Genomic DNA, 57,345 nt, shown 5'->3' with positions numbered 1-57,345 from the left:
AGCGCCACTTCCCAACGACCATCCTGCGGCCCGAACCCAATGCGCAGGTCGACCTTGGTATAGCCGCGCTGCTCCAGCAGCGGGTCGGCGGTAGCCGCCATGAAATAGCGTGACGTGAAATAGACCAAGGGATCGACCGTCAGATTGTAATTGCCGACCGGGATAGACGCCCGCGCGCCGACATTGCCGCTCCATTCCGGCGCGTTGGTGCGCCGTTTGCCCGACAGATCCTGCGTGCAGCCCCCGCCGACTTGCGCCAGTGCCTGGATAGTGCAGGCACCGTTGGGATAATCGGTATATTTGGCGTCGAGATAGGCAACACTGGTATTGAGCGTGAGCCAGGAGGTTGTGCGCAGACTGGCATTGAACTCGACACCTTGAGAGCGCGATGCGCCGACATTCTGCACCAGCGATGTGATGGTCCCGTTGGGCTGAAGTTGAAGACTAGTTTCCTGCAGGTCCTTATAGTCGCTGCGATAGAATGTCAGGTCCATGTTCAGCCGCCGGTCAAGGAAGCTGCCCTTTATACCCAGTTCATAGGCGTTGACCGTTTCCGGCCCGAAATCCTCGTTCTGCGCCCCAAAGCTATAGCCGCCAGCCTTAAAGCCGTTGGCATAGCTTGCGTATATCATGACGTCGCGCGACAGATCATATTGAATGCTTGCGGACGGCATGAATTTATTGTCGGTCCGCTCCGGGCGCGCAAAGTCCGCGGTATTGGTGGCCAAGAGCCGCGCCACAATTGCTGTCTGGGCGGGGGAAAGGCTCTGAAATCCCTCGAACGAGGCGAGATTGTCGCCCAGTCCTGGCGCGGCCGTACGATGGGCACGCTTCTGGATGCTGGAGTAACGAGCGCCCAGATTGATCCGGAAATGCTCGATCGGACGGATGGTCGCGGACGCGAAACCCGACCAGGTCGTATCATTTTGCGTAATGATATTGTTACCGGCGAATAATGTGGAGGCATTGAAAGTGCCCGTGGTGTCGCGCGCGCCAAAGGGCTGGAACGAAAAACCAACAACTGTTCGCGTGCTCAACCGACCATGCGAGGCATAGCCGCCAATCATATATTCCAATGTGCCGCCGGTGGCAGACTGATAGCGAATTTCCTGGCTCACTTGGCGATAACGTTCGTCCTGACGCGTGGGATAGCCATTGGTCCCGCCAATCGCATCGGTCAGCGGGAATGGAATGCCCTGCCCCAAGTTCGTGGTGTGATGCCAGAAATAGCCGGAGATCATGTTGATCGATCCGCTGCCGACGTCGACACTGTTCGTCCATGCACCTTCAATGAAGTCATAGTTGGTTTGAGTAGGGCCGGTCGCAGAATGATAATCGAGCGTGTCGTCAATGTTGCCGCCATTCTGATTGAGATAGCGATTGCAGACATTGATCGGGGCGAGCGCGAAGCCCGGCGGAGGGGGACAGTTGATGACTTGGTACATCCCCGAACCACGGGTGCGCGAGCGCGCGCCGTCTATCCGCAAGTCCGACCGGAAGTCGCTGTCCGGCTCCCATTTGAGAGCGATACGTCCCTGGGCCGTGCGGTCATGCGGCCCATCTTCGCCGGTATTGCTGCTTTTGATATATCCGTCGCTACCCGACACGCGACCAGCAATGCGGGCGCTGAGCGATGGGCTGAGCGGCGCGTCCACCCCCATCTGCACATCATATTCCTGGGTCGAGGGAACATAGGTCGCAACCGCATTGTAATTCAATTCTTCGCCTGGCTTTCGCGTGACGATGTTCAGCGCACCGGCAATCGCGTTCGCCCCGAAGAAGGTTGTCTGCGGTCCCTTGAGCACCTCGACCCGTTCAAGGTCAAACAAGGCTGCGCGAGTGGAGCGCGAACGGCTGCGATAGACGCCGTCGACAAAGGTTGCGACCGACTGTTCGAAGCCGGGATTGGGCCCTGACCCGACGCCCCGGATCGTGATCGCATTGGCGATGGTGCCGGTCGAAATCCGTACGTTGGGCAGGCGTACCGCCATGTCATTCAGGCTGGTGATGTTCTGGCGTTGCAGCGTCTCGCCGCCGACGACCGAAACGGCGACTGGCACGTCCTGCAGTCGCTGTTCGCGGCGCTGAGCCGTTACGACGATTTCGCCGTCGGTATTTTGCCCCGCCGCATCTGCCTGCGCAAACGCTGGCGTCGTTAGCAAAGCACAGATGGCAGTTCCCAAAAGCAGATGGCCTTGTGAGATAATTTTCATCACTCCCTCCCAATATTTATTTGGATATAATGTCTATTATTAAAATTATATAATATTACTCATAAGATTATTATTATATGTATCGCGATTTATAATTCTATTTGGCTAGATCTATCGATTGAAGATCTTTGCCAATTAAGAGAGGGCCACTGTAATGCGCCCTTATTTCTTGTTCGACGACCTGCGTGGATTGAGGGGTCAGGAAGCCCGCGATATGCATCAGAACCAGCTTCTTGACGCCAGCCTTGGCGGCGAGCTTGCCAACTTCCTGCGGCGTCAGATGTTCGAGCGTCATGTGCGCGGCAAGTTCGGTGCGAACTGATCCGCTGTTGTCCACAGGCGCCGCGTCGACGCGCGGCGGCAGGACTTCGCTGACCAGAATGTCGGCGCCTTTCGCCAAGGCAGCGACGGCGTCACTTGGTCCTGTATCGCCAGTGAACACCACGGATCCGCTGGGCGTATCGAACCGATAGGAATAGCTTTTGTCGACCTTGCCGTCAGGCCCGACGGACTTGTGCCCGAAATGCGAGTTCTCGACCGCCGTAACCCTGACCTTGTCGTCAGAATAGATCAGGCCCGGCTGTTTGTCGTGACCGACAAAGCGCGTCTTGGCCTGTGGCAGGCTAGGGATGCCAGCGCGAAAAATCCGCTCCGAGACGCTTAGATAGCGCAGCGCTGCGTCGACCAGGAATTCGGTCGCGGGCGGACCATAGATTTCGACCGGCGGCCCTTTGGCGCCGCGAAGCCCCGTACCGATCCAGTTGAGCGACATCAGCGGTTCCAGTCCCGCCGTATGATCGAGGTGATGATGCGTGATGAAGATTGTTCGCAGCGCGCCAATTGGAAATCCGGCCGCTACAAACTGATGCGCGGTACCCGCGCCCGCGTCGATCAGGTAGGGCGTGCCGTCGATGACGAGCAGGGAAGCAGGCTCCGACCGCTCAAGGTCAACGACCGGACCACCCTTAGTTCCCAACAGGATGATCCTGTCCTGCTCGGTCGGCGTTGCAGCGGAGGGCTGAGCCGTCGCGGCCCCTGACATTGCGGCAAAGGCAGTGGCCGCGAGCAACAAAAAGCGTGTCATTCCTTGATCTCCGGACGAAATCCTTGGTTGGGGCGCGGGCCCCCTGATGGTCGGAACCGGGCCGGGCCATCACATGCGGGCCCGGCCTTGTTCCAGTGGAGCATCACGATGGTTTGGCCGTGCCGACCGTCACTTTCTCTATCTCACACCCGCAGGTCCGCGGCCCGGTGCGATCGTCCAGCGCTGGCCGCCCGATAATCGCTTCGCCGGCAAGGATACGAATGATGCGATCGACAGGTGCAGTCTGGGTCACCTTACCGTCGACCTTCATGGTCAGCGTGAAGCCCTTGTCCGCAGGAACGAATGCGACCGAAATCTCATGAGTGCCGGGAGCGAGCGCGCCGCCGCCCTTCACTGTCCGGCGCTCCTGTGCCCGGCCCGACGGATTATACGTAAAGACCGGCACCCCGTTTTCCAGCGATAGCGCATAGCCCGACGGCACGCCCCCCTGGTTGAGGATCGGCCCGTTCTCCATGCCCTGAACGGTTACCTTCGCAACGGCTTCCCAGCCCGGCGTCAGTTCGGGGAAGGCAGCCGCCGGATAGCGTATGTCGCTAGGATAGTAGACATGGGCGACATTGGCTTCGATCGCTGGCGGCCGGAATTTCGAGTTGATCCGTTCAAAGAAATCGGCGGACAAGGGATAGATGTTGAACTTTGCAGCAGCCTTGTCGAAATCCGCCCTCAGTTCGGCGAGTTTTTCGGGATATTTGGCAGACACATCAACGGTCTGGGAATAATCATTATTCAGATTGTAAAGCTGCCAGGTCGCTTTGTAGGGATTGGTCTTATTAGGGCCCCAAGGCTTCCAGTTCACGTCTGTTCCTGCCAGCCAGCCGTCCTTGTAATAGGCGCGGCTGCCAAGCATTTCGAAATATTGCTCGCGATGGCGGGTCGGGGCTTTAGCGTCCTTAAAGGTATAGTTTAGCGCCACGCCATCAATCGGTTGCTGCACAACGCCATCCACCTTTTCCGGAGGTGCGATGCCGATGGCCTCATAGATGGTGGGGGCGATATCGATCACATGACTGAACTGGGTGCGAACGCCGCCCTTGTCGGCGATGCCCTTGGGCCATGAAATGACCATGCCATCGCGCAGTCCGCCCAATTTGGACGCGACCGTCTTGCCCCAGGGGAAGGGCGTGTTGGTGGCATAACCCCAGCCGACCGGATAGTTGCTCAGCACATGCTCGCTGCCAAGTCGGTCGATGTCTTTCAACATGTCTTCGTCCGAAGGCTCGATCCCTGCGAACAGCGAATAGACATTGTTGGTGCCGCGTAGATTGTGCAGCGCCGCGCCATTGTCACCCTGGATGAAGATGATCAGCGTGTTGTCGAGTTGTCCGGTATCCTTCAGCCGCGCGATGATCCGGCCGAACTGATCGTCGGTATAGGCAAGCTGGGCGGCAGCGACCTCCATCATGCGCGCATAAAGACGCTTCTGGTCGGAAGACAGGCTGCTCCACGCGGGCACACCCGGCAACGGCGGCGCCAGCTTCGTATCGGGCGCGACCACACCCATTTTCTTTTGGCGAGCAAGTATCTGTTCGCGGACGACATCCCATCCCATGTCGAACTTGCCTTTGAACTTGTCGATCCACTCCTTGGGCGCCTGCTGCGGCCCGTGCATGGCGCCCGGCGCATAATAGGCAAAGAAGGGTTTGTCGGGGTTGGAGCCATTTTGCGCGCTCATCCAAGCGAGCAAATGGTCGGCCATGTCCTTTTCGAAGATATAGTCGGGATCGTTGGGATCACGGCGGACGCCGATATGATTTTCAAGCAACGGCGGATTGGCCTGATCGGTCCCGGCGGCGTTGAAGCCATAGAAATAATCGAAGCCCATGCCGCTCGGCCAGTGCGTGAACGGTCCCATCGGCCCCAGTTCCCAGTCTGGCGTATTGTGGTTCTTGCCGAACCAGGCGGTGTCGTAACCGTTATTTTTCAGCACCTGGCCCAGAGTTGCCGCGCTGTCGGGGATGACAGATGTATAGCCCGGCTCATCCACGGACACGTTGCTGATCGATCCGGATCCGACCGCATGATGGTTGCGTCCGGTCAGCAGCGACGCCCGCGTGGGCGAACACATGGCCGTCGTGTGAAACTGCGTGTATTTTAGTCCATTGCGCGCGAGCATGTCGAAATTGGGCGTGGGGATCGGCCCGCCGAACGTACTCGACGCGCCAAAACCGACATCGTCGGTCAACACCAGCAGGACATTGGGGGCGCCTTTGGGCGCCTTGGGAATATTGGGATAATAGCGCCAGCTCCCGTCAGCCTGCGTCCGCAGCGGTTGCTGCTGCTGCTGCGCAGATGCCGCGTCGCCACCAGCCTGTGCCAAAGCCTGCCCACTGAGGGAGGCGACGAGGCCGGCGGCAATCACACGCGTCATATCCTTCGCCAATCGCGCACGCACCCGCTTCAGATACCCTTGCCGCATCATCAGTCCTTTCCCAATCTTCTTGTCGACCCTGCTTGCGAAGGCCTTTGCTTTCCGCCGTTAGTCGGTAATCAAGCGCGCCGTCGTGCCAGAGGGGGTATCCGGCCAACTTGAGCGCAGTGCATATTGGCTCATACGCTTGGCGACTTGTTCCTGTGTGCACCCACAGGGGGCAACCGGGCCGGATATTTCTATCGCGCGCCGGTTTCCTTCTCCTGGCTGATGGTTACGGACAGCAGCCGCCCTTGATAGGCAAAGGGCAGTTGCATATCGTCGGCGACAGATTCATCACCCAGTTGCCCAACGGAGCCGGCAAGGCCGAGGAAAGAGGACGACATGGGTGTAGTCTGGCGAGCCACTTCCTTGCCATCGACCGACAGTTCCAATGTCCCTCCCCGGCCCGGCATGGCGTCCGGGACGAAACGCCCCATAATGCTATGCTTGCCTGGGGAGAGTGGCTCAGACCCGCTCAGCCGGATGGCGGTATCGTGATCGGAGGGATCGTAGAGAAAAACCGGCTTGCCATTGATGACGAAAAGCCCCCAGCCCATCGCCCAGCCGCCTTGCGCGACCAGGGTTCCGTCCCCTCCTGCCGATGGAACATCTACTTGTGCGCTGGCTGACCATCCGGTCCGCATCAGGCTGGGGAAGGCGCCATAGTTGAACCGCGCCGTGCTGGGATAATATGTCACACTGTTGCGTCCCCCCAAGATCGACGGACGGAAACGAGCATCAAGACGGCTGAAGAAATCGGAGGTCAAAGGGAAGACGTTATTCGCCTTCGCAGCCGTTTCGAAATCGGCCTGCAAGGCGGCGAGCTTTTCGGGATGTCTGGCCGCCAGATTGACGGACTGCGAATAATCCCGATTGAGATCGTATAATTCCCACTTGAATGCGAGCGGATCGACATGGGTCGGACTATGATCCCATGTCGGGCGTGCCGGGACCGTATTGGCGAGCCAACCGTCCTTATAAAAACCGCGATTGCCCATTAGTTCGAAATATTGCTCAGTATGGCGGTTCGCGGCCTTTGCCTCACGAAAGGTGTAGGCAAAACTCACGCCGTCGATCGGCATCTGATCGACCCCGTTCATCTGCGTGGGCGGAGTAATGCCGATCGCTTCGTAGACGGTCGGCGCAATATCGATGACATGGGTGAACTGCCCACGGGTCTGTCGCTGGTCGGCGACATGGCCCGGCCAGGATACCACCATGCCGTTCATCGTGCCGCCAAGATGTGACGCAACCTGCTTGGAATATTGGAAGGGCGTGTTCATCGCATAAGCCCATCCCGCCTGATACACGCCCGCGCTGTGCGGCCCTCCCAGACTGTCTTCCTTGCCAATCATCTGATCCCATTCAGGATCATTGTTGTTCATCGAGGCATATTCATTGTTCGTACCCCGCGGTCCGGCCTCTTCCGACGAGCCATTGTCGCCCTGAACGTAGATGATCAGCGTATTGTCATATTCGCCAAGCCGCTTGAGTTCGCCGATTACCCGGCCGAATTGATCGTCGAAGAAGGCGAGCTGGGCGGCGTAAACTTCCATCATCCGCGCCGACACTTTCTGCTGCTCGGGCGTAAGGGAATCCCATGCCGGGAGAGCGGCTTCACGCGGATTGAGGCGCGCATTCTTGGGAATGACGCCCATTGCCTTTTGCCGCTTGAATATCTCGACGCGCAGCTTGTCCCAGCCCATATCAAACTTGCCGCGAAACTTGGCGATCCACTCCTTGGGTGCCTGCTGAGGGCCATGCGCTGTACCGGGCGACCAATACATCAGGAAAGGCGCATCTGGGCGCAACGACTTTTGCCCGCCCAGCCACTGGATCGCATGATCGGCCGTATCGCGATCCAGAATATAGTCGGGCTTGCCGATATAGGGGCGGATGGTGTTGAGATTTTCGGTCAGGATCGGCGCGAACTGGCTGGTTGCCGGTCCATTGAAACCGTAAAAATAGTCAAAGCCCAGCCCCAGTGGCCATCGGTCGAACGGCCCGTAGGGCGTCAAATCCCAAGGAGGCGTATTGTGATTCTTGCCAAACCAGGAGGTGTCATATCCATAGGCCTTTAGCACCTGACCGATCGTCGCGGCAGTTTTCGGGATGGACGCATTATAGCCGGGCGCGTCCATCGACACCTCGGATATGGCGCCAAACCCTACCCGATGATGGTTACGGCCGGTCAGCAGCGCGGCGCGCGTCGGGGAGCACATCGCGGTCGTGTGGAAATTATTGTATCGAACACCCTGCGCCGCCAGTGCATCATAATTTGGCATGGGAATGAGCCCGCCAAAGGTGCTGCTTGCCCCGAAACCGACGTCGTCGGTCAGGACGATGAGGATATTGGGTGCTTGGGCGGGAGCCTGCGGGCGGGCGGGATAGGTCTTGAATGCGGGCTGCGGCGCGGCGACGCTACCGTCGCTGGCAAGAACTGCAGTTGCCGGCATAACCATTGCTGTGGTTGCAGCTATCAGCTTGATCCAGTTACGCACGGTCGCAATTCTCCTTAGTAATTGTCGGCAGCGCCATGATGCCGGTTCGCTCTGCCCTGCCGATGATCAACACCCATGCGATGCACAGGGCGACAGGGATAAGAGCGGCGAGCATGAAGCCGCCGACACCTGCTACATGAGCGACCAGCCAGCCGCCGGCCAACGGCCCGCAGATTGCACCCGATCGCGTGACGGCGATTGACAGGCCGACAAAACTGGACAGCAGATGCTGCGGATAGAAAATCATGCCAAAAATGGTGATGGCGATATGGGCGCCGGAAATTCCTACGCCTATGGCCAGTAGCAGGAGTGCCCAGAGCGTCCCGCTATAGGCAGTGACGGCGATGCCGATCAGTCCGGCGGCTGCGCAAAGATATCCGCCAACGAACGTCCCGACCGCGCGACCCCGATCCAACTGATAGGCGAAAAAAAAGCCGCCCACGATGCCGCCAAACTGAAACAATCCGCTGAGCCGTGCGGCCGTGTCTACCGGCATGCCACCACGAGGCAGCAGGGTCGGCAGCCAATTTATCATCATATAGATGAGGAACGTATTGGTCGTCGCCAACCCCAGGAGCAGCAATGTCTTGATCCGGTGGGCAGGCAAGAATAGCTCAAAAAGCGGAGAGGCTGAAGGCTGCCGCTTGGTTGTGGTGGACGAAGACGGGATCGCCTGCTGATGCGACGGCATCAGGATCACCAGACCGGCTATTGCGATCAGCGTCAGCAGCCCCGCTATCACGAACAGCGCCTGCCAATTGCCTATTCTCACCACCGGCGCAACAATCAGTGCGGCCATCACCGACCCCACGGGGATCGCCGTATTGACGATCGCCAGAATTCTGGCGCGCATGTGCATGGGCGCGATGTGGGCCACGCTGGCCGTGACATTGGGCAGGCACGCGCCAAGGCCGATGCCGGTCAGCAAGCGCCAGACGACGAACGCCGAGACATTGTCTGCTGTGGCGGTGCCGAAAGTAGCCCCCGCCGCCAGCATGCCCGTCCAGACGATCATGCGCTTGCGGCCGAACCTTTCCCCCAGCGGGGCGAGCAACACCGATGCGAGACCGATACCTATCAGGACGGCGGAGAGGCTGAGGGCGAAGGCAGAGGGAGGCTGGCCCCATTGCGCGCTCACGCGTGGCACGGCGAGCGGCATTGCAGCGAGGTCCAGCCCTTCGATCAGCATGAAGAAAGCGCAGAAGAACAGGATTGCGACGGTTCGCGCTGTTAGCCGGTCATGAACCGTGCCAGAGGCGTTGATCGCCTGGTCAAGCATCATTCCCACCTCTCCTCGCCAGCCTTCTGGCTTTATCCGCCGCCGCCGCTGGCACCGCGTCTATGGTGCAACGCATAGGCCCACCTAAGACGGGAGAGAACGTGTTAAATCGATAGGGAGTGATAGCATTTTACCTATCGCGACCTTTCGCTTTTTGGGGTTCCCCTAGCCCCCTCTGAAGGGCCATTGAGGGCTATAAGCTGTCTCCAGAGAACAGGGGAAAGCGCGGACGAAAGAGGATGGCGAAGAACGGCAAGAGGGGTGATAACAGGCGCGGGTCAAAGGCCGCTGGCGTTGGCGGCTGGCGCAATCCGCTTCCGATTTCATCCTTACGCGCCTTGTCGCACCTGTTCGCCTGATGGGCTGAGAGGTCGTTACATGAAGGGCATCGCAAGACTGGCGTGGATGGCAGGCATGATCGCCTTGCTGAGCGCCTGTGGCGGGACGGATCGACATTCCGCCACCCGCGATGGTGCCGACTGGCCGACGACCGGCGGGACGCTTGACGCCCAGCGCTTCAGTCCGCTCAACAGCATCAACCGGGACACGGTGGGCCGACTGGGCCTTGCCTGGTCGGTTGATCTCGACACCAATGCCGGTCAAGAAGCCACGCCGATCATGCGGGACGGCACCCTTTACATCATCAGTGCTTATGACGTGGTGCGCGCGGTGGACGCGCGGACCGGCGAGGTGCGCTGGACCTATGACCCGCAGGTGCGTGCGGCGGCCGCCCGCTCATGTTGCGGTCCAGTGTCGCGCGGCGTAGCGGTGGAAAACGGGCTTGTCTATGTGGGGGCGCTGGACGGTCGCCTGATCGCGCTCAATGCGCAGGACGGCACAGTGCGCTGGCAAGTGCAGACGCTGGACGACGCCTGGCCGCCCGCTGTCAACTATTCGATCACGGGCGCGCCCCGCGTCATCAAGGGGCGCGTCATCATCGGCAACGGTGGCGCGGAATTCGGCGCGCGCGGTTTCATCACCGCCTATAACGCCCAAAGCGGGAAGAAAGAGTGGCGCTTCTACACAGTGCCCGGCAAACCGGGGACTAGGGACAATGCCGCATCCGACGCGATGCTTGGTAAGGTGCAATCGACATGGAACGGGCAATGGTGGCGCTGGGGCGGCGGTGGCACTGTGTGGGACGCGATCGAATATGATCGCGAACTTGACCTGCTCTATTTCGGCGTCGGCAATGGCAGCCCGACAAATCATGGGCTGCGCAGCGACGGCAAGGGCGATAACCTATTCCTGGCCTCAATCGTCGCTGTCCGTCCCGATACCGGCGAATATGTCTGGCATTATCAGGAAACACCGGCCGAAAGCTGGGACTATACTGCGACACAGCCGATCATCCTTGCGGACCTCGAAATAGGCGGGAAAATGCGCAAGGTGCTGATGCAGGCACCGAAAAACGGGTTCTTCTACATTTTGGACCGCGCGACCGGCGAATTGCTGTCCGCCGACCCCATCGCCAAGACGACATGGGCCAGCCACATCGATCTCAAGACCGGGCGCCCGGTGGAAAATCCGGATGCCCGCTACTATCGCACTGGCAAGACGACGATCCTGTATCCAAGTTCCGGCGGCGCGCACAATTGGCAGCCCATGTCCTACAACCCACAAACCGGGCTGGTCTATCTTCCGGTCATGGAAATGGGCATCCCGCTCAGCCAGGGTGGCAGTCAGACGCCGGTCCCCGGGGTCTATAACACCGGCACCGATATGCAGGGCGGAACCGCCTGGAGCGCGGAACAACTGAAAACCATCCGCCAGGATACAAAAGGGTTCCTGATGGCGTGGGACCCCGTACGGCGAAAGGTCGCATGGAAGCGCGAGCTGGCTGCCAATTTCAACGGCGGCGTGCTTTCGACGGGGGGCGGCCTGGTGTTCCAGGGTAACGCAGAACGGAAATTCGCCGCTTATGATGCCAAGAATGGGGAATTGCTCTGGCAGTTCGATGCGCAGACCGGCATTGCCGCCGCGCCGATCACCTACGCGATCGATGGCATTCAATATGTCGCGGTCATGGCCGGATGGGGTGGCGCATGGCCGATGCTGGGCGGGCAATTGGCGGAACAGCCGGTAAACGGGGTGGGGCCAAACCGGCTGCTGGTGTTCCGCCTCGACGGCAAGGGCATCCTGCCACCCCTCCCGAACGCAGCGCCTCGGCAGCTCGATCCGCCGACCGAAACGGCATCTGCGGACCTGATTGCGCGCGGTAACGGTCTCTACGGTGAAAACTGCCTGCGCTGTCATGGCATGGCGGCGGTTAGCGCCAGCATGGTGCCCGACCTGCGGCACAGCGGCGCGATCCACAGTGCCGACGCCTTCAACCAGATAGTGATAGGCGGCGCGCTCAAGGACCAGGGAATGCCCGGTTTCAGGACGCAGATCACCGCATCCGACCTTGAAGCGATCCGCGCCTATCTCATCCATCGCGCCAATCAGGATGCGAAAAACAACGGGTCTGGCACCCGGTAACGCGACGTACGTCAAAGTTAATCAGCAAAATAGAGGATTTTCCATGACCATCGAGGCCAAGTTACATGCTCTCACCGAAGCTCTGGCGCGCGTTGAAAAGCGCGCGCAGGCGGCAGAAGACTATATCGCCATTTCCAATCTCCAGCGGACCTATGGCTATTATGTCGACAAGTTCCAGTGGGAACAGGTCGCCGACCTGTTCGCCCGCGACGCGATCATCGAAATCAACGCGCGCGGCAAGTTCAAGGGGCATGAGCGTATTCGCGAATATATGCGCCATTTCGGGCCGGCCCAGCGCGGCGTGCTGATGAACCATATCCAGTTGCAGCCAGTCATCCACATCGACGAGGATGGCGAGACCGCGCAGGGCCGCTGGCGTGCGATGATGCAGGTCGGCGAATTGGGCGGTGTCGCCCGCCTCGGCGAAGCGATCTACGAAAATCGCTATATCAAAGAGGATGGTGTCTGGAAAATCGCATCGCTGCGCGCATACCAGACCTTCTACGTTCCCTATGAAGGCGGCTGGGGCAAGGAAGCCCTGCCCCTCGTTACCCATTTCGACGACCTGGAGCCGGACGAATATAGCGAACCCTATCCGGTCTTTCCCGATGTCTTTGTTCCGCCCTATCACTACACCAATCCCGTGAGCGGGAGGGAGTGAGGAGGAAACGCGTGTCGCGATGTTGACGATCCGGCAGATGATCATCTTTGCCGCCGTGGTCAGGCATGGCAGTTTCCGTGCCTGCGCGGAACAGGCCGGCCTCACCCAGGTGGTCGTGAGTGCGCATATCCGCGAACTCGAAAGCAGGCTGGGCGTGTCGCTCTTTGAGCGGCGCCCCGGCCATGCTGCCGCATTGACCACGAAAGGGCAGCATGCGTTCGAACGCATCTCCGCGATCCTGGCCGACCTGAACGATCTGCAACGCGAACTGACGGGCGAACAGACCCGCAGGACACTGAACCTTACGACCTATGGCTTCATCATGCTGAAGTTGCAGGACAGGATCGACGCCTTCGAGGACGCAAGGCCGCAGATCGAACTGCACATTCGGCTTGATCCGCCGGATAATCGGACGCTGGCTATGCAGGTGCATCGCGGCGAGGTCGATCTCGCCTGCTTTTATACAATGGATCAGGATGAAGTTCCGGGCAGCGTACATGTCGGGCATGAGCAGCTAGCCATCTACGTCGGACCGGACCATCCACTGGCCAGTGCAAAAGGTGTGACCGGCGCAGCGCTCGGCCGTCATCCGGCCATCATGCTCCGGCATGAAAATCCGCAACGCCGTCTGACCGATCTGGCGTTGGACCGCATCGGTGCTGTTCCGGGCAAGATCATATTGGAAACGGACGCGCTCGCGCTGATGCTCAATAATGTGCGTCGCAACCGCGCCTGGATATGCTTGTTTCAGGATTCGGTAGACGACATGATTCCCGGGCTTGTACGCGTGGACCTTGCCACGCCGTTGCCGCCTGTCGAGATCCGGCTGCTCTCACGCCCCTCGGCGCGGCATGACCCCAATCTGATCGCCCTTCGCGACAGTTTTTGCGGATAGAGGTCCGCAACGATGCACGAGCCGCGGCGGAACATGCCGAAATCGGTCTTCATGCCATTCTGGCCTGACAGGTCCCTAGCTCCAATGCCTTAAGACCGGAGCCGTGTCGGGCCTTGCAGTATCCCTAACGAATGTTACTGTTATCTAAACAACCAAACACGCTTTGCCCCGTCGGCGTGAGCGAAACGAGGAAGAGGATTTTAAGATGCGAGATCAAACGCCCGTCACGATCCTGATCCCGGCGGCGCAGGTGCCCGAAGGCCAGACTCCGCCTATGATCGCAGCCGATCATGATGCGCTGCTGGCCAGCGACGATCCACGCCTGCGTGCCAACAAGCAATTGTGCTACGATATGTATCGGACGTTGTTGCAAGCCGGTCGCGCCGACCGCGTGCGTGAATTCATCGGTCCTCACTATATTCAGCACAACCCCAATGTCGTCAGCGGTGCCGCCGCGCTGGAAGAGTTCATTCGCAATTCTCGGCCCGAACGACCGATTGAGGATCGCATTGCATTGCCCTTGACCGCCATCGTAGCGGAACGAGACATGGTAACGTTCGTGTTCGTGCGCCAGGAAAAGGATGAGGCTGGCGATACCTATTACACGAGCTGGTTCGACGTTTTTAGGGTCGAAAACGGCCTGATCGTCGAACATTGGGACCCGGCAATGAAGAGCGCGGAGATGCTAAAACTGGACCCGAACAAGAAGCGGATCGATCCCTGATTCCTGCTCGATTTCACGGCAGCGCCACTACCAGGGCAATGCCTGGGTTGCATGCTATTGGTCGATGGAACAGGCAAAGGTCTGGCCGCACAGCGGAGCGCGCCTGTTGAAATATAGGTAGCTGCCCATCGTCCAAGCGAGGCGCGTAATGGACGAGAGGGCCGCCCGTGCTGCACTAGGCAGGACGAGCCGCCCCTAGCCGCCCCTAGACGCGTCGGTATCTCGCCGCCCAGATAAGATGCATGCCGCTCCATATATAAAAGGCCCCAAAGCATGCGATTGCCAGCCGGATGCCAGTCGCGCCGGCTTGCGCACAAGCCGATCCGGACACTTGCCCTACAGCGCCAGCGCACTGGGCCGCGAAATTGGCTGATCCATAGGCCCAGGCGGAAAGATGATCGCTGGCGAGGCCGGCAATCGGCGGACCAAAGCCCTGCCCCGTCAAATACATGATCAGCAAAAACAGCGCCGATCCGGTCGCGCGACTACGCGAATCGAGCAGTCCGTGGAGCGCGGCGATGGCCGGTCCCATCGCCATGTAGAAAAATAGCGAACCCGCCAGCATCAGGCAAAAGGCGTGAACCAGATCCTTCTGCATAACCCCTATAATGAAGATCGGCGCGCCAACGATCGCACCGATGCCGGGCACCGCGATCAACATTCGCGCATCGCGCCGAGCCAGCCATTCAGCGCCATAGCCGCCTGCGATCGTTCCGATGGCGGACGCTATGCCGCTCAACAGGCCGAAGGCAAGCCCCGCCTGTCCTACGTCCAGATTGAAGCTGCGGGCAAAAAAGGCAGGGAGGAAGGTGTTGATGCCAAAGGCACCCAGGCTGACGACCGATACGCCGATCAGAATATGCCGCATGCAGCGATCGCGTACCAGGATCAGGAAAACATCCTTCAAACGCATCCGTTCGGCATCGATCGCTACATCCTGGCGCGCAGGCTCACGCATCACCAGCAACGCCAGGATCGATACCAGCAACCCGATGCCACCGATCACGTAGAAGGTTGCGCGCCAGCCGTGCGAGGCGGCGATCGACCCGCCAATGGAGGAGCCCAGGAAAGCCGCGACGGGAACGCCCAGCATGAACAATGATATGGCCGATGCTCGCTTTTCAGGAGGATACATGTCCGAAATCATTGAATGGGGTGGCGCTTCTGTCCCCGCACTGCCACCAGCCATCCCGAACCGCGCCGCAACCAACTGCATGAAACTGCTCGTCGCGCCGCAGAGCATGGTGAAAGCCGATGCGAACATGAGCGACCCAGCCGCTACCCATTTGCGCGGATAGCGATCCGCCAGCCAGGCGAGCGGCAGCGACGCAAAGGTGTTGATCACCGCGAACGCGGTGCCGCCAAGCAGGCCGATCTGAAAATCGCTCAGGCTGAAATCGGCCTTGATCTGCTGCGCGACCAGCGCAATGACAATCCGGTCAATGAACCCGAAGCCGTAGATGGCGGTGAGCAGGAACAGCGCGATCCTGCGTGCGCCGGGCGTCATGGTCGCCCCCCTGTTACCGGCGGGCGAGGCGGAAAGATGGGTTGCATGGTCGATCCTCTGGGTGGTGGGGGGAAGGGCAGCAGACGGCACATCAAAACGCGCGGCGGCCTTCGTCGCCACGGTGAAGCTCCCTTCCCCGGCCGGTTTCAGTGAAACAGGCGACTGCTGCGAAAGGCTCTGGGCGTTTCGCCGAAACGCCCCTTGAACGAGCGGCTGAAGTGCTGGGAATCGTTGAAACCCCAATAATGCGCGATATCAGTGATCGAGCGGTGGGCCTGCGCAGGGTCCAGCAAGTCCTGCCTGCACCGGTCCAGCCGCCGATGCCAGATCATCCGGCCCAGCGTTTCAGCGTCATCGGCGAACAGTTTATGCAGGGTCCGTTTGGCGTAACCCATTTCCTGCGCGATCCGGGCCACATCCAGATCGCGGTCGGCCAGGTTGCGATCGACGAAGTCGATCACCGCGAGGCGACGAGCGCGCGTGCTATTGGCGCTCTGCGCGACAGGATCGGCATCCCATACCGTGTTGAGCATCTGGATCAGCGCATTGCCCATCTGGCCACGATCGCGTCGCCCCATGGCAGTTGCGGCATTGACCGCCGCACTGGTGCTGCTGTGCAGAATGCTGGCCGCACCTTGCAGAAAACTCTGCGGCAGGATTGGTTGCCGCGCGCCCTTGTCCCATGCTGCGAAACGGTGGCGTGGCAGCGCCAGCGCAAGCAACCGGGTCGCCTGAGGCGCTATCATCGAATAGGAGACCGCCTTGTCAAAGGCGCACCATTGGCCAGAGTCGAGCCGAATTGTCTGCCCGCTCTGGACGATGTCGCAATGACCTTCCTCCATGAACAGGATCTTGATCAGATTATGCCTGTCCGGCCCGCAATGTTGGCCCACACTGTCGATTTGATGTTCGCCCATGGACACGGCGCAGATACGCAAGTCCCCCAGGTCACATCCGCGTATGGACGCTTCCTGGTCGTCGCCGAGTTCGGCATGGGGGGCCTGCGTGATATTGCGCCATTGCGCACTGCGCTCCTGACGGGTCGCCGCCTTGGTCGCAAAGCTCAGATAATCCATCGAATCATCCTTCTCCTCCGGCTATCGGGCGGCTCTTCGCTGTGAACAGCGCCATGCCGCTTCTATATTGTATCCATAGCGTACACTCCCCCGTCTGCATAGCAATCTTATCCGGCCCGAACGCCCCTCATGCGGGCGCGCTTGAACAAGTCGGTGCTCCATCCCCGCGCTAAAGAGCCGCGATACAAAGACAGATTAAAGGTGGGGATGCATTGGCTATTATGGGTGTGCAATGGATGGCAGAGAGGCGCGCATCCAGCATCTTTGTCGGAGGCGAATGGCAGGATTGTGCAAGCGGCACGACCATAGACGTCATTAATCCCGCAACCGGTGCGTCCATCGGTGCAATCGCGGCAGGCGGCAGGGTCGATGTGGATCGAGCTGTCACCGCCGCAACCAATGCGCTGCACGACGCGCGCCTGCGCTGGGCACCAGCCGCACGGCAGGATGCTCTGCTGGCGCTGGCCCGCGCGATCGAGGCGCATGGCGAGGAATTCGCGCAACTCGAAATGCACGATACGGGCAAGCCGATAAGTAATGTCCGGCGGGTCGACGTTCCCCAATCGGCGGCCGGGCTGCGCTATTTCGCCGGCTGGGCGACGAAATTGGCGGGCGAGACGATGGATCTGTCGGTGCCTGGCAACTGGCACGCCTGCACCCTGCGCGAACCTGTAGGTGTGGTCGGCCAGATCATTCCCTGGAACTATCCCCTGATGGGCGCGGCGATGAAGATCGGCCCCGCTCTGGCCGCGGGTTGCGCGGTGGTGCTCAAACCGGCCGAACTGACATCCCTATCCGCTCTGCGACTGGCGGATCTGCTGAATGAATGCGGCGTCCCGCCGGGGATGGTCAACATCGTACCGGGTCGGGGTGGAGAGGCTGGTGCGGCGCTGGTCGATCATCCCGGTGTCGCGAAGATCGCCTTCACTGGATCGACGATGACCGGCAGGCAGATACTGCGCGCCGCTTCGGACCAGATGAAGCGAGTGACGGTGGAACTTGGCGGCAAGTCGCCGGTGATCGTACTGCCAGACGCAGATCTGGATGCGGCTGCGCAGAGTATTGCGATGGGCATCTTCTTCAATTCGGGCCAGACCTGTTCAGCGGGCTCACGGCTTCTTGTCCATACCTCGGTCGCGGACAGGTTGGTGGAGCGTATCGCGAAAATCACGTCGCGCATGGCAACAGGCAACCCGGCCGACCCCGCTACCCTGCTCGGCCCGGTCATTTCAGACGTACAGCGCGATCGCATAATGGGGTTTGTTGAACGCGCGACAGCTTCTGGCGGTCGCTGCTACACAGGTGGCGTACGGCCAGAAGGTCCAGGCTTTTTCGTGCCCCCTACGATCATGACCGACGTGCGTGCGGACATGGAAATCGTGCGCGAGGAAGTATTCGGGCCGGTGCTCGCGGTCCTGCCCTTCGAAACCACCGACCTTGACGAGATCGCAGGCCTGGCCAACGACAATGATTATGGGCTGAGCGCCTATATCTGGACGCGCAATATCAGCCATGCGCTGGGCCTTGTGAAACGCATCCGTTCGGGCACGGTGCGCGTCAACACGAGTGGCGGCAATGATTTCGCCATGCCGGCAGGCGGGGTGCGCCTTTCCGGCAACGGGCGCGAAAATGGCCGAATGGGCGTCGAAGCCTATACCGAGGTCAAAGCCGTGACGATCGCGCTCTGAGGAGCAGGGATGATGATGATGGATTTTTCAACGCAAGACATGCCCTCGCCTGACCTTGAGGAAGCGTTTCGGATAACGCTCGTCTTTGGTGCGACGGCTGATGTCGGTCGACTGGCGACCGGCGGCGCGCGTACCGTCCTACCCGTGACTGGTGGTCGCATCGACGGTGCGCGGCTTCAGGGTGTGATCGTTAGCGGCAGCGAAACCAGCCTGACGCGGCTGGATGGCGTCACCACCGCCGAACTCTCCTACTTGATCCAGACTGAAGACGGCGCGATCGTCCGCATGGCGGGCATGGGCGTGACGAGCGATTGTCGGGGGACCGACGACCAAAGCTTCGATGGCATGCGGATGACGATCATGTTCGAAGTTGACGAACAGTCGTCCCATGCTTGGCTGGCGACGCGGGCGTTCATCGCCGAACGGCCACGCGACAGCGACACCAGCATCATCATGCAGATCGTTTGAAAGAAGAGCGCCATGAAACTCGAATTCGCGCTGGAGATGCAGATTTCCCTGGGCCAGCGGATCCATATCCAAGTGGCCGACGATTATAAACGCGGCGCGGTTCTCATCGAAAGCGGCCACTTCGTCGGGCCTGGGCTGTCGGGCAAGATCGTGCCGTCAAGCGGTGGCGATTTCCCGATGGTGCGCGCGGATGGCGGCGGCCGCTTTGAATCGCAATATCTGTTACAGACGGACGATGGCGCAGTGATCCTCAAGCGCAGCACCGGCGTTCGCCATGCGCCGCCCGAAGTCGTGAAACAGCTGCTGGCAGGCGAACCTGTTGATCCGCACAGCTATTATATGCGCATGACACCGCGGTTCGAAGCACCATCTGGCCCATATGACTGGATGAACCGGACCATCTTCGTAGGTGTTGGCCGACGCAACCCGACGGGGTCAATCTTTCGATTCTGGAAGGTCGTGTGATGCAGGACGAATTGCAGTTCGACTATGTGATCGTCGGCGCAGGCTCTGCGGGCTGCACCCTCGCCAACCGTCTGACGGAAGATGGGCGGACTCGCGTCCTGCTCTTGGAAGCGGGCGGCACCGGCAAGCGGCTGGATGTGTCATTGCCGCTGGCCGTGTCGAAGCTTTGGCCCAATCCCGACATTACCTGGGGGTTTCTTTCGGAACCAGAGGCGGAACTTAATGGTCGCCGCCTGCCAGTGGCGCGCGGCAGGATGCTGGGTGGCACTTCTTCGCTGAACGGAATGATGGCAGTGCGTGGCCACCCGGCCGATTATGACGGTTGGCGCGACATGGGCCTGCCGGGCTGGGGCTTCGACGACGTTCTACCTTATTTCCGCAAGCTGGAAAATCACTGGCGCGGCGAGACACCGTTGCACGGCGGCGCTGGTCCGGTGTCGGTGCAGCCGCACCCTTCGCCAAGTCGACTCTATCCGCTGGCGCAACAGGCCGCGGTGTCGCTGGGATACAATCTTACAAACGATTTTAACGGCGAGCGGACCGACGGCTTCGGCATGCCGGATTTCACCATTACGCGACGCGGTCGTCGCGCCAGCACGGCTCAGGCCTATCTGGACCCTGCCCGGCGCCGTCCCAACCTCACGGTGATGACCAATGCGCCAGTGCACCGGATATTGATCGAGGATGGGCGGGCATGCGGCGTCCTGTTCTGCGTCGGCGATCAAGAACGCATCGCGCGGGCCAACGCTGAGGTATTGCTGTGCGGTGGAGCAATCAATTCGCCGCAATTGCTGATGTTGTCGGGCATCGGTCCCGCAGCCGACCTGCGCGCGCTCGGGATCACTCCACTTGTCGACAGCGCTGAAGTCGGCGGCAATCTTCAGGACCACCCCGGCGCGGCGATGGAATTCGAACTGGACCGCCGCTGGGCGTTCGAGGAAGAAGTACGCTTCGACAGGCTGGCGACATCCCTGCTGCGCTGGTTCACAACCGGGAAAGGCGTCATGGGCGCTCCGCCCCTCGCCATTTCCGCCAATGTCGCGACTCAGCCAGGCAACCCGGAAATTGACCTCCATTTCCTGCTGGTCCCGCTGGCGATGGAAACGCGAGTCTGGTTCCCTGGTATTGCGCCGCGCCACGGCTCCAGGCTTGGCGCCATGTGGTCGCTCAACTATCCGCACAGCAGGGGACGGCTGACAATCGCCAGTGCCGATCCAAAAGCCCACCCGTTAATCCATTTCAACCTCCTGTCCGACCCGCGCGATCAGGCGGCGATGATCCATGGTTATCGCACTTTGCGTGATCTGGTGGCGCAGCCCGCACTTGCAGCCGCTACGGGAGCCATGACCCGGCCCTTGCGAGAACCGCAAAGTGATGCCGAGATTCTGGCGCATGTCCGGGACACGGCGATGACCGCCTATCATCCTTCGGGCACGTGCCGCATGGGTGGTGACGCGCAGTCGGTGGTCGATGGCGCCCTCAAGGTACGCGGCGTTGGTGGTCTGCGGGTGGTCGACGCGTCCATTTTCCCGCGCCTTCCGGGCGGCAACACCAACCTGCCCGTGATCATGACGGCGGAAAAAGCCGCCGACATGATCCGCAGGGGAGATGGGCCGGGTTGACCGCTAATCTCCTGCTATGGGGTCAGAACCAGAAACGCGCGCCCAGTACCAGACTGGTGACAGAAGCCCCCTCCCCTGCAGCGCGCGCGTACCGCGCCGTGTCGCCCAGTTTTCGTTCCCAATGGACGCCGACATAAGGCGCAAATTCGCGGGCAAATTCGTAGCGCAGGCGCAGGCCCAGTTCGATGTCGGAGATGCCAGAGCCAATACCGAGTTCCGGCACGTCCTGCGCGGCGAGGTTCATTTCCGCCGCAGGTTGCAGGATCAGGCGCTGGGTGATGCGCTGGTCATAGCTTCCTTCCAGGCGCAGATGGGCGTCGCCCTTGTTCGACAGGAAAGCCTGCGCGCCGACTTCGAACCAATAGGGGGCGAGCCCTTCGATACCGACCACGGCATAAGTGCGTTGGGGTTGCGGGCGAAAATCCTGCCGCACGCCCGCTTCGACGTTGAACCATGGATTGAGGGCGCGGCTATAGAGCCCCTGCACTTCGGCGCTGTCGAGCGGGCCACCGACTTCGCCTTCCCCTTCCGTCTTGAACGCGAAGCGGTTGATGTCGCCCCCGATCCAGCCTTCGCCTTCCCAGGCATAGCCATTCGCGCCCTTGTGTGCGCGATATTCCAGGCGGTCGAGCATCAGCTGCGAGAAGGTCATGCCGCCGCTTTCCCGGATCATGGCGGCGCGGGCGCGGGCCATGGTGGTGGCGGGGTAGAAAGCTTCAGCCGCGTGATCGGTCGGGATTGGCGGGGCGATGCCCTGCGGCACGCTGTCGTCTGTCGTGGGTATGGTGTGACCGGCATGGGGGTCGGCTGGAACTTCGCCCACAGACGGCATGGGCTTCTCATTTTGCTCTTTATTATCAATGCTTTGATGGCCGTGAATCTCTTGTCCTACGGCGGGCACCGCGAATAGCAGGGTCGCGGCGGCGATCAGTAGCTTCATGCCGCGCCCTCCCCGTGGCGAACGGTCACGACCCGCATCATCCCCGCATGCATGTGCATCAGCATATGGCAGTGAAATGCCCAGTCACCCAGCGCGTCGGCGGTCAGGTCGAAACTGACCTTGCCGCCCGGCAGCACGTTGACCGTATGTTTGCGCGGGTTGTGGGCCGCATCCTCACCTGTGATGAGCTGAAAGAAATGGCCGTGAATATGGATGGGATGCGGCATCATCGTGTCGTTGATGAGCGTGACGCGCACCCGTTCCATATGGCGGAAGGCAATGGGGTCCGCGCCGTCGGACAGCTTCACCCCGTCGAACGACCACATATAGCGTTCCATGTTCGCGGTCAGGTGGATGTCGAGCGTGCGAGTGGGCGTTCGAACGTCCTCGTTCGGCTCCAGCGCGCGCAGGTCCGCATAGGTCAGGACGCGATGGTCGACATCCTCAAGGCCCGTTGGCCGGTCCGCCGTGCGATCGGCCGGCATGGAGGAGAGCGTCGCCACCCCCGGACCCATCGGCACCTCTGGCGCCACGGACGGGTCGAGCATCTTCATGCTGTGGCCGGCCATGCTGTCATTGGCGGGCTGGCTGAGGTCGATCACGCCCCCCTGCCCCATGTCCATGCCGGACATGTCCATCCCCATATCCTTCATGGTCAGCAACGGACGGGCGCGCAACGGCGGGATGGCCGCGACCATGCCGATCTGCGGCGCCAGGGTTGCACGGACCAGACCGGAGCGGTCGATGGCTTCGGCGATCAGGGCATAGGCCCGTCCGTCGGTCGGCTGGACGATCACGTCATAGGTTTCGGCGATGCCGATCTGGAATTCGTCGGTTTCGACCGGCTGGACATGCTGGCCATCGCACTGCACCACCGTCATCGCCAGACCCGGCAGGCGCAGATTGAAATTGGTCATGGCCGACGCATTGATGATGCGCAGGCGGACCCGTTCGCCCGGCGTGAACAGGCCGGTCCAGTTTTCCGCCGTGCCATGGCCATTGACCAGATAGCTGTAGGTGGAGCCGGTCACGTCCGAAATATCGGTCGGGTCCATCCGCATCTTGCCCCAGTCGATCCGTTCGCGGAGCGGCTGGTCCTTGCCCTTGAGCAACCCTGCGAGCGTCTGCCGCTGCATGTTATAATAGCCGCCCGATTGTTTGAGCCGCTTCAATTGAACATGGGGATGGACGGGCGACCAGTCGGACAGGACGATCACATGCTCGCGGGTCGCCTGCACCGGATCAACGCCTACCGGATCGATGACGATGGGGCCGTAATGACCCATCGCTTCCTGCATCCCCGAATGGCTGTGATACCAGTAGGTGCCCGACTGGCGGATCGGAAATTCATAATGGAAGGTTTCACCCGGCGCGATACCGGGGAAGCTGATGCCCGGCACGCCGTCCATCTGAAAGGGGACGATCAGGCCATGCCAGTGGATCGACGTATCTTCCTTCAACTGATTGGTGACGGACAGGCGGACATTCTGTCCTTCGCGCAGGCGGATCAGCGGCGCGGGGACAGTACCGTTAATCGTGATGGCATGGGCAGAACGTCCCCCGGTCGCAAAATGGCTGTTGGCGACGGTTAGCGCGATACTGTCACCCGACAGGACGCCGGGCGCCGGATGCAGCCCGTGGGTGCCGCTTTGCGCCCAGGCTGGAAAGGCGTTGCTGAGGCTGAAGGCAGCCGCGCCCTTTAACAAGGCGCGGCGGTCGAGGGTCAGATGGGTCATGCCCCTTCATACGCGGGGGGCAGCGTCATCCCTCAAACTTTCCGACAATTTTGCACGCGCGCGGTAAAGGCGGGTTTCGACCGCTTTTTCGCTGAGACCCAGCGTGGCGGCGGTGTCGGCCTGGCTCATCGCCTCTATCGTGCGCAGCAGCAGCACATCCTTAAGCGGAGCGGGCAGCGCGGCGATGGCGGCGTTGATGCGGGCGAGTTCGCGCTGCGATCGCAGCGCGGCTTCAGGATCGAGCGCAACATCGGCGATGTCCCCTGCTTCGTCGATGGGGCGGGCAAAGGCGAAGAAGCGCCGCACGGCACGGCGGCGGCCCCAGTCGCGGCATTTGTTGAGCGTGATCCGCGCGATCCAGGCGCGGAAAGGACGCGCGCCGTCATAGCGGGCCAGCGCGGCAAAGGCGGCGATGAACACCTCCTGCGTGATGTCGAGCGCTTCGTCACTATCGCCCACATGGCCGCGCGCCAGTCGCCACACGGCATCCCGATGTCGGCGCATCAGTGCGGCATAGGCGTCCTGACGCCCGGCCAGCGCATGCGCCGCCAGCGTCCTGTCATCGGATTCGCCGGGCGTCACCGGCGGTCGGGCTGGGTCAGTGCCTTGACGACCGCGCTGTCAAATTGCGCTGCCTGATCGGGGCGCAGCACAGCGCGCATGGCGAAAATATGTTGCAGCGTTTCCTTTTGGAGGGCGCCCATGACATGATGGGTGCGATCCACCGCCTGCGCGACCTGCGGCCCATAGCCATGTTCCGCGGCAATTGCCTGCGCCAGCCGCGCATTGTCGGCGCGCATTTCCGCTTCCAGGGCTTCACGCCGGATGGCGAAGGCAGCTTCAAGCGTGTGGATACGCTGTTCTTGCGCCGCATCGAGCGTCAGCTTTTCATGCAGCAGCGCGTGGATTTCGCTTTCGACGCGGGGCTGCGGCGCGATCCACATGCGCGCAAACAGCACCGCCGCCAGTGCCGCGGCGAAGGCGACCAGCGCAACGAGCAGATAGCGCCGGGTCGTCATTGGCCCAGCAGGCGCGATGGTGCGTAATCGGACATGCCGATCGGCGCGGGCGCCGCCTGCGCTGGGGCCGACGGCACGATGCTGCCCGCCCAGCCGATGCCGACCGCCAGCAAACCGGCGAGCATCAGGCTGCGCCGCGCCACGCCCTGTTCGCGGCGGCGGGTAAGCCCCTGCATCACCGCACCGTCCATCTGCTCCAGCCGGCTATCGACCGGCATGGCCCGTATTTGCGCCAGCATCTGATCGAGATCACTCATCTCTACATACTCCATCCTCACCACGGCATACGCGCATCAGGCGCCGATCCCTCATTGGGTGAGGACAAAAATCATGCACCTGTGATGAGGGATCGGGCAAGTCCATGCGTAATGTTGCGTAATACCCATCATGGAGAAGCCAGCATGTCCCGTTTCCTGTCCGCCGCCCTTGCCCTGTCGATCGCGATCCTGCCGGGCGCGGCGTTCGCCCATTCCAAGCTGCTGTCGTCCAGTCCCGCTGCAAATGCGACGGTCGCCAAGCCGACCAAGCTGACGCTGACCTTTTCCGAGACGTTCCTGGGCCCGCTTTCCGGCGTCGATCTGGTGATGACCGGAATGCCGGGCATGAGCGACCATCCGCCGATGCCGATCAAGGGATTCAAGACGGCGGTTGCGCCTGACGGCAAGACGATGGTCGTCACCCTGCCCCGCGCGCTGCCCGCCGGCAGCTATGACCTGAAATGGCATATTGTCGGCGCCGACCAACATAAGATGGAAGGCGGCTACAGCTTCAAGGTCAAATAAGCCGATATGGGCGGGGGGATAGAGGCACCCATGCTGCTGGCGCGCTTTGGCCTGATGGCCGACCTTGCCCTGCTCATGGGCCTGCCGCTCTTCTGGTGGGCCATGGGCATGGCGGGGCAGCGCGTGCTGCTGGCAGGGCTGGCATTGGGGGGCATGCTATTGTCTGCGCTCTGGTTGCTGGCGAGCGCGGCCAGCATGGGGGGTACCCCGATGCTGCCGCCCGACTGGGCGACGGCGAAGATAGTGCTGACGATGACCCCGATCGGCCCGGTGCTGGCGGTGCGGGGCGGCGCCCTTCTTGCGGCGCTGGGCCTGGCTATGGCGGCGCGGGATCGCTGGGTACTGGTCCCGGCGGCCATCGCCGCTGCAACCATGGCCTGGACCGGCCATGCCGGCGCGAGCGAGCATGGCGCAGGCGCGATCCACCGAATGGCCGATGTCGCGCATATCTGGGCTGCGTCCGGCTGGATCGGTGCGCTCGCCGCACTGCTATATGCCGTGACGAGGCGGCATCCCCCGGTCGACCGGATCGCCGGGATGCTGGCGAAATTTTCGCTGCTGGGCACCATGTTCGTCGCCACGTTGATCGTGACCGGCGCGGTCAACGCCGCCATGATCGTGGGCGCGGCTGACATGGGCATGCTGACGGGCAGCCGCTATGGCTGGCTGCTGGGCGCGAAGCTCGTCCTGTTCTGCGGGATGCTGGCGCTGGCGGGGATTAATCGCTGGCGGCTGACACCGGCGCTGGAACGGGGCGAAAATGCAATTGCCGCGCTGCGTCTCTCACTCTGTGTGGAGACGAGCGCGGCAATCGGCATTTTGGTGCTGGTGGCCTGGCTGGGGACGCTCGATCCCCTGGCCTGAGCCATCAGGCCGGACGGTAGATCGCATATATTTTCTTGACGTGCACCTGGCTGTCCCAGCTGCACGAAGCGCCCTGTTCGACCAGGAAAATGTCGCCCTTGCCAAATGTCGCGGTTGCATCTGCCCCATCGACAAAGGTGACGCTGCCGTCCAGCAGATACATCAATTCATAGTGGCGATAGAACATGGCGCGGCGGTGATAGGGGGTGGAATCCCAGGTGCCGCAGACAAATTCGCCATCGGCTGAGCGATAGTCGGTAAAGTTGCGGCAGGACGGGGTCGGCCCGACCAGCAATTCGGCCAGCGGCGCACCGGACGGTTCGAGCGTCGCATTGGTGTCGATCGGGATGATCGCACCGTCGGCGGCAGACCCGCCAGTGCGGCGCACGAACAGCAGGCGCGCATCGGCGGCGACAGTCCAGCCAAAGGTCGCGCCTTCACACAGAACGATGCTGTCGCCTTCGTTGAGCGTGCGATCATCGATCTGCACACTGCCCGATTCAACGATCACGAATTCATCGGCAGGCATTGCCGCGACCGTGCCACTCCCTTGCGGCAGGACGATCAGCCCAATCGAAACGGGGCCTTCAGGCTGGGGCAGTTCGGCGCGGGCAGACAGGAAGGTCTCGCCCTTCCCTGGCTGGGCGGTTACCCCCGCCGCCCAGGCGCGCAGGTCGACAAAGGAGCGGGTTGCGGTCTGGCTGGTCGTCATTTTGGCTTCCCTCAAGAAATTTGCGGCAAGCTAGCGTGATGCTGACGGCAGGTTGCACCAAGCGCGCATCAGCGACGCGCAAATGGTGCCGTTTGCATCTGCCGGGACGTTCAAAGCTGCCGCAGCGCGCTGGCTGGACGCACCGACAGCAGCGGGATCGACCCGGCCAGGCCGATGCCCAGCGTCAGCAGCGCGCCACCGCCCAGCGTCGCCAGAACCACCAGCCAGTCGGGCGACCAGCTGAATTCGAAGATCCGGACGATCACGAACCAGGCAGCAATGGACCCCAGCGCCAGCGCGACCAACGCGAGCATGATGGCGAGCAGGCCATATTCGAGCGCCTGTCCGCCCAGCAGCTGCGCACGGGTCGCGCCCAGTGTCTTCAATATCACGCTATCATAGCTGCGCGCCTGTCGCGACGCGGCGATGGCGCCGACCAGCACGGCTATGCCCGCCAGAATCGCGACCGACGCTGCTGAAACGATCGCCGCGGACATCTGCGTCATGATCTCGCCCACCTGCGCAATGATCTGTCCCACGGCGATCACCGATATACCGGGAAAGGCCGCCAGCAGATCGCGCGTGACGGCGCCATCCTTGCGCGTGTCCATGGTGATGGTCGCAGCCAGGCTATGCGGCGCGGCGGAGACGATGCCGGGGGAAAAGACGAGGATATAGTTGAGGCCCATCGTGTCCCAGTTGATCTTGCGCAGCGAGGCGATGCGGGCGGTAATTTCGCGCCCCAGCACGCTGACCGTCAGCGTATCGCCAAGGCCAACACCCAATATCCTGGCCGCTTCAGCGTCAAAGGAAACGAGCGGCGGCCCGTCATAGTCGCGCGGCCACCATTGGCCCGCGACCAGTTCGCTCCCCGTTGGCAGGGCCGCGCTATAGGTCACGCCACGTTCGCCACGCAGAAACCAGGCCCCTTCGGGTAGCTCCTTCAGGTCAGTGACGCGCTGATCGCCATAGGCGACAATCGTGCCGCGCAGCGCGGGGACGATGTTGAACTGGGCGTCGGGGGCTTGTTTACGCACGATGGATCGAAAACGGTCCGCCTGATCCGAGGGGATGTCGAGCACGAACTGGGCCGGGGCTGTTTTGGGCACGACATTGCGGATTTCGCTGTCAAGGCTGGTCTGGATACCGGCCAGCGTCACGAACAGGGTAAGCGCGAGGCCAAGCGCGACGATCAGCGCCGCGGTCTGCGCGCCGGGGCGGTGAAGATTGGCCAGCGCCAGCCGGAGCAACGGCCGACGCGGCCGCGGCGCACGCTGGGCGATCTGGCGCACGCCCCAGCCGATACCAAGCAAGAGCAGCAGGACCGCCGCCGTCGCGCCAAGGACAGCCGCGGAAAAGAGCGGCTCGCGCGCCGTGCCGAGCGCCAGTGCAACAAGCAGCAGGCCTGCCGCCGCCATGGCAAGGACAGTGCGCCGATCGATGCCGTGGCGCGGATCTACGACGCCGCGAAAGATCAATGCGGCAGGCTGGGTCCGCGCGCGCGCCAGCGGCGGCAGGGTGAAGAGGAAGGCGATCAGCAAGCCATAGGCGGCACTGGTGACGAGCGGCAGAGGATGAAGCCGAAAGCCAGGACTGACCGGCAGCACATCGCCGGCCAGAACGACGATGACGGAAGGCAGAAGAGCGCCCACGACGAGCCCGCAGCCGATACCGATCAGTGCGACGCAGCCGATCTGCAGCAGGTAGATGCGCGCAATATCGCGCGACGTTGCGCCCAGCACCTTGAACGTCGCGATGCCGGGCCGTTTGAGGGCGAGATAGGAGGCAACGCCATTGCTGACGCCGATGCCCGCGATCACCAGTGCGGCAAGGCCGATCAGCGAGAGAAATTGGCCCATGCGGATGATGAAGCGGCTGGCGCCTGGCGCCGCCCGATCGCGGTCCTTGAACTCCCAGCCAGCCGAGGGATATTGCTGTTCGAGCCGCTCCCGCACGGCCTGCGCATCCACGCCGGCGGGCAGGCGCAGACGATATTTGCTTTCATAAAGGCTGCCCGGCTGGATCAGCCCGGTACGGCGCAATCCATCAAGCGAGACGATCGCGACCGGGCCAAGCGTGAAGCCTTCGCCCAGCCGGTCGGGTTCATCAGCAATGATCGCGGCGATGGTGAAAGTGGCTGTGCCATAGACCAGCCGGTCGCCCGGACCGACATTCAGCCGATCGGCAAGGGCGGGGCCGATCAATATGCGATCGGGCGCAAGCGGCGCGCGATAATCGCCCTGCCGCAACGCCAGCGTGCCGTAGAGCGGATAGGCATTATCGACGCCCTTGAGTTCGGTCAGAACGGCGAGCGCGTCCGGCCGGTCGCCCCGCGCCATGGCGCGCAGGCGGATCGTTTCGCTCATTGTGCCCAAACCACGAAAGACAGCTTTGTCGCCATCGCCTGCTTCGCGCTGTGTCATGGCGATTTCCACGTCGCCGCCAAGCAATCCCTGCCCGCGCAGGCTCAATTCCTGCGTGATCGCGGAGGTCAGGCTGCCGATTGCGGCCAGCGTGGCGACGCCCAGGAACAGGCAAAGAAAGAGCAGCCGCAATCCCCGGAAACGGCCCACAAGATCACGCCGGGCGATGCGCCAGCTTGTCGCCCAATCCAGCGCGTTCATGCGGTGCGATCCGAGACGATCTGGCCATCGCGCATTTCGACGATCCGGCCGCATCGTTCAGCCAGTGAAGGATCGTGCGTGATGATAACAAGGGTTGCACCAGCCGCGCGCTGCCGATCGAACAGCAAGTCCATGATGGTGATGCCTGTCGTCGCGTCAAGATTGCCGGTCGGTTCGTCGGCGAACAGGATGGTCGGCCGTGGCGCGACGGCGCGGGCGATGGCGACGCGCTGCTGTTCACCACCCGACAATTGGGCGGGATAATGGTCGAGGCGGTGGCCAAGGCCAACTGCCCGCAATTCATCCGCGGCCCGGGCGAAGGCATCGACATCGCCCGCCAGTTCCAGCGGCACGGCGACATTTTCAAGAGCGGTCATGGTCGGGAGCAGGTGGAAACTTTGCAGGACGATGCCGATGCGACCGCGCCGGGCGCGGGCCAGCGCATCTTCATCCAGTGCGCCGAAATCGACCCCGCCGATATGCACATCCCCGCCGCTGGCCCGCTCCAGCCCGCACAGCACGGCCATCAGCGAACTTTTGCCCGATCCCGATGCGCCCAGGATCGCGATGCTTTCGCCACGCAGCATAACAAGGTCGACCCCCTTGAGGATCTCGACCGGCGCATCGCGGGTGCCAAGCGAGAGGGTGACATTATGCGCGCGGATCGCGATAGTGGCCGGATCGATGGGCATGTGCATGAAGAAGGAGCGCTCCTTGGCGGGCAGATATTGGCAATATGGGGCGCTGGCGCTCATTATCCAACTGGGCTCGGCATGTTCAGACAAGGCCCCTCCCCCACCCCCTGCCGCCAATAGCGCGCAGGCCACGCCATCGGCGGCGCCAATTGCCGATGCCAAGCTGATCGTGGCATTTGGCGACAGTCTTTATGCCGGTTATAATCTGGACCAGGGCAAGGGGCTTGCCCCGGTGCTGGAGCGGGCCTTGGCCGCGCGCGGCGTCAAGGCGCAGGTCGTCAATGCCGGTGTTTCCGGCGATACAAGCGCAGCCGGACTGGCGCGGCTGGCCTTCACGCTGGACGGCCTCCCGCGCAAGCCCGACCTGATGCTGGTCGGACTGGGCGGAAATGACATGCTGCGCGGCTTGAGCCCGAAGTCGACGCGCGACAATCTCGACGCGATCCTGGCTGAACTGAAGAAGCGGGATATTCCCGTGCTGCTGACAGGCATGTTAGCCTCACCCAATATGGGGCCAGACTATGCCGCTTCATTCAATCCCATCTTCCCGGCACTGGCGAAGAAATATGGTGCAACGCTCTACCCCTTCATGCTGGACGGGGTCATCGGCAATCGCGCGCTGCAACTGCCCGACGGCATTCATCCCAATGACAAGGGCGTTGGGGTCATCGTGGGCAGGCTGGAACCAATGGTCGAGGATGCGTTGCGTGGCTGATGGTATCCATGCCGGATTGGTCGGCTATGCCTCCACCCTACGAATATGCCGTTGCCATTGCTGCGCGCCGTTTCGGCTTTGGCGTTGACGAGCATTAGCACCAGCCATGCCGATGACGTCGCAGCGCCCGGTCGATACCGAAAATCCGACGTGTTATCAGTGACCATCCAACGTGATTTCAGAATCGTGGCATCGTGTTTTCAAACCGGATCGGACGTGCGATCGAATTTGGCCAAGCCTATCCAACTGACGGAAATTAAAGCGAAAATCATCAGAACTCTGGACCGTAACCCTGCTAATCCCAGAATAAATCTCTAAGCGGATGGTTTGGCACGGCAGAAGAGGATGGCTCCAGGTTCGCTACCCAACGCAACTCTCAGCACAGGATTGAAGTTCACGGGCTACCAGGTGGCACCAAGCCCATCCGGCATCTAGCAGGATCATGGTTATGGTTTGGCGTTGATGCAGCGCAGCAAGTTGGGATCATCGGCACCCTGCTCCATCGGTTTGACTTTCAGGGCAAAATAGGAGCATTAAACACAAACTATTTTACGGCCCATGATTCGGCCATGCGAGGCACCATGTCGTTTACAGTCAACACACTGCGTAACGTCACCACAGCCTGCCAACAGATGCGCGATCATATCAAGACGATCGTGTTCAGGCCGGAAAATCATAAGACGCTCGACATCACTTTTGGCCCCACGGTTGCAGCCGAGCTGATCGGTCGCACGCCCGAAGCGCTGGCCAAGGCCGAAGCGAAAGGCCGCCTGCCCCAGCCCAAGCAATTGCCCAATGGTCGCCGCTATTACACGCTGGAGGATCTCACACAGATTCGCGCCGCACTTGGCATACAGGTCGGCAAGCAGCCGGACGAGGATGCAGTCGTGCTGGCGGTGCAGAATTTCAAGGGCGGCGTTGGCAAGAGCACCATCACCAAACATCTCGCCGACTATCTCGCCCTGCATGGCTACAGCGTGCTGGTGATCGACTGCGATCCGCAGGCTTCAACCACGACGATGTTCGACATCCAGCCCGAAACGCTGATCGACGACGAACAGACACTTGGCGCCTTCCTCTCGCCGCGCAGCACCTTCAGTGATTTTTCGCAAACGATCCGCGACACGCCCTGGCCGACGATCAAGATCGTGCCATCCAGCCTTGGCCTGCAGGACGCCGAATGGGATCTGACCTCTACCTTGCGCGAAGGCGGGCAGGCGGTGCGTGAAGGGCTGCAGGCGCTGCGCATCGGCATTGCCAGTGTGACCAAGGATTTCGACGTCATCCTGCTCGATCCGCCTCCAGCCATGGGCTTCCTTGGCCTTAACGTCATGGCCGCGGCGACGGGCATGCTGATCCCCGTGCCGGCGCGGCAGCTCGATTATCTGTCGACCATCCATTTCATGGAGACGATCGCAGATAATATCGAGATACTCGAAGAAAATGGCACGCCAGTGGATTATGGCTTCATTCGCGTGGTCTGTTCTGCCTTCTCGCCGAGCAAGCCGGGCGAAAATGATATGTGGCGGATCATGCAGGCGACCTATGCCGGCCTGCTGCTGGGCCAGCCGATCCTCGCGTCCGAGGAGATCAAGAACGCCACCCAGGCATTCCGCTCAATTTATGAATCCAAGCCGTCCGCCTCGCACCAGACATATACGCGGTGCCGCGACAATCTGGACGCCGTCTTTGCCGAGGTCGAGCAGCAGATCCGTCAGCAATGGCCGTCGACAAGCCTGACCGCCAACGCCAGTGTGGGTGTCGCGGCATGAGCCGCCGTTCCCTGATCAGCGAAGCTCTTGCCGCCTCGCTTAACGATCCCGCACCTGCGCCGGTCGTCGCAAGCGATGCGGGCGCTCCGGCTCAGCGGTCGAACTTCACCAACAAGCGGCTCGAAGCCTTTGGCGAGGCGGCGCGGATCGTCAAGCGACCGACGATCCGGTTGAAGCCTTCTGAATGTTCGATCTGGCCGGGCAACGCGCGTGATTATTCGCTGCTCGACGAACATCGGCTGCGCAGCCTGATCGATTCCATCCTGGCCGAGGGGGGCAATCGCATCCCTGCCGTGGTGCGACGCACGCCGCAGGGTGACCATCCCTATGAACTGGTCACGGGAACACGGCGGCACTGGGCCATCGCGTGGCTCAACGCCAATCATTATCCCGACATCGAACTGATCGCGATCATCGAGGATCTGGACGATGAGGCGGCCTTTCGTCTGGCGGACATTGAAAATCGCGAGCGGGAGGATATTTCCGATCTCGAACGCGGTGCCAACTATAAGGCGGCTGTCGATCGCTTTTATGGCGGCGTCCAGCTGCGCATGGCGGAACGGCTCAAAATCTCCAAGTCGCAATTGTCCCGCTATATTGCCCTTACCGAAATTCCCCCCTTGCTGGTCAGCGCCTTTCATTCGCCGATGGACCTGCAGGCCAAATATGCCGAGAAGCTTCTGCCCCTGCTGCGTGATCCCACCACCCGCAGCAAGCTGGAGGCAGCGGCCGACCAAATTGCATCGGAACAAAGCTTTCGTCGCTCGGGTGACGAACAGCCGATCGCAGGATCGGAAGTGCTGGCCCGGCTGCTCAAGTCGGTAACGACCAAGGGCCGGGTGCAAAAAGCCGCGATAGCGAGTGCCGACGGGGCGACGGTGGGACAGGTGGAGAAGGACCAGCAGAAGCTTTTGACGCTGACGCTCATGCCATCGGACCTGTCCACCGATGCAATATTGGAAGCGCTGCGGCCAGTGATTGGTCAGGCGAAGATCATGCGCGCGCGTCGACGCTGAGCAAGTGAGATTAAAAAGCTGAAATATCAGCTTTTATCGTTATATTTCAGAGTGTTATATTGGTTTTCCCTCTGGGGGGAATGCAGGGCGAGGCAGATAGGGTGGAGATTGAGGGCGAACTAAAGACGGCGCTTAAGGAGCGCAAGGTCCAGTTCGAAATGTTCTTCACCCTGCCCGATTTCAGCGATATTTCGTTGCGTGATTATCAGGAAACGATGCAACGGCCCTTCTTCAGCCTGTCAAAGCGCAAACGCATCAAACCGATAGAGTATACCAGTCCCGACAAATCCGTCAGCGTCCATGTCTCTCCCAACCCTGCCTATGGCATGGCAACGATCTGGGACGCGGACATCATGATCTATCTCGCGTCCCACCTCAATGAGTTGCGCGAGCGTGGGGCTAACGATCTGTCTCCCGTTATCCGGTTGCAGCCAGGCGACCTTCTCAAGCGTATTTGTTGGGGGACGAGCGGCCGCGCCTATGAGCGGTTGGTCAGTGCGCTCGACAGGCTTCAGGCGACGACGATCAAGACTAATATTCGCGCCAGTGCCAAGAGCCGCGAGACGACTTTCTCCTGGATCGACAGCTATACCCATTTGGTGGACGAGCGCACCCAGCGGTCGCTCGGTATGGAGATCACCCTCTCCAAATGGTTCTTCGATGGCGTGATGGACAAGCGCAACGTGCTATCGATTTCGCCGCTCTATTTCGAGATCACGAGCGGCCTTGGCAAATGGCTCTATCGCGCCTCACGCAAGCACGCCGGGGGGAATGGCGCGGAAGGCTTTACGATCGGCTTTGAGACGCTCCACCAGAAAAGTGGCAGCGAAAGTGTCTACCCCGTATTCAAGCGCAAGCTGCTTGATCTGGCACGGGTGAATGATCTGCCCGATATCAGCCTGGAGGTCATCGATGGCGATGGCCCGCGGCCCAAAATGAAGATGGTGATGCGGCGGCATCTGAGCGAACGGGCGGGAAGTCGGGGGCGCAATGCCCTCCCCTCCCCTCCTCCCTCAGTCGAGAATGATGAGGATATGGTCGATCCCCGTCTGGCGCTGGGCATGATTTCTAGTCTGTCCAAGGGGATGCGGGTCAGCGGAGAAGATACGCCGCGACGTGTGATCGGATCATCCGCGCCCCGCCGAACCATGGCGACTGGTCGCGCTATAGCCAGTCGAATGATCGATGCTGAAATCTACAGCGCCATCCGCGCCGATTTCCCTGGTTGGGATTATGATGAATTGCTGGGCCGCTTTGATGCCTTTCTCGGTGCCAACCCCTCGGAACTCCCGCGCAATTACTCGAAGCGCTTCTACGGCTTCGTTAAGGAACATCATCGGCGCAATAAATATCGTCTGTGATGGCAGGCAGGCTGTCACCGCAATGACGGCCTCGACGTGTTTTCAGAATCACGCATTGAGGACATAACTGAGCTGCGTTGACAGCCCCCATTCCGATCAGTGGCATTCATCGGTGCCGACGATGTTCCATAAATCCCTGTAGATACTGCCTTTGGCGCGTGTGGTCGCCACGTAAATCCATCGTCAGATGCAGTGTTCGTCGGCGAGCACAAGTGATTCTGAAAACACGTTGAGCAGACGGGTTTGTCTATATGGCCGTTCGCGTTGCCAACATGATAAGCATATCACTCAGTCGAATAGGCCGGAGATGCGAGTGATGCGCCCTGCTCTCTTGGCGCATCATCACCAGCGCGCTAATCCCGACGTGTTTTCAGAATCATCCTCGGACACGCGTCGTTGCGACCAGTGACGCAGGAAAACGCCGCGCGATAATGCGAACAAAAGACGAAAGTCGCGATATGGCCCTTTAGAGGCCCGTAGAGCGCTTCTGTCGCGCCGACATATATTGGGTCATCGGACGGACCAAATCGCTCTTAGAGAGGCTCTGGCGAGGCAGTATTTTCTGGCTCGTCGGACCAAAAATCGTCGATGAGCCAATCTTGAATAGGACGACGGGCGGCAATCGGCGTCATGTTGATCGGCAGGGCGTAGCTGCGGTAGCTCGCCTGACCCGATTGTTCGATCAGCAAGCCTTCAGATTCCGCAATCGTCAGCAGCTTGATTGCGCCAGCAGATGTCAGACCCAAGGCCTTGGCGACAGAGGCGCTCGATATACGCGGGTGGGTCATGGCCAGCCGCAGGACATCCTTCAGGCGTCCCGGCCGCCGTCTCTGTTCGATGTGCTGAGCAGCCCGCCACGCATAGGCGCGCAGACGTGTTTCCAGGTCAAGATGGGCGTGCGCGCCGGTAGCAATCGCCTCAAGCCAGATCAGGTCCAGGCGTTCGCCCGATGCTTGCCGCCATGCCACACTGCTGTTGTCCAGTCCCAGCGCGATCAATCCTCCGGCAGACCCTATCCACCGCCCAGGCCCCCAGCGGTCGCCGACCAACAGGCTGGCGACCAGATCGCCGTGTCCGATCGGCGCGTGGCGTTGCCAAAGGTGGAATAGTTGCGCGCTTTGAAGCAGGGGAGGGGAGGGGGGCAGCGCGGCTGCCGCCTGCTGCCATTGGGCAATGGCTGGCAATATGTCCTCTGGACTCCGCCCGGACCGTAGTGCGGGAGTTGCATCCATCCCGTCCGCTGCCACTATGCCAAGCCAGCGCATCACGCCCAAACCGTCATTGAGCAACATGTCGAGAGTGATCGGCGCGCCGACCGCCTGCCGCCAATGGCTAAGGTCGAAAGCCGAGGGGAGAACTGCGCCGCGCCCGTCGATTGTGAAGGCCTGATCATCGATCGGGCTATTGTCGATCCGGGCGAGCGCTTGCCGCTCAGCGATAAGTGTGCGAATTCTCCAGGGGCGACGAACCGGGCTAAGCCTGCGGCGTTCCTCCAGCCGTTCCAGCGCGCCTTGTGCGTCAGCGTAGGCCAAAATGAGCCGGGATCCATGGTCCAAGGAGGGAAAGGCGGGCTGCATCGTGCGTATTTGCTCACTATATGAGTATGATAAAAATCGCTAAATAACAGTAATATGTCAGGCCATATTAAACGATATATGCCATATAGCAAGTATGCTCCTACATCCCCTCGCTGCACTCGTCGGCGCATCGCGGGAGCGATCCTTGATGGCCTGCGTTGACGCGATGATGGGCCCTGGCCAAATCATTCAATCCTATTGGCATTCGCCAGAAAGCTGACAGCATGACCATCGCTCTTGCCGATCCGTCCCTATTGCGTGACCAATGCCTGATCGGCGGCATGTGGACCGGGGTGCCGGCTATCCCAGTGACTGACCCGGCGACCGGTGCGGCTATCGGTTCCATCCCCGATCTGGACGCAAGCGACACCCGAGCCGCCGTATGCGCAGCGGATGCGGCGCTGCCTGCATGGCGCGCAAAGACGGCCGCGGAACGCGCCCGCATTCTGCGCCGCTGGTTCGACCTGATGACGGCACATCAGGACGATCTGGCGATGATCCTGACCCGTGAACAGGGCAAGGCGCTGGCGGAGGCCAAGGGCGAGATTGGGTATGCCGCCAGTTTCGTCGAATGGTTTGCAGAGGAGGGGCGGCGTATCTATGGCGAGATCATCCCGACGCATCGGGCCGACAGTCGCATCGTCGTTATCAAGCAACCCGTCGGCGTCGTCGCTGCGATTACGCCATGGAATTTCCCGGCGGCCATGATCACCCGTAAGGCCGCCCCGGCATTGGCGGCAGGCTGTACCATGGTTCTGAAGCCAGCGACCCAGACTCCGCTGACCGCGCTGGTGCTTGCCGTTCTGGCCGAACGGGCAGGGGTGCCACCTGGCGTTTTCAATGTCGTTACGGGATCGTCACGAGTTATTGGTGGCGAACTGACAGCCAATTCACTGGTGCGTAAATTGAGCTTTACCGGATCGACCGAGGTTGGCCGGACTCTGATGGGACAATGTGCGCCGACGATGAAGAAATTGTCGATGGAGTTGGGCGGCAACGCGCCATTCATCGTCTTTGGCGACGCGGATTTGGACGCCGCGGTCGAAGGGGCAATTGCGTCCAAATATCGCAATAGCGGGCAGACTTGCGTGTGCGTCAACCGCTTCTTCGTGCAGCGCGATGTGTCCGCAGCCTTCGAACGGAAGCTGGCGGATGCCGTTGCCAAGCTCAAGGTTGGACCAGGCACCGAGGCGGGCGTTACTCAGGGTCCGCTGATCGACGACAAGGCGGTCGACAAGGTGGAGGAGCATGTCGCCGATGCTCTGGCCAAGGGCGCCCGGCTGGTACATGGCGGGCATCGTCATCCGCTGGGCCACAGTTTCTATGAACCCACCATCATTGCCGGGTGTACGCCAGCCATGGCGCTGGCCAGCGAGGAGACATTCGGACCGCTGGCCGCGCTTTTCACCTTCGATACCGAAGAGGAGGCGATAGCGATGGCCAATGACACCGACGTCGGCCTGGCGGGCTATTTCTACACGCGCGATCTGGCGCGCGCCTGGCGGGTAGGGGAGGCGCTGGAGGTCGGTATGGTCGGCATCAATACGGGTCTGATCTCTACCGAAGTCGCGCCATTTGGCGGTATCAAGCAATCAGGCATGGGCCGCGAAGGATCGCGTCATGGTATCGAGGATTATGTCGAGATCAAATATATGTGCATGGCAGGCATCTAGGCAAAATCAGGGCGGGACCAAGCGATGACAGGCATAGTGACGGTTACGGGCGCAGCGGGCGCGCTAGGCAGCAAGACAGTCGAGATATTGGCTGCGGGCGGTTGGACGGTTGTCGGCATCGACCTAGGCGAGGTGGCGTCGGATGGCGTTGCGCTCGCTTTGGGTGGCGTCGATCTGACCGATGAAGCGGCGGTCGGCGTCGCTGCCGCTCGGATAGAAAAGGAGCTTGGGCGGCTTGACGGCCTGGTCAATATCGCAGGCGGTTTCAGTTGGGAAACCGTGGCAGACGGCAGCGTCACGACATGGGACCGGCTCTATGCCATGAATGTCCGCACCGCACTGATCGCAAGTCGCGCGCTTTTGCCATTGCTGCGCGCCAGCCACGGGGCGATCGTCAATATCGGCGCAGCCGCTTCGGTGAAGGCCGGGGCTGGCATGGGCGCCTATGCCGCCTCGAAGTCCGGCGTTGCGCGCCTGACCGAAGCATTGGCCGAGGAATTGAAGGAAGAGGGCGTGCGGGTAAACGCCATATTGCCCAGTATCATCGACACGCCCGCCAATCGCGCCGATATGCCAGACGCTGATTTTGGGAAATGGGTGTCCCCGGCACAGCTTGCAGGCGTGGTGGCCTTCCTGTTGTCCAGTGACGCCATGCCGATCACTGGCGCGCTGATCCCGGTGACGGGGCGGGTCTAACGCCGCGTCCCGACCGAAAGGGTGGTCGAAACGATCAAGGCACTGACCGCCCCAGCCTCCGTTCAGCCAATCGTCTGCCGGAGCAGCGCCAAAGTCCGCGCCCAGGCAAGATCGGCCGCCGCCTTGTCGAAACGCGGGGTCGTATCATTGTTGAACCCGTGCTCCGCGCCCTCGTAGATATAGGCTTTGTAGTGCGTTCCGGCCTGCTTCAACGCCGCCTCATAATCGGGCCATGCTGCGTTGGTCCGCGCGTCATTGCCGGCATAATGGATGAGTAGTTGCGCCTTGATCTTCGGCACATCGGCCAGCGCAGGCGGGCTGCCATAGAAGGGCACGGCCGCGCGCAGGTCAGGCAGGCGTGTTGCCAGCAGATTGGCAATCCAACCGCCAAAGCAGAAGCCGACTGCCGCGATCTTGCCGTTGCTGCCCGCCATGGTGCGCGCGTGGATTGTCGCGGCGACAAAATCCTCGCCAATCCTGGTCCGGTCCAGCGTGGCAAAGGCAGCGCGCGCCTTGTCCTCGTCGCCTGGATAGCCGCCGATCGTTGTCAGTGCGTCCGGCGCAACCGCCATATAGCCATCGACCGCCAGCCGCCGGGCAATATCCTCAATATGCGGGTTAAGGCCGCGATTTTCATGCGCAACGATGACGACGGGCAGCTTTGCGGTGGTCTTTGCCGCTGGCCGCGCAACATAGGCGCGCACCGTCCCGTTGCCAGCGGGTGAAGCGATATTCACATGGCTGATGACGATCCGCTTGTCGTCGGGCTTGATGACCTGTCCGCGCGCGAAATCGGGGCTGAGCGCGGCCAGCATCGTCATGGCCGCCGCCGCGCTGCCGGCATGGACGGCGCATTGCGTTACAAAGCCGCGCCGGTCGATCGCGCCATGCACATAGGCGTCAAACAAATCGAGCACCGCGCGGGGGTAGGCGGTGGCGCCCTTCCTGTCAGCGTCCTGCGTCATGTCACTGTCCTTCCATTCTGCCCGATACCACGAGTTTATCGCCGTCTTTTGCGGTCAAGCCAAGAAAAACCCATAGCCTCGGGCCGCTAAGCCTCGCTATGGGAAGCCACCCCCCAAGAGACACAGGACATTGCCCCCATATGAGCGCCCCGCTGTCGCCCCGCACCATTGGGCCTTTCACGGTCAAGGCTATCGGCCTTGGCTGCATGAATTTGAGCCATGCCTACCTGCCCCGGCCTGAACCTGCCCAGGCGGAACGGTTGTTGGGCCACGCGCTCGACATCGGCGTCGACTTTTTCGACACCGCGGCGCTCTACGGCTTTGGCGCGAATGAGGAACTGTTGGGGCGTACCCTGATGCACCGGCGCGACGACTTTGTCCTCGCCAGCAAATGCGTGCTGGGCGGGAAGGATGGCAAGCGCGGTATTGACGGATCGCCCCAAGCCATCACCGCCACGCTGGAAGATTCGCTCCGGCGGTTGAATGTCGATCATATCGATCTCTATTATCTTCACCGGCTCGATCCCAATGTTCCGATCGAGGAGTCGGTCGGTGCGTTGGTGCGCGCTGTCGAGGCTGGCAAGATCGGCGCCATCGGCCTGTCGGAAATGTCCGCCAAGACGCTGCGCCGCGCTCATGCGGTTCACCCCATAGCGGCGATGCAGACCGAATATTCGCCCTGGAGCCGCAACGCTGAAGTGGCTGTGCTGGACGCCTGCGGTGAACTGGGCGTCGGCTTTGTCGCCTTTTCACCTGTCGCGCGCGGTGTGTTGGCGGGCGGGGTGGGGCCAGAGGGGGTGCAGGAGGCCGATGTCCGCGCCTCCATGCCGCGCTTCCACCCGCCACACCTGCCCCATAATCTTCAACTTGCTGCCGCCTTCGGCCGGATCGCCGCGGATGCCGGCTGCACCATGGCGCAGCTCTCGCTTGGCTGGGTACTGTCGCGCCGCCCTTATGTCGTGGCAATCCCCGGCACTACCAGCACTGCCCATCTGGACGAGGATATGGCGACGCTGGCGATCGATCTGCCTGCCGAGACGCTCGCGGCGGTCGATGCGCTGTTCACCTTCGAGGCTGTATCCGGCCCGCGCTATCCCCGCGCAGCGCAGGCGCAGATAGATACCGAAACCTGGGATGGTGAACCGCTTGAATAACAGTCTGAGCCGCCATGGCCCGGCCCACCTGCCCGACAGTCAGGTTGGGCAGTAAGGAGGGGGCTTCGAACCGAACCATCAAGCTGCTTGATCCGTCCTCGATATCCATTATATTGAGGACGGGAAGGGGTCGCCATGTCCAGACCGATGACACTTAATGTACGTGTAAGCGGCGCGCTGAGTGACTTCGTTGCTGCCAATGTCAGCGACACCGGAGCCTATGACAATGTCAGTGAATATGTCCGTGATCTGATCCGCCGCGACAAGGAACGGGTAGAGGCCGATCGCTTCGCCCGGCTGAAAGCCGAGCTGGCGCGCGCCTTCGCCGCGCCGGAGGCAAGTTATGAGATATTGGATGCAGATGCGGTAATCGCCCGCAATCGTCGCGCCTGACACCGATGGCGGCATTCCGGGTACAGGACGCGGCGGGCCGCAGGTTGGACGAAATCTATGTCTATACGCGCGACGCATGGGGTGAAGCGCAGGCCGATCGCTATATTCGCGCTTTGTTCGCCCAGTTCGAGGCCATTGCGACACGAGACGCGGCCTGGCGGGTGATCCCGGCAGAGTTTGGCGTGGACGGCTATTACTGCCGGTTCGAGCATCATTATATCTATTGGCGTGTGTTGAACGATGGTGCCGTCGGGATCGTCACGATCCTCCATGAGCGGATGCACCAGATGGATCGCTTTCGCGAGGATCAGCCCTGATACGGGTGACACAATAGCTGCGGCTTTGGCATATTCGCCTGGCCAGAAATCAGCGGGTCATCCAAGCGTCAATGAGGAAAGAGGGCTGTCGCACCAATCCCGAAATCCCGCAGATCGTCCAGCTTAGGATGATCCTATAATTTCATCCATTATTAACGGCATGACCCTAATGTGCGCGTTTAACATGAGCGATCTCAGCGCCGATTAGAGAGGGTGGTTACAGTGTCAGCGCTTGCCGGTCTTTTCAAGCTGGACACCGATGACAGAGACCTGTTGCGCGCGCAGTTTCAGTCTTTTTCCAAGCAGATGCCGCTTCTCTATATCATATTGATATTCAATGCGGTCGCGATCTGGGTCGATTTCTTTCGACCCGACATGATCTTCAAGACGGCCATTACGCCGCTTTTCATATGTACCCTCGCTTTGACCAGGGCAATCTGGTGGATGCGTCAATCGCGCGGCGATAATTTCACCGACGAGCAGATAGCCGGGTATATCAAACGCACCTGCACGCTGGCCGTGGTCATGACGTTGGCCTTCGAATTATGGTGTATATGGATATATGATGGCGGGAGCGCCTACGCTCGTGGTCATCTGACCTTCTTTCTGGCCCTGACGCAGGTCAGCTGCGTCTTTTGCCTGATGTCACTGCGTGCTGCGGCCATGCGTGTCGCCGTCGTAAGCACTTTGTCCTTCGTGATGTTCTTCAGTTGGGCAGACGAGGGTCGCATGCTCGTGGAGGCAGTCGTCCTGGGCTTTGTCGGTGCGGGTATGATGGTCGTTACGCATCGCTATAATCTGGATTTCTCCCAGCTTGTTCGTTCGGAGCGCGACCTGCGGGGCCGTCAGGCGGAAACTGAGCAGTTGAGCGAGGAAAATCGCCGGATTGCGTTGACCGATGCCCTGAGCGAACTGCCCAACCGACGTCAATTGCTGGCGCAACTGGATGTGGTGGAAGGGCGCCAAAGTCAGCTGGCCGATGGACTGGCAGTCATCTTCATCGACCTGGATGGCTTCAAGGACATCAATGATATGCATGGGCATCAGGCCGGCGACTGCCTGATCCGTAGCCTGAGCGAGCGCCTTCGCGCCCTGTGCCCGCCATTTGCCATGCTGGCGCGCGTCGGTGGCGATGAGTTTGTCATCCTCATCGAGACGCCCGGCGCCCTTGGGGTCGCTGCCGAGATCGCGCAGCGGGTGAACGAAGAGGTTTCGCTACCGATCCTGGTGGACCGTCATATATTGCAGGTCGGCGCCAGCATTGGCCTGGCCGGAAACGGCGATCTGGTCAGCGCGCATGAATTGCTGCGTCGCGCCGACACCGCGATGTACCATGTCAAAATGTCCGGCAAGGGCGAAATCGCCGTCTATGATGCGGCTTTCGAACAGGGTCGGCTGCACCGGTTGGAGATTGAACAGCAAATCGGCGAAGGGCTGGCGAAAAGGCAATTCGATGTCTTCTATCAGCCGGTGGTCGATGCCAATACGCGCGCGATCGTCGCTGTCGAGGCGTTGATTCGCTGGCCACGACGCCCTGCCGGACCGATCGATACGCAACAGGTCATCGAGATTGCAGAGCTTACGGGGCAAATTCATCCCCTTGGCCTGTTCGTGCTGGATCGCGCCTGTCGCGATATTTTGTCATGGGACAACGTCAAGCTGAGCGTGAATGTATCGCCAGCGCAGTTTCGCGATCCCGGATTTGAACGGCAGATCCTCCACGTCCTGGAACAGACGAAGTTCCCGCCCCATCGATTGCAACTGGAGATAACCGAAGGCTATCTCCTGACCCATCCGGAAAACGCCATTCGTGCGATCAAGGCGTTCAAGGCGATGGGTATTTCGATCGCGCTCGACGACTTCGGCACGGGCTTTACGAGCATACATTATCTGCGATCCTATGGGTTCAGCCATGTGAAGATCGACAAATCCCTGCTTGCTGGTCTTCCCCATGACAAAAGGGCGACCCTGCTGGTGACGGGCGCGATCAACCTGGCCCGCGGACTTGATATGCGTGTCGTCGCGGAAGGGGTCGAACATGAGGAACAGGCCGCCATTCTGTCTGCTTCTGGATGCGACGAGTTGCAGGGCTATCTTTTCGGAAGACCCATGCCAGTTTCTGACATTCTGACGATGTATAATGCCAGTGCGGATCGGGACGCGCGGCAGGCTCCACGCCTGCGTTCTGCCTGACCGGGATCAGGCTGTGCGCCTGATCCCGATGCGCAGTCAGGCGCGCATCTCTTCGGGCCAGTAGAGACGCATGGGATTGTCGATCAGCAGCTTGCGTTGCAGATCGGCGGTGGGCGCGATGCGCGGGATCATGTCGACCAGATGGCCGTCATCGGGAATGGCATCCTGCATATTGGGATGCGGCCAATCGGTGCCCCACAGCACCCGGTCCTGATAGTCGGCGACCAGCGGGGCGACCGCGTCGGCAAAGCTGTTCCATGGGTCGCCGGTCGGGTCGAGCCGGTCGGGGCAGGTCGCCTTGAACCAGATGTCGTCGCGGCTGTCGAGGAAGGCGCGAAATGCCTTCATGTCCGGGCCATCGGGCCCCTGGGTCACGTCCGGGCGGCCCATATGGTCGATGACCAGTGGCACGGGGATGGCGTCCATGAAGGGGCGCAATTCTTCCAGAATATCCGCCTCGAAATAGATGACGACATGCCAGCCCGCGGGCAGTCGCCGGGCAACCTCCAGAAACTTGTCCTTGGGCGCGTCATCGACCAGGCGTTTGAGGAAATTGAAGCGGATGCCGCGTATCCCGCCGTCATGCAGCGAGGCAAGGTCCGCGTCGGAGATCGCCGGATCCACCACCGCGACGCCGCGCGCTTTGCCGTTGGATTTGGCGATAGCGTCCAGCGTCGCGGCATTGTCGGTACCGTGGCAACTGGCCTGGACGATCACATTGCGGGCAAAACCCAGATGGTCGCGCAGGGCGAACAGCATGTCCGGCCCGGCATCCTGTGGCAGATATTTCGCTTTGGCGCTGAACGGGAAGTCCGCCATCGGCCCGAACACATGGCAATGGGCATCGATCGCGCCGGGCGGCGGGGTGTAGAGCGGCCTGGACGGGCTGCCGTGCCAGCTGGTGATGCGATCGGTCATGCGAAAATGTCTCCATCCATCAGCTTGCGGGCGGTACGCAGCATGGCGGCGCTGGTGACGGCGCCGCTTTCGTCCAGTTCCATGACACAGGTGGTTTCGCCGGTCGGATGTTCGACCGACAGCGTCTTGCGATTGCCGTCCGGGATGCTGGCGACCTCGGCCGCGGGCGACCCTTCGATCAGGCAGGCGGTGGCGACGCTGACTGCGCCCAGAACGCCGATGGAGGCATGGGCGCGGTGGGGGATGAAGCTGCGCACCGTCACCGCACCGCCATTGCGGGGCGGGGCGACGAGCATCATTTTCGGCACCGATTTTTCCCTGACGTCGCCCAGATTCATGCGTTCGCCTACTGCCAGGCGGATCGCCTCTATCCGGGCTTTGAGCGCAGCATCCTTGTCCAGCGTATCGCGGTCTTCATAGCCGGTGATGCCAACATCGCTCGCCTTCATGACGACGCAGGGCATCCCGTTGTCGATCAGGGTGACCGGCACGCCTTCGACCGTATCAAAGGCGTTGCCGGTGGGCAGCAGCGCGCCGCAGGAGGAGCCGGCGGTGTCGCGAAATTCCAGCGGGACGGGGGCGGCGCTGCCCGGCACGCCGTCAATTCTTGCGTCGCCATCATAGCGGACGACGCCACCGGGCGTCTGGACCGTGGCGATGGCGATCTGGCCGGTATTTTCCATGAAAATGGCGACGCGGGTTTCGTCCTGCTGCGCGGGGACCAGACCGCGTTCAATGGCAAACGGGCCAATGCCCGCCAGAATATTCCCGCAATTTTGCGCGTCGCTGACGATCGCCTGATCGACAAAGACCTGCAGGAAGAGATAGTCGATATCGACCCCTTCACGCTGCGACCTTTTGACGAGCGCAACCTTGCTGGTCAGCGGATCGGCCCCGCCCATGCCGTCGATCTGGCGCGGGTCGGGCGATCCCATGGCGCGCAGCAGGAAGGCGTCGCGGGCAGCGGCGTCGGCGGGCAGGTCGTCCGCGAGGAAATAGCCGCCCTTCGACGTGCCGCCCCGCATCCACATGACGCGGGCGCGATCAAACATATTTGAGGCCCATTTCTTCAAGCCGCGGACGCATGTTATAAATGTCGAGGCCGAGTTCACCCGCCGCGAGGCGGACCCGCTTGGCTTCTTCGGCCGCTTCGCGCGCCTGCGCCTTTTCCAGCACCGATGCGGCATCGGCGCGGGGGACGATGCAGACGCCGTCATCGTCGGCGATCACGACGTCGCCTGCATTGACCAGAGCGTTGGCGCAGACGATCGGGACATTGACCGATCCCAGCGTAGCCTTGATCGTGCCCTGCGCATGGACAGCCTTGGACCAGACCGGGAAATTCATCTGCTTCAGGTCACGCAGGTCGCGGACCCCTGCGTCGATGATGAGGCCGCGACAACCGCGCGCCTGGGCGGAGGTGGCGAGCAGGTCGCCGAAATAGCCGTCTGTGCAGGGACTGGTTGGCGCGAGGACGAGAATATCGCCGTCCTTCAATTGCTCGATCGCGACGTGGACCATCCAGTTGTCGCCGGGAGGCGCGGAGATGGTGACGGCGCTGCCAGCGATACGGGCACCGGGATAGATGGGGCGCATATGGGGAGCGAGCAGGCCAGTGCGGCCCTGGGCTTCATGCACGGTGGCGACGCCGCAGTGGGCGAGGCCGTCAATGACGGAAAGCTCCGCCCGTTCGATATTCTGGACGACGATGCCGGACATGGCGCTGATCCTTTTCCTAAAACCGACAGTGACATGGACATATGCAGCGCAATGCTCAAATCGGTTATGGCGCGGGCACATAAAATTTTGCTAATTATCAAAAATGGAGGCTGATCAGTTCAATATCCGGCATCTGGCCGCGATGGCCGCCGTGGTCGATCAGGGCAGTGTCAGCCTGGCGGCGCGGGCGGTCAACCTGACGCAGCCTGCGGTGACGCAGGGGATCGCCAAGCTAGAAGCGCAATTGGGCGTACCGCTGTTCGAGCGACGGCCGGGCGGGATGGTGCCGACCGACGTGGCGTTGCGGTTCAGGCCGCGTGTCGAGGTTGCGTTGCGGCTGATCGGCAGCAGCCGGGTGACGGCGGCGCAAATCCGCGCCTTTGTCGCGCTGGCGCGCGCTGGCAGCTATGCGGCGGCGGCGGCCATTGTCGGGGTAGCGGAGCCGTCGCTCCACCGCGCGGTCGGCGACCTGGGGTTGGCGCTGGGGGTGCGGCTGGCCGAGCGGCGGGGGCGGGGGCTGATGCTGACCCGCGCCGGCGTGGCCCTGGCACGGCGGTTGCGCCTCGCGCTGGCCGAACTGCGACAGGGGCTGGAGGAAATCGCCGAGCTGCGGGGGCAGGAAAGCGGGCGGATATTGGTAGGCGCGATGCCGCTCAGCCGAGCGCGGCTGCTGCCGCTGGCGATCACCAATTTCCGGCGCGAATTCCCGCAGGTCGATATTTCGGTCGTGGAAGGGTCGCATGCCGAACTGGTCGGGCCGCTGCGCGATGGCGAGATCGACATGATGGTCGGCGCCTTGCGCGATGCGACGATCGGACAGGATCTGGTGCAGCAGCCCCTGTTCGAGGATCGACCGACCATCTTTGCGCGTGCGGGACATAGGCTGGAGCAGGGATGGGACGGCGACGACCTGCGCCGCTTTCCGTGGATATTGCCGCCGGAAGGAACGCCGCTGCGCCAGTTGTGGCGGGCGATGTTCGCAGCGCTGGGCGGCGATTTGCCTGCGGTACCAATCGAATGCGGATCGGTGATGACAGTGCGGCAATTGCTGGTGAGCGGCGACTATCTGACCCTGTTGTCGGTCGATCAGTTGCGGGTCGAACTGGATAGCGGAATGGTGGCGGATATTGGCCCGGCGCCCGGCGAGATCAGCCGCACCATCGGCCTGACGAGCCGGGCCGATTGGCGACCGACGCGCCTGCAGCAGCAATTCATGGCAGCGATCGAACAGGCAGCGGGAGAAGTAAATTCGTAAATTCTTATAGCCTGTCCCCGGATGTGATTGGCCGTTCGGCATACAATCCGGCATCCCCCTTTTCATGGAGCAGGAAGTCGGTCTGATCGGGTTTGGCGAAGCAGGGTCCACCTTTGCATTGGCGGGGGACTGGGCTGCCGCTGCCCATGTCTATGACATCAAAACCGAATCCGCGGCCACGCGCGAAGCGATGTTGGCTGCCTATGCGCAGGCGGGCGTGCTGCCCGCGCACTTTATCGAGGATGCGCTGGACGGCGTGAATCTGATCCTGTCGCTGGTGACGGCGGACCAGGCGCTTGTCGTGGCGGAAGCGGCGGCGGCGCTGATCGCGCCCGGCGCGATTTTCTGTGACTTGAACAGCGTGGCGCCGCAGACCAAGCAGGCGGCAGCGCAGGCGATCGAAGCGGCGGGCGCCCATTATGTCGATGTCGCGGTGATGGCCCCGGTCGATCCGGCGCGGCTGAACGTGCCATTGCTGCTGAGCGGCGACAAGGCACCGATGGCCGAGGCCGGGCTTCAGGCCCTGGGTTTTGCGAGGACTCGCGTCGTGGGCGCCGACGTCGGACGGGCATCGTCGATCAAGATGATCCGGTCGGTCATGGTCAAGGGCATCGAAGCGCTGACCGCCGAGTGCGTGCTGGCGGCGGACGCGGCCGATGTGCTGGACGAGGTGCTGGCCTCGCTCGACGCGAGCGAAAAGGCGAAGCCGTGGGACGCGCGGGCCGATTATAATCTCGACCGGATGCTGGTGCATGGCCTGCGTCGCGCGGCCGAGATGGAGGAAGTCGTCAAGACGCTCGACGGGCTTGGCACGGGCGCGGCGATGACGCGCGGGACGGTCGAGCGGCAGCGGGCGATCGGTGCTTTGCGGGCGTCGATGGTCCCGGAGGGTCTGGGGGCGAAGATTGGGATAATTTCTGCTTCGGCGTCGGTGGCGCGCGAGGCGGCGGAATAGACTTATGTGCTCCCGCCAGGGCGGGAGTCCAGCCCCGCCACCCGAACCGGGCGACCGCCTTCGCGGGAGCGCGGGAAAAAGGGGAGGGGCGTTGGATAGGATAGTTGGAGACAAGCGCGGATGAGCCTGATTATCGATTGCCATGGCCATTATACGGTGTTGCCCAAAGGGCATGATGCCTGGCGCGAAGAGCAGAAGGCCGCGTTCAAGGCCGGGACGCCGTGTCCGCCCTATCCGGAGATTAGCGACGCGGAAATTCGCGAGACGATCGAGGCGAACCAGTTGCGCCTGATCAAGGAGCGCGGTGCGGACCTGACGATCTTTTCGCCGCGCGCGTCGGCCATGGCCCCGCATGTGGGCGATGAGGCGATTGCGAAGGAATGGGCGATCCGCTGCAACGACCTGATCGCGCGGGTGGTGGCGATGTTCCCCGAAACCTTCGTCGGCGTATGCATGCTGCCCCAGTCGCCCAAGGCGGACATGAGCAACAGCATCGCGGAACTGGAGCGGTGCGTCACGCAGCTGGGCTTTATCGGCTGCAACCTCAATCCCGATCCGGGCGGCGGACATTTCACCCATCCGCCGCTCACCGACAAATATTGGTATCCCTTTTACGAGAAGATGGTCGAGCTGGACGTCCCGGCGATGATCCATGTGTCGGGCAGCTGCAACCCGGCGATGCACGCGACTGGCGGCTATTATATCGCGGCGGACACGATTGCCTTCATGCAGTTGCTGGAGGGCGATCTGTTCAAGGATTTCCCGACGCTGCGCTTCATCATCCCGCATGGTGGCGGCGCGGTGCCCTATCATTGGGGGCGGTATCGCGGATTGGCCGACATGCTGAAAAAGCCCGATCTGTCGACCCATCTGATGAACAACATCTTTTTCGACACCTGCGTCTATCATCAGCCAGGCATCGACCTGCTGGCCGACGTCATCGACAACAAGAATATCCTGTTCGGGTCTGAAATGGTGGGCGCGGTGCGCGGGATCGATCCGACCACCGGCCAATATTTCGACGACACCAAACGCTATGTCGACGCGCTGGACATCAGCGATGCCGAGCGCGCCGCCATTTTCGAGGGCAATGCCCGTCGCGTCTTTCCCCGGCTTGACGCCAAATTGAAGGAGAGGGGACTATGATCACCGAAGATCCCAAGCATCAGGATATTCACGAATATCTTGCCGAGTTCGAGGATATTCCGGGCACGCGCGTCTATACGGCGGCGCGCGCCCGCAAGGGATATCATATGAACCAGTTTGCGATGAGCCTGATGAAGGATGAGAATCGCGCAAGGTTCAAGGCCGACGAGCGTGCCTATCTGGACGAATGGCCGCTGAACGAGGAACAGAAGGAAGCCCTGCTGGCGCGTGACTATAATCGCTGCCTGGACCTGGGTGGCAATGTCTATTTCCTGGCCAAGCTGTTTTCGACCGACGGAATTCCGTTCGCCGAAGCGGTCAGCACCATGACCGACATGAGCTTTCCCGAATATCGCGAAATGATGATGAACGGTGGCCGGTCGCCAGAGGGCGTGCGGTCGATCAGGGCCAACGCCGCGTCGAGCGGCGAAACCAACGAAGGAGCCAGATAATGGCGCGGATAACTGCTGGTGTGGCGTCGAGCCACGTGCCGCTGCTGGGCGTGGCGTCCGATTTCGACAAGGATCGCGACGATTATTTCGGGCCGATCTTTGCCGGTTATGACTGGACGCGGGAATGGGAGAAGGCGGAAAAGCCCGATGTCATCATCCTGGTCTATAACGACCATGCGTCCGCCTTTGACATGAAGATCATCCCGACCTTCGCCATTGGTTGCGGCGAACGCTATAAGTCGGCGGACGAGGGCTGGGGTCCGCGCCCGGTGCCCGACGTCGAGGGGCATCCTGACCTGGCCTGGCATATTGCGCAGAGCCTGGTGCTGGACGAATTCGACATGACCATCATCAACGAGATGGATGTCGACCATGGCCTGACCGTGCCGTTGTCCATGATGTTCGGCAAGCCCGACGCCTGGCCGTGCAAGGTCGTGCCGCTGGCCGTCAATGTCGTCACCTATCCGCCGCCGTCGGGCAATCGCTGCTGGGCGCTGGGCGAGGCGATCGCCAAGGCGGTCGACAGCTTCCCGGAAGATCTGAACGTGCAGATATGGGGCACGGGCGGCATGAGCCACCAGTTGCAGGGGCCGCGCGCCGGGCTGATCAACAAGGAATGGGACAACATGTTCCTAGACGGCCTGATCGGTGACAGCGACCATCTGCGCCGGATCCCGCACATCGAATATCTGCGCGAGACCGGCAGCGAAGGCATCGAGATGGTGATGTGGCTGGTGATGCGCGGCGCACTGGGAAAGAAAACCCGCGCGTTGCACCGCCACTATCATGTGCCCTGCTCCAACACCGCGATCGGCCATATGGTGTTGCGCCCCGACAATGGCGAGGGGCTGGACATGACCGGAAGCGAAACGGTGAGCGCGATCGCGGCTGAGTAGTAATGATGTGAGGCAGGGCGCCCGATCTACTTTGCGCTTGCCTCAAGCCCCCACCCCGACCCCTCCCCTGAAGGGGAGGGGCGTACATATACGGAGTTTCTCATGCGTATTGCCCTGGCTGGTGCCGGCGCCTTTGGCGAAAAGCATCTGGATGGCCTGAAGAACATCGACGGCGTAAGCGTGACGTCTCTGGTCGGGCGCCGTCTGGACGCGACCCAGGCGATTGCCGACAAATATGGCATCGGTCATGCGACCACCGACCTTGCGGACACATTGACCCGCGATGATGTCGACGCGGTGATCCTGTGCACGCCGACGCAAATGCATGCGGCGCAGGCCATTGCCTGCATGGATGCAGGCAAGCATGTCCAGGTCGAAATTCCGCTGGCCGACAGCTGGGCCGATGCGCAGGCGGTGCTGGCCAAGCAAAAGGAAACCGGGCTGACCTGCATGGTCGGCCATACGCGGCGGTTCAATCCCAGCCACCAATATGTCCATAACCTCATCACGGCAGGTGAGCTGAACATCCAGCAGATGGATGTGCAGACCTATTTCTTCCGCCGCAAGAATATCAATGCCAAGGGTGAGGCGCGGTCCTGGACCGACCATCTGTTATGGCACCATGCCGCGCACACGGTCGATCTGTTTGCCTATCAGGCGGGCAAGATCGTGTCCGCCCATGCGATGCAGGGACCGATCCACCCGGAACTGGGCATTGCGATGGACATGTCGATCCAGTTGAAGAGCGAAAGCGGGGCCATCTGCACCCTGTCATTGTCGTTCAACAATGACGGGCCGCTCGGCACCTTCTTCCGCTATATCGGCGACACTGGCACCTATATCGCGCGCTACGACGATCTGGTGAACGGCAAGGAAGAGCCGATCGACGTCAGCAACGTCGCTGTGTCGATGAACGGCATCGAATTGCAGGACCGCGAATTCATCAGCGCGATCCGTGAAGGCCGCGAACCCAATTCGAGCGTCGCAAAGGTGTTCGATTGCTATCGCGTGCTCGGTGAGCTGGAGCAGCAACTGGTATAGTGGAGATCCCTTCGGGGTCGCAAGAAAGGCGCGGCGGGAAACCGACCGCGCCTTTTCCGTGTGTCAGGCGGTGATGAAAGGATGCGCCAGCCTGAGTTCGTCGAGCAGGGTTTCGAGCCGGGCGACATCGGCAAAGGGGCCGGTGGGCGTGACCGACCAGTTGCAATGGGGGTGGGTGGCGCGGCTGTAGAGGCGGATCGGGCCGATCAGCGTGCGCCAATGATGTTTGCTCTTGCCATGGTCGCGCAGCAATTTCGCCACGAGCAGGTCGGTCAGCTTGTCCACGGTCATGGGCCACGCATAGGGCCGGGGGCGGACGGGTTCAACTGTCTCTGGCAGCGCGCCAGACACGGGGCGGCTGGCCGATATGGCGGGCGAAGAAGCGAGAGAAATAGGCGGGGTCTTCAAAGCCTGTGGCATAGGCTATCTCTGCCACCGACATTTGCGAATAAAGCAGCAGGCGGCGCGCCTCCAGCAAGGCGCGGTCATCGAGCATCTGGGCAGGCGATGTGCCCGCGACGCGCGCGCAGGCGTGCCGCAAGGCGGTAAGGCTGACGCCCAGCGCGCGGGCATGCTCCGATACCGGCTCGCGCTGGCGGAAGCGCCGTTCGATCCGTTCGCGCAACCGCGCGACAAGCGCTGCCTGACGCGCGGTGCCGGGCTGCGCCTGTTGCGTGAGGGCAGTGTGGCGCAGCGCCAGGACCATGAGGTGCAGCAGGGCGGATTCGACCGCAGCGCGCTGGCCGGGGCCGGACCAGCCCAGTTCCTGCGCCATCCGCGCGATCGCCGCTTCGGCAGCGTCGCCCTCCGCCTGTGGCAGCATGACCGCATGGGGATGGGCAAAGAGCGGTGCGAGATCGGCGTCGCGGGCGACAAGATGGCGCAGATAGGCCGCCGCGATGGTGGTGACATGGCCGCTGGATTCGCGATGCCAGGTGAAACCGTGGACGATCCCCGCCGGGACCAGCAACAGGCAGGGCGCCTCGAACCGGAATTCGTGGGCTTCGGCCTGCATCGCGCCACCGCCCCGCGCGATCAGGATGATATGGTGGAGATCACGATGGACGTGCGGGCGGATCGTCCACTCGCTGGGGCGCGATCGGTCGTCCAGACTTTCGACATGGACGAACCCTTCCGCCACGCTGCGCTGCGGTTCGCCATAAAGATAGAAGCTGGGGACCGGGTCGACCGACATGCGCGGGCGCGTCAGGCGGGGCGGGGACGCAGCGGGATGAGCAGGCCTGCGCCGATCAGCGATCCAAGCGCCATGGCGAACGCAACCCAGGGCAGGCTGACATCGAGGCTGAACAGCAAGCCCGCCAATATGGGGCCCAGCGCCGCGCCGCCTCTGCCCACGCCGATGACAATGCCGGTCCCCCCGGCGCGCACGGCGGTCGGGAAGGATTGGGCAACCAGCGCGTAAAGGCCGACGACCGCGCCATTGGTGCAGAAACCGGCGGCGGCGGCAATCAGGCTGAGCCCCGGCAGCGTCGTCTGCTCCTGACCGAACAGGGTAACGAGACAGGTCGAGGCGACCATGGCGATGATGACGAGTGGCCGGATCGCGATCCGCCAGCTGAGCGCGCTCAGCAGCAAGGCGCCAAGCAGGCCGCCGACATTGGCCCATACCAGCACACCGCCCGCGGCCGAAGGCGCATAGCCCATGTCGACGACAATCTTGGGCACCCATTTCAGGATGAAATAGAAGGTCATGATATGGCAGAAATAGGCCAGCGTCAGCAGGATGGTGGTGCGCGCCAGGCCCGGTGCGAACAGCGCGGCGAAAGAGGCTTTGGGCGCGCCGGCATCAACCGGGGGCAGGGCGTCGATCAGCGGCTGGCCCAGTCGGCCAAGCGCATCATTGATCCGCGACAAGGCGTTGGCGGGGCGCTTTTGCAGCAGGAAGCCGATCGATTCAGGCAGCAGAAACCAGATGAACGGCAGGAAGAGGGCCGTGGCGATGCCGCCCAGCAGGAAGATGTCGCGCCAATTGCCCGCGACCAGTAATTGGGAGGCGACCGATCCACCCAAGATCGCCCCCGCCGGATAGCCCGCCGCCATGATGGCGACAGCCAGGCTGCGCGCGCGGGCATTGGCGAGTTCGGCGACCATCGCATTGGTGCAGGCGAGCATCCCGCCAATGCCAAGGCCCGTGGCCAGGCGGATGATCGAGAGCGAAATGACATCCCACGCCTGCGTCGCCGCGCCCATGCCGAGCGCCATGACGATGAGGCAGAAGATAATGGTCGGGCGTCGTCCGATCCGGTCGGCAACATTGCCGAGCAGGACCGATCCGACCGCCATGCCGATCAGTTCCATCGAGAGGACGAGGCCAAGCGCGGCGCGATCGACACCCCATTCCTTCGCAATGCCGGGCGACGCGAAGCTGATGGCCAGCACATCGAACCCGTCCAGCGCATTGAGCAGAACACACAATATGATCGCAATGATTTGAAGCCGCCCCATCGGCGCTTCGTCCAGTTGCCGCCGGAGGTCCGTTGCCTGTTCCGCCATCCTCAATCCTTTATTTTTAGCCAACCGCGAAAATATCGAGCCGCACATGGTCTCTATAGCGCGCCGCGGTGCAGAGAAAGACCGTGCGGCCAAGCCATGCGTGCGGACCATCGCTCGCCACCTCGAACCGGGGGGTGGTGCGAAAATAATAGAGGGCAGGGTCGACTATCTCTCCCGCTGCGATCCGGGCCAGCACCGGGGCGGGCCCATGGCGATAGCCCGGATTGACGATGGACAGGATAGCGCCGTCGCTGGCCTCGATCGAATAGCGGGCGAGAATGTCGGCGGTCCCATCCGGGCGGATGGACTGCCAGTCTGCGCCGCCGGGCAGGATTTTGCCGGTCAGGCGCGGGCCATCCACGCTGCCGCCGGTAATGGGAATGACGCGCTTGCGCACACCATCGACAGTGCCAAGTTCCTGCGGCGTGCCGATCAGCACGCGTAGCCGCATGGCAAGGGTGAGCGGCGGCGTAGCCAGTGCGTCGGAAGGTACCGCCATGGCCGGGGTGGCTGCACCGGCAAGCGCGAAACCCGGCATGGCCTTGAGCAGCGTGCGGCGGGGCAGGGTATCGGGCATGTCTCTCCTCTCCACTCTATGGCGGATCGTCCATTATCGATCCTGACGAAATCTCATGCGGTAATGCCACATGCCGGTCAAGTCGCTGCATTGTTCGCGGCAAAAGCTGTTGCATCGTCCATATATATGGTTGCTCCGCCCCTGTGCTGGTGGCCGCCAAATGGGCATGATGGTCGCAAATCCGTATCGGTTGGAGAGGCTTTTCATGAAAACCCAGGTTGCGATCATCGGTGCAGGCCCGGCGGGACTGTTGCTGGGCCATTTGTTGAGGGCTGAAGGGATCGAAACCGTCATCGTCGAGCGGGCTGCGCCCGACTATGTGCTGGGTCGGATCAGGGCTGGCGTGCTGGAGCGCACGATGACCGACCTGATGGACCAGTTGGGGCTGGGCGGGCGGATGCATGCCGAAGGCCTGCCGCATGACGGCTTTCACCTGGCTGATGGTGAACGGTTGATCCGCATCGACGTCGCGGCGCTGACCGGCAAGCAGGTGATGGTCTATGGTCAGACCGAGATCACCCGCGACCTGATGGAGGCCGCGCCTGAGCGCGGGCTGGAGATCATCTATGACGCGGGCGATGTCGCCCTGCATGATGTCGATAGCGATGCGCCCTACCTGACCTATAGCAAGGATGGCGCAACCCATCGGATCGACGCGCAATTTCTGTGCGGATGCGACGGTTTCCATGGCCCCTCGCGAAAGGCGATCCCGGCGTCGGTCGCGACTGCTTATGAAAAGGTCTATCCGTTCGGCTGGTTGGGCATATTGGCGGATGTTCCGCCCTGCAATCATGAGCTGATCTACGCCAATCACGAACGCGGTTTTGCGCTGGCGTCGATGCGGTCGGAAACACGCAGCCGCTATTATGTGCAGGTGGCGCTGGACGAGAAGGTCGAGGACTGGTCCGACGAACGGCTATGGGATGAACTGGCGATCCGGCTGGGGCCGGAGGCGGCAGCGCAGATGGTGCGTGGCCCCGCGCTGGAAAAATCGATCGCGCCGCTACGGTCTTTCGTGTTCGAGCCGATGCGGTACGGACGCCTGATGCTGGCGGGCGACAGCGCACACATCGTGCCGCCGACCGGCGCGAAGGGGCTGAACCTCGCGGCGTCAGACGTTCATTATCTGTCACAGGCACTGATCGGCTATTTCAGGCGCGGCGACGCCGATGGGGTGGCGGGCTATTCCGACAAGGCGCTGGCGCGCGTGTGGAAGGCGGAGCGATTCTCCTGGCAACTCACCCGTTTGATGCACCGCTTTCCGGACAATGATGCCTTCGACCGGCGGATGCAGCTTGCCGATCTGGATTATATTGCCTCGTCAGTGGCGGCGCAGACGACGATCGCCGAAAATTATGTGGGGTTGCCGCTATAGGCGCCCGCTGATTCGCTGTTTCTGCCAGGATCGGGCAGTGGAAAATGGCGCAGGCGGCAAAAAAGCTGCCTGCGCCATTTGCTTTGGCAGCGCGTGCAAACCCCGATGTTTGACGGGTTTTGGCGTCATTTCCGTGAATGATCTCAACAAAAAATCGCGCTCAGGCCATTTTCGCAGTTGACCGAATCTGCGGTGTTA

Annotated in this window: 51 protein-coding genes (1 of these 51 only partly in view); 27 read left to right on the top strand and 24 right to left on the bottom strand. The window is 61.7% G+C overall.

The features are described 5' to 3' along the window. The 5 genes from SX1_RS12820 to SX1_RS12800 all read right to left on the bottom strand — a co-directional run. Nucleotides 1-2,213, bottom strand: the 5' portion of a protein-coding gene (locus SX1_RS12820; protein ID WP_019053313.1) for a TonB-dependent receptor. The gene continues 127 nt to the left of window position 1, outside the view; the window shows 2,213 of its 2,340 coding nt (coding positions 1-2,213); the start codon lies at nt 2,211-2,213; its stop codon lies off the left edge, out of view. Between the two features lie 97 nt (nt 2,214-2,310). Further along, entirely contained in the window at nt 2,311-3,297 is a 987-nt protein-coding gene (locus SX1_RS12815) for an MBL fold metallo-hydrolase (protein ID WP_019053312.1), read from the bottom strand. 103 nt (nt 3,298-3,400) lie between these two features. Further along, complete coding sequence (locus SX1_RS12810) at nt 3,401-5,686, bottom strand: arylsulfatase (RefSeq protein WP_255209752.1); 2,286 nt, start codon at nt 5,684-5,686, stop codon at nt 3,401-3,403. A gap of 239 nt (nt 5,687-5,925) precedes the next feature. Beyond that, complete coding sequence (locus SX1_RS12805) at nt 5,926-8,184, bottom strand: arylsulfatase (protein ID WP_019053310.1); 2,259 nt, start codon at nt 8,182-8,184, stop codon at nt 5,926-5,928. Nucleotides 8,185-8,221: 37 nt separating this feature from the next. Then, the gene (locus SX1_RS12800) at nt 8,222-9,511 is read right to left on the bottom strand and encodes an MFS transporter (protein WP_019053309.1); all 1,290 of its coding nucleotides are present in this window, start codon (nt 9,509-9,511) and stop codon (nt 8,222-8,224) included. Nucleotides 9,512-9,886: 375 nt separating this feature from the next. Here SX1_RS12800 and SX1_RS12795 point away from each other — a divergent pair, with 375 nt between their 5' ends. The 4 genes from SX1_RS12795 (at nt 9,887) to SX1_RS12780 (ending at nt 14,269) form a co-directional block, all read left to right on the top strand. Beyond that, nucleotides 9,887-11,989: a PQQ-dependent dehydrogenase, methanol/ethanol family gene (locus SX1_RS12795; protein WP_019053308.1), complete on the top strand. Its 2,103-nt coding sequence runs from the start codon at nt 9,887-9,889 to the stop codon at nt 11,987-11,989. A 43-nt stretch (nt 11,990-12,032) separates the two neighbouring features. After that, nucleotides 12,033-12,650, top strand: a complete 618-nt coding sequence (locus tag SX1_RS12790) for a nuclear transport factor 2 family protein (RefSeq protein ID WP_019053307.1) — start codon at nt 12,033-12,035, stop codon at nt 12,648-12,650. Nucleotides 12,651-12,669: 19 nt separating this feature from the next. Continuing rightward, complete coding sequence (locus SX1_RS12785) at nt 12,670-13,545, top strand: LysR family transcriptional regulator (protein WP_043145665.1); 876 nt, start codon at nt 12,670-12,672, stop codon at nt 13,543-13,545. Between the two features lie 205 nt (nt 13,546-13,750). After that, on the top strand, nt 13,751-14,269 hold the full coding sequence (locus tag SX1_RS12780; RefSeq protein ID WP_019053305.1) for a nuclear transport factor 2 family protein: 519 nt from the start codon (nt 13,751-13,753) through the stop codon (nt 14,267-14,269). A 205-nt stretch (nt 14,270-14,474) separates the two neighbouring features. Here SX1_RS12780 and SX1_RS12775 read toward each other — a convergent pair whose 3' ends face one another. Beyond that, on the bottom strand, nt 14,475-15,896 hold the full coding sequence (locus SX1_RS12775) for a spinster family MFS transporter (protein ID WP_255209751.1): 1,422 nt from the start codon (nt 15,894-15,896) through the stop codon (nt 14,475-14,477). 26 nt (nt 15,897-15,922) lie between these two features. Beyond that, entirely contained in the window at nt 15,923-16,852 is a 930-nt protein-coding gene (locus tag SX1_RS12770; RefSeq protein WP_017181893.1) for a helix-turn-helix domain-containing protein, read from the bottom strand. A gap of 236 nt (nt 16,853-17,088) precedes the next feature. Here SX1_RS12770 and SX1_RS12765 point away from each other — a divergent pair, with 236 nt between their 5' ends. From SX1_RS12765 to SX1_RS12750, 4 genes are read left to right on the top strand one after another with little or no spacing between them, the layout of a single operon-like run. After that, nucleotides 17,089-18,540 carry an aldehyde dehydrogenase family protein gene (locus SX1_RS12765; RefSeq protein ID WP_019053303.1) on the top strand — a complete coding sequence of 484 codons (1,452 nt, stop codon included), beginning with the start codon at nt 17,089-17,091 and terminating at the stop codon, nt 18,538-18,540. Nucleotides 18,541-18,549: 9 nt separating this feature from the next. Continuing rightward, a complete protein-coding gene (locus SX1_RS12760; RefSeq protein ID WP_019053302.1) occupies nt 18,550-19,008 on the top strand; it encodes a DUF3237 family protein in 459 nt (152 codons plus the stop codon). A gap of 12 nt (nt 19,009-19,020) precedes the next feature. After that, a complete protein-coding gene (locus SX1_RS12755; protein ID WP_019053301.1) occupies nt 19,021-19,473 on the top strand; it encodes a DUF3237 domain-containing protein in 453 nt (150 codons plus the stop codon). Then, nucleotides 19,473-21,095 (top strand): GMC family oxidoreductase, encoded by a 1,623-nt coding sequence (locus SX1_RS12750; protein WP_019053300.1) that lies wholly within the window; start codon nt 19,473-19,475, stop codon nt 21,093-21,095. The genes SX1_RS12755 and SX1_RS12750 overlap by 1 nt, the downstream gene beginning before the upstream one ends. A gap of 22 nt (nt 21,096-21,117) precedes the next feature. Here SX1_RS12750 and SX1_RS12745 read toward each other — a convergent pair whose 3' ends face one another. Genes SX1_RS12745 through SX1_RS12725 form a run of 5 tightly spaced genes read right to left on the bottom strand, consistent with a single transcriptional unit; the run spans nt 21,118 to nt 25,047 of the window. Next, on the bottom strand, nt 21,118-22,035 hold the full coding sequence (locus SX1_RS12745; protein ID WP_019053299.1) for a copper resistance protein B: 918 nt from the start codon (nt 22,033-22,035) through the stop codon (nt 21,118-21,120). Continuing rightward, a complete protein-coding gene (locus SX1_RS12740) occupies nt 22,032-23,771 on the bottom strand; it encodes a copper resistance system multicopper oxidase (RefSeq protein WP_019053298.1) in 1,740 nt (579 codons plus the stop codon). The genes SX1_RS12745 and SX1_RS12740 overlap by 4 nt, the downstream gene beginning before the upstream one ends. 6 nt (nt 23,772-23,777) lie before the next feature. After that, nucleotides 23,778-24,353 (bottom strand): RNA polymerase sigma factor, encoded by a 576-nt coding sequence (locus tag SX1_RS12735; protein ID WP_019053297.1) that lies wholly within the window; start codon nt 24,351-24,353, stop codon nt 23,778-23,780. Then, nucleotides 24,350-24,790, bottom strand: coding sequence for a periplasmic heavy metal sensor (locus tag SX1_RS12730; protein ID WP_017181901.1), 441 nt, complete (start codon nt 24,788-24,790; stop codon nt 24,350-24,352). The genes SX1_RS12735 and SX1_RS12730 overlap by 4 nt, the downstream gene beginning before the upstream one ends. Continuing rightward, nucleotides 24,787-25,047, bottom strand: a complete 261-nt coding sequence (locus tag SX1_RS12725) for a hypothetical protein (protein ID WP_019053296.1) — start codon at nt 25,045-25,047, stop codon at nt 24,787-24,789. The genes SX1_RS12730 and SX1_RS12725 overlap by 4 nt, the downstream gene beginning before the upstream one ends. Nucleotides 25,048-25,191: 144 nt before the next feature. On the opposite strand from SX1_RS12725, the gene copC reads away from it, so the two are divergent. Both copC and copD read left to right on the top strand, forming a co-directional pair. After that, the gene (gene copC, locus SX1_RS12720) at nt 25,192-25,572 is read left to right on the top strand and encodes a copper homeostasis periplasmic binding protein CopC (protein WP_026149734.1); all 381 of its coding nucleotides are present in this window, start codon (nt 25,192-25,194) and stop codon (nt 25,570-25,572) included. Nucleotides 25,573-25,602: 30 nt separating this feature from the next. Next, a complete protein-coding gene (gene copD / locus SX1_RS12715) occupies nt 25,603-26,436 on the top strand; it encodes a copper homeostasis membrane protein CopD (RefSeq protein WP_019053294.1) in 834 nt (277 codons plus the stop codon). Nucleotides 26,437-26,440: 4 nt separating this feature from the next. Here copD and SX1_RS12710 read toward each other — a convergent pair whose 3' ends face one another. The 3 genes from SX1_RS12710 to SX1_RS12700 form a co-directional block, all read right to left on the bottom strand. Beyond that, nucleotides 26,441-27,148, bottom strand: a complete 708-nt coding sequence (locus SX1_RS12710; protein WP_019053293.1) for a cupin domain-containing protein — start codon at nt 27,146-27,148, stop codon at nt 26,441-26,443. A gap of 110 nt (nt 27,149-27,258) precedes the next feature. Further along, entirely contained in the window at nt 27,259-29,772 is a 2,514-nt protein-coding gene (locus SX1_RS12705) for an ABC transporter permease (RefSeq protein WP_019053292.1), read from the bottom strand. Beyond that, the gene (locus SX1_RS12700) at nt 29,769-30,470 is read right to left on the bottom strand and encodes an ABC transporter ATP-binding protein (protein WP_017181907.1); all 702 of its coding nucleotides are present in this window, start codon (nt 30,468-30,470) and stop codon (nt 29,769-29,771) included. The genes SX1_RS12705 and SX1_RS12700 overlap by 4 nt, the downstream gene beginning before the upstream one ends. On the opposite strand from SX1_RS12700, the gene SX1_RS12695 reads away from it, so the two are divergent. The 4 genes from SX1_RS12695 (at nt 30,469) to SX1_RS12680 (ending at nt 35,331) form a co-directional block, all read left to right on the top strand. Next, complete coding sequence (locus tag SX1_RS12695) at nt 30,469-31,182, top strand: arylesterase (protein WP_019053291.1); 714 nt, start codon at nt 30,469-30,471, stop codon at nt 31,180-31,182. The genes SX1_RS12700 and SX1_RS12695 overlap by 2 nt on opposite strands. A 581-nt stretch (nt 31,183-31,763) precedes the next feature. Further along, nucleotides 31,764-32,954, top strand: coding sequence for an AAA family ATPase (locus SX1_RS12690; RefSeq protein WP_019053290.1), 1,191 nt, complete (start codon nt 31,764-31,766; stop codon nt 32,952-32,954). Continuing rightward, nucleotides 32,951-33,970, top strand: a complete 1,020-nt coding sequence (locus tag SX1_RS12685; RefSeq protein WP_019053289.1) for a ParB/RepB/Spo0J family partition protein — start codon at nt 32,951-32,953, stop codon at nt 33,968-33,970. The genes SX1_RS12690 and SX1_RS12685 overlap by 4 nt, the downstream gene beginning before the upstream one ends. An 80-nt stretch (nt 33,971-34,050) precedes the next feature. Next, a complete protein-coding gene (locus SX1_RS12680; protein ID WP_019053288.1) occupies nt 34,051-35,331 on the top strand; it encodes a replication initiator protein A in 1,281 nt (426 codons plus the stop codon). A gap of 533 nt (nt 35,332-35,864) precedes the next feature. On the opposite strand, the gene SX1_RS12675 is transcribed toward SX1_RS12680, so the two are convergent. Continuing rightward, nucleotides 35,865-36,863 (bottom strand): hypothetical protein, encoded by a 999-nt coding sequence (locus tag SX1_RS12675; protein WP_255209750.1) that lies wholly within the window; start codon nt 36,861-36,863, stop codon nt 35,865-35,867. Between the two features lie 269 nt (nt 36,864-37,132). On the opposite strand from SX1_RS12675, the gene SX1_RS12670 reads away from it, so the two are divergent. Both SX1_RS12670 and SX1_RS12665 read left to right on the top strand, forming a co-directional pair. Then, the gene (locus SX1_RS12670; RefSeq protein ID WP_019053286.1) at nt 37,133-38,581 is read left to right on the top strand and encodes an NAD-dependent succinate-semialdehyde dehydrogenase; all 1,449 of its coding nucleotides are present in this window, start codon (nt 37,133-37,135) and stop codon (nt 38,579-38,581) included. A 24-nt stretch (nt 38,582-38,605) separates the two neighbouring features. Next, nucleotides 38,606-39,277 carry an SDR family NAD(P)-dependent oxidoreductase gene (locus SX1_RS12665; protein ID WP_019053285.1) on the top strand — a complete coding sequence of 224 codons (672 nt, stop codon included), beginning with the start codon at nt 38,606-38,608 and terminating at the stop codon, nt 39,275-39,277. Nucleotides 39,278-39,339: 62 nt separating this feature from the next. Here the strand turns inward: SX1_RS12665 and SX1_RS12660 are convergent, their stop codons facing one another. Next, entirely contained in the window at nt 39,340-40,242 is a 903-nt protein-coding gene (locus SX1_RS12660) for a dienelactone hydrolase family protein (RefSeq protein WP_019053284.1), read from the bottom strand. A gap of 140 nt (nt 40,243-40,382) precedes the next feature. Between SX1_RS12660 and SX1_RS12655 the strand changes: the two genes are divergently transcribed. The 4 genes from SX1_RS12655 (at nt 40,383) to SX1_RS12640 (ending at nt 44,299) form a co-directional block, all read left to right on the top strand. Next, a complete protein-coding gene (locus SX1_RS12655) occupies nt 40,383-41,396 on the top strand; it encodes an aldo/keto reductase (protein WP_019053283.1) in 1,014 nt (337 codons plus the stop codon). Between the two features lie 147 nt (nt 41,397-41,543). Continuing rightward, on the top strand, nt 41,544-41,789 hold the full coding sequence (locus tag SX1_RS12650; RefSeq protein ID WP_019053282.1) for a ribbon-helix-helix domain-containing protein: 246 nt from the start codon (nt 41,544-41,546) through the stop codon (nt 41,787-41,789). 5 nt (nt 41,790-41,794) lie between these two features. Further along, nucleotides 41,795-42,106, top strand: coding sequence for a type II toxin-antitoxin system RelE/ParE family toxin (locus SX1_RS12645; RefSeq protein WP_019053281.1), 312 nt, complete (start codon nt 41,795-41,797; stop codon nt 42,104-42,106). A gap of 222 nt (nt 42,107-42,328) precedes the next feature. Further along, entirely contained in the window at nt 42,329-44,299 is a 1,971-nt protein-coding gene (locus SX1_RS12640; RefSeq protein ID WP_019053280.1) for a putative bifunctional diguanylate cyclase/phosphodiesterase, read from the top strand. Nucleotides 44,300-44,335: 36 nt separating this feature from the next. On the opposite strand, the gene SX1_RS12635 is transcribed toward SX1_RS12640, so the two are convergent. From SX1_RS12635 to ligK, 3 genes are read right to left on the bottom strand one after another with little or no spacing between them, the layout of a single operon-like run. Next, on the bottom strand, nt 44,336-45,217 hold the full coding sequence (locus tag SX1_RS12635; protein WP_019053279.1) for an amidohydrolase family protein: 882 nt from the start codon (nt 45,215-45,217) through the stop codon (nt 44,336-44,338). Further along, entirely contained in the window at nt 45,214-46,269 is a 1,056-nt protein-coding gene (locus tag SX1_RS12630; protein WP_019053278.1) for a 4-oxalomesaconate tautomerase, read from the bottom strand. The genes SX1_RS12635 and SX1_RS12630 overlap by 4 nt, the downstream gene beginning before the upstream one ends. Then, the gene (ligK, locus tag SX1_RS12625; RefSeq protein WP_019053277.1) at nt 46,262-46,936 is read right to left on the bottom strand and encodes a 4-carboxy-4-hydroxy-2-oxoadipate aldolase/oxaloacetate decarboxylase; all 675 of its coding nucleotides are present in this window, start codon (nt 46,934-46,936) and stop codon (nt 46,262-46,264) included. Before ligK ends, SX1_RS12630 begins: the two co-directional genes overlap by 8 nt. A gap of 103 nt (nt 46,937-47,039) precedes the next feature. Here ligK and SX1_RS12620 point away from each other — a divergent pair, with 103 nt between their 5' ends. From SX1_RS12620 to SX1_RS12595, 6 genes are all read left to right on the top strand, one after another. Continuing rightward, nucleotides 47,040-48,191 (top strand): LysR family transcriptional regulator, encoded by a 1,152-nt coding sequence (locus SX1_RS12620; protein ID WP_019053276.1) that lies wholly within the window; start codon nt 47,040-47,042, stop codon nt 48,189-48,191. Between the two features lie 64 nt (nt 48,192-48,255). Next, complete coding sequence (locus tag SX1_RS12615; protein WP_019053275.1) at nt 48,256-49,146, top strand: DUF1932 domain-containing protein; 891 nt, start codon at nt 48,256-48,258, stop codon at nt 49,144-49,146. A 120-nt stretch (nt 49,147-49,266) separates the two neighbouring features. Then, nucleotides 49,267-50,292 carry an amidohydrolase family protein gene (locus tag SX1_RS12610; protein WP_019053274.1) on the top strand — a complete coding sequence of 342 codons (1,026 nt, stop codon included), beginning with the start codon at nt 49,267-49,269 and terminating at the stop codon, nt 50,290-50,292. Beyond that, nucleotides 50,289-50,744 (top strand): protocatechuate 4,5-dioxygenase subunit alpha, encoded by a 456-nt coding sequence (gene ligA, locus SX1_RS12605; RefSeq protein ID WP_017181927.1) that lies wholly within the window; start codon nt 50,289-50,291, stop codon nt 50,742-50,744. Before SX1_RS12610 ends, ligA begins: the two co-directional genes overlap by 4 nt. Further along, complete coding sequence (locus SX1_RS12600) at nt 50,744-51,640, top strand: class III extradiol dioxygenase subunit beta (protein WP_017181928.1); 897 nt, start codon at nt 50,744-50,746, stop codon at nt 51,638-51,640. Before ligA ends, SX1_RS12600 begins: the two co-directional genes overlap by 1 nt. Nucleotides 51,641-51,742: 102 nt before the next feature. After that, nucleotides 51,743-52,681 carry a Gfo/Idh/MocA family oxidoreductase gene (locus SX1_RS12595; protein WP_019053272.1) on the top strand — a complete coding sequence of 313 codons (939 nt, stop codon included), beginning with the start codon at nt 51,743-51,745 and terminating at the stop codon, nt 52,679-52,681. A 63-nt stretch (nt 52,682-52,744) separates the two neighbouring features. Here SX1_RS12595 and SX1_RS12590 read toward each other — a convergent pair whose 3' ends face one another. The 4 genes from SX1_RS12590 to SX1_RS12575 are packed head-to-tail and all read right to left on the bottom strand — an operon-like array spanning nt 52,745 to nt 55,772. After that, a complete protein-coding gene (locus SX1_RS12590; protein ID WP_019053271.1) occupies nt 52,745-52,972 on the bottom strand; it encodes a hypothetical protein in 228 nt (75 codons plus the stop codon). A 31-nt stretch (nt 52,973-53,003) separates the two neighbouring features. Further along, the gene (locus SX1_RS12585) at nt 53,004-53,876 is read right to left on the bottom strand and encodes a helix-turn-helix domain-containing protein (protein ID WP_019053270.1); all 873 of its coding nucleotides are present in this window, start codon (nt 53,874-53,876) and stop codon (nt 53,004-53,006) included. Nucleotides 53,877-53,887: 11 nt separating this feature from the next. Next, nucleotides 53,888-55,195 carry an MFS transporter gene (locus SX1_RS12580; RefSeq protein WP_019053269.1) on the bottom strand — a complete coding sequence of 436 codons (1,308 nt, stop codon included), beginning with the start codon at nt 55,193-55,195 and terminating at the stop codon, nt 53,888-53,890. A 16-nt stretch (nt 55,196-55,211) separates the two neighbouring features. Beyond that, nucleotides 55,212-55,772: a DUF3237 domain-containing protein gene (locus SX1_RS12575; protein WP_019053268.1), complete on the bottom strand. Its 561-nt coding sequence runs from the start codon at nt 55,770-55,772 to the stop codon at nt 55,212-55,214. 205 nt (nt 55,773-55,977) lie between these two features. Between SX1_RS12575 and pobA the strand changes: the two genes are divergently transcribed. Beyond that, complete coding sequence (gene pobA / locus SX1_RS12570; protein ID WP_026149731.1) at nt 55,978-57,147, top strand: 4-hydroxybenzoate 3-monooxygenase; 1,170 nt, start codon at nt 55,978-55,980, stop codon at nt 57,145-57,147. Nucleotides 57,148-57,345 lie beyond the last annotated feature (198 nt).

Origin of the sequence: Sphingobium xenophagum NBRC 107872, assembly GCF_000367345.1 — a bacterium.
Taxonomy (GTDB): Bacteria; Pseudomonadota; Alphaproteobacteria; order Sphingomonadales; family Sphingomonadaceae; genus Sphingobium; species Sphingobium xenophagum.
This window is presented reverse-complemented; position numbering and strand designations above follow the sequence as displayed.

Excerpts from the sequence above, each read along its gene's own strand:
- SX1_RS12750 (WP_019053300.1), top strand. The coding sequence starts at position 19,473 with ATGCAGGACGAATTGCAGTTCGACTATGTGATCGTCGGCGCAGGCTCT.
- pobA (WP_026149731.1), top strand. The coding sequence starts at position 55,978 with ATGAAAACCCAGGTTGCGATCATCGGTGCAGGCCCGGCGGGACTGTTG.
- SX1_RS12760 (WP_019053302.1), top strand. The coding sequence starts at position 18,550 with ATGATGATGATGGATTTTTCAACGCAAGACATGCCCTCGCCTGACCTT.
- SX1_RS12755 (WP_019053301.1), top strand. The coding sequence starts at position 19,021 with ATGAAACTCGAATTCGCGCTGGAGATGCAGATTTCCCTGGGCCAGCGG.
- SX1_RS12660 (WP_019053284.1), bottom strand. The coding sequence starts at position 40,242 with ATGACGCAGGACGCTGACAGGAAGGGCGCCACCGCCTACCCCCGCGCG.
- SX1_RS12620 (WP_019053276.1), top strand. The coding sequence starts at position 47,040 with ATGGAGGCTGATCAGTTCAATATCCGGCATCTGGCCGCGATGGCCGCC.
- SX1_RS12780 (WP_019053305.1), top strand. The coding sequence starts at position 13,751 with ATGCGAGATCAAACGCCCGTCACGATCCTGATCCCGGCGGCGCAGGTG.
- SX1_RS12765 (WP_019053303.1), top strand. The coding sequence starts at position 17,089 with ATGGCAGAGAGGCGCGCATCCAGCATCTTTGTCGGAGGCGAATGGCAG.
- SX1_RS12785 (WP_043145665.1), top strand. The coding sequence starts at position 12,670 with ATGTTGACGATCCGGCAGATGATCATCTTTGCCGCCGTGGTCAGGCAT.
- SX1_RS12690 (WP_019053290.1), top strand. The coding sequence starts at position 31,764 with ATGTCGTTTACAGTCAACACACTGCGTAACGTCACCACAGCCTGCCAA.
- SX1_RS12670 (WP_019053286.1), top strand. The coding sequence starts at position 37,133 with ATGACCATCGCTCTTGCCGATCCGTCCCTATTGCGTGACCAATGCCTG.
- SX1_RS12645 (WP_019053281.1), top strand. The coding sequence starts at position 41,795 with ATGGCGGCATTCCGGGTACAGGACGCGGCGGGCCGCAGGTTGGACGAA.
- SX1_RS12810 (WP_255209752.1), bottom strand. The coding sequence starts at position 5,686 with ATGACGCGTGTGATTGCCGCCGGCCTCGTCGCCTCCCTCAGTGGGCAG.
- SX1_RS12630 (WP_019053278.1), bottom strand. The coding sequence starts at position 46,269 with ATGTTTGATCGCGCCCGCGTCATGTGGATGCGGGGCGGCACGTCGAAG.
- SX1_RS12585 (WP_019053270.1), bottom strand. The coding sequence starts at position 53,876 with ATGTCGGTCGACCCGGTCCCCAGCTTCTATCTTTATGGCGAACCGCAG.
- SX1_RS12710 (WP_019053293.1), bottom strand. The coding sequence starts at position 27,148 with ATGACGACCAGCCAGACCGCAACCCGCTCCTTTGTCGACCTGCGCGCC.
- SX1_RS12745 (WP_019053299.1), bottom strand. The coding sequence starts at position 22,035 with ATGAAGCTACTGATCGCCGCCGCGACCCTGCTATTCGCGGTGCCCGCC.
- SX1_RS12580 (WP_019053269.1), bottom strand. The coding sequence starts at position 55,195 with ATGGCGGAACAGGCAACGGACCTCCGGCGGCAACTGGACGAAGCGCCG.
- ligK (WP_019053277.1), bottom strand. The coding sequence starts at position 46,936 with ATGTCCGGCATCGTCGTCCAGAATATCGAACGGGCGGAGCTTTCCGTC.
- SX1_RS12680 (WP_019053288.1), top strand. The coding sequence starts at position 34,051 with ATGCAGGGCGAGGCAGATAGGGTGGAGATTGAGGGCGAACTAAAGACG.
- SX1_RS12665 (WP_019053285.1), top strand. The coding sequence starts at position 38,606 with ATGACAGGCATAGTGACGGTTACGGGCGCAGCGGGCGCGCTAGGCAGC.
- SX1_RS12650 (WP_019053282.1), top strand. The coding sequence starts at position 41,544 with ATGACACTTAATGTACGTGTAAGCGGCGCGCTGAGTGACTTCGTTGCT.
- SX1_RS12610 (WP_019053274.1), top strand. The coding sequence starts at position 49,267 with ATGAGCCTGATTATCGATTGCCATGGCCATTATACGGTGTTGCCCAAA.
- SX1_RS12575 (WP_019053268.1), bottom strand. The coding sequence starts at position 55,772 with ATGCCCGATACCCTGCCCCGCCGCACGCTGCTCAAGGCCATGCCGGGT.
- SX1_RS12600 (WP_017181928.1), top strand. The coding sequence starts at position 50,744 with ATGGCGCGGATAACTGCTGGTGTGGCGTCGAGCCACGTGCCGCTGCTG.
- SX1_RS12635 (WP_019053279.1), bottom strand. The coding sequence starts at position 45,217 with ATGACCGATCGCATCACCAGCTGGCACGGCAGCCCGTCCAGGCCGCTC.
- SX1_RS12590 (WP_019053271.1), bottom strand. The coding sequence starts at position 52,972 with ATGACCGTGGACAAGCTGACCGACCTGCTCGTGGCGAAATTGCTGCGC.
- SX1_RS12615 (WP_019053275.1), top strand. The coding sequence starts at position 48,256 with ATGGAGCAGGAAGTCGGTCTGATCGGGTTTGGCGAAGCAGGGTCCACC.
- SX1_RS12770 (WP_017181893.1), bottom strand. The coding sequence starts at position 16,852 with ATGGATTATCTGAGCTTTGCGACCAAGGCGGCGACCCGTCAGGAGCGC.
- SX1_RS12740 (WP_019053298.1), bottom strand. The coding sequence starts at position 23,771 with ATGACCCATCTGACCCTCGACCGCCGCGCCTTGTTAAAGGGCGCGGCT.
- SX1_RS12815 (WP_019053312.1), bottom strand. The coding sequence starts at position 3,297 with ATGACACGCTTTTTGTTGCTCGCGGCCACTGCCTTTGCCGCAATGTCA.
- SX1_RS12795 (WP_019053308.1), top strand. The coding sequence starts at position 9,887 with ATGAAGGGCATCGCAAGACTGGCGTGGATGGCAGGCATGATCGCCTTG.
- ligA (WP_017181927.1), top strand. The coding sequence starts at position 50,289 with ATGATCACCGAAGATCCCAAGCATCAGGATATTCACGAATATCTTGCC.
- SX1_RS12705 (WP_019053292.1), bottom strand. The coding sequence starts at position 29,772 with ATGAACGCGCTGGATTGGGCGACAAGCTGGCGCATCGCCCGGCGTGAT.
- SX1_RS12655 (WP_019053283.1), top strand. The coding sequence starts at position 40,383 with ATGAGCGCCCCGCTGTCGCCCCGCACCATTGGGCCTTTCACGGTCAAG.
- SX1_RS12595 (WP_019053272.1), top strand. The coding sequence starts at position 51,743 with ATGCGTATTGCCCTGGCTGGTGCCGGCGCCTTTGGCGAAAAGCATCTG.
- SX1_RS12730 (WP_017181901.1), bottom strand. The coding sequence starts at position 24,790 with ATGACGACCCGGCGCTATCTGCTCGTTGCGCTGGTCGCCTTCGCCGCG.
- copD (WP_019053294.1), top strand. The coding sequence starts at position 25,603 with ATGCTGCTGGCGCGCTTTGGCCTGATGGCCGACCTTGCCCTGCTCATG.
- SX1_RS12695 (WP_019053291.1), top strand. The coding sequence starts at position 30,469 with ATGAAGAAGGAGCGCTCCTTGGCGGGCAGATATTGGCAATATGGGGCG.
- copC (WP_026149734.1), top strand. The coding sequence starts at position 25,192 with ATGTCCCGTTTCCTGTCCGCCGCCCTTGCCCTGTCGATCGCGATCCTG.
- SX1_RS12700 (WP_017181907.1), bottom strand. The coding sequence starts at position 30,470 with ATGCACATGCCCATCGATCCGGCCACTATCGCGATCCGCGCGCATAAT.
- SX1_RS12800 (WP_019053309.1), bottom strand. The coding sequence starts at position 9,511 with ATGATGCTTGACCAGGCGATCAACGCCTCTGGCACGGTTCATGACCGG.
- SX1_RS12725 (WP_019053296.1), bottom strand. The coding sequence starts at position 25,047 with ATGAGTGATCTCGATCAGATGCTGGCGCAAATACGGGCCATGCCGGTC.
- SX1_RS12790 (WP_019053307.1), top strand. The coding sequence starts at position 12,033 with ATGACCATCGAGGCCAAGTTACATGCTCTCACCGAAGCTCTGGCGCGC.
- SX1_RS12805 (WP_019053310.1), bottom strand. The coding sequence starts at position 8,184 with ATGCCGGCAACTGCAGTTCTTGCCAGCGACGGTAGCGTCGCCGCGCCG.
- SX1_RS12685 (WP_019053289.1), top strand. The coding sequence starts at position 32,951 with ATGAGCCGCCGTTCCCTGATCAGCGAAGCTCTTGCCGCCTCGCTTAAC.